Raw genomic sequence first — 54170 nt, 5'->3', positions numbered from 1 at the left:
CCGGCGGGGCGTTCTCAAGATCGCCCCGCCGGCAAGCCGTGCTGCTACGAGAGCAAAGCGCCCCCCTCGCGTTTACACATTCTTTGCAATTTTTACCCTTGACCCGCATGGCAGATGATAAGCATTATCATTCGCTGAATTTCTGGTCGGGTATCCCCGTGAGTCAGTCACACTTCAACGACGTCTTCCTGGCAAGACGGACGATCCTGCTGCGCACCCTGCAACGCATGGTTCGCAACCCCAGCACCGCCGAAGACCTGTTGCAGGAAACCTACCTGCGGGTGACCCGTGCGCTGGGCGAGCGGCCCATCGATCACCTCGAACCCTTCGTATTCCAGACGGCACGCAACCTGGCGCTGGATCATCTGCGCGCACGACGCATTCATGCCCGCACCATTGTCGATGACGCGCCCATTGCCGATATCTACAACGTGGTCGCCCCTGATGCCGCGCTGGAAGACGCCGCCCACGCCAACCGCCTGCTGCAGAGCCTGAACGCGAGCCTTGAGAAGCTCACGCCCCGCCAGCAGAAAATCTTCACCCTCAGCCGGCTCAATGGTTGCAGCTACCTGGAGATCGCCGAGCAACTGGGGGTTTCGGCCAGCACCGTACAAAAGGAACTCAAGCTGATCATGGCGATCTGTGTCGGGGTTGCTGCCCGGCTCGAACGCTGATGAGAGCAGCCTGATCCATACTTCATAAGAAATCCGGCGGAGCCTTGCGTCTGTGACGCTAGAATCGCGCCCCAAACCGTGCAACCGAGGACGCTCCTTGACGGACTCTCACTCACCTGGCACCGGTCAACCAGCCGATGCGCTGAACGACAGCGCCATGGATCAAGCCCTGATGTGGCTGATCGAACTGGAAGATGCCGACGCCCAGCAGCAGGCCCGTTTTCATGAATGGCTGGCCGCCGACCCTGCCCATGGCGAAGCTTTCGCCAGGGCCGAGGCCGTGTGGAATTCGCAGCCGGTGCTCGACGCCGCAGTGACCCTGGCCGCGCCGAAAAAGCCCTCGATGTTCAAGCGCCTGCGCCCCCACTGGATGCCACTGGCCACCGCAGCGCTGTTGATTCTGGGCCTGTTCAACTTCAGCGACCTGCCCCTGAGGCTCAAGGCCGACCACCTCACAGTGACCGGAGAGCGCCAGCGGCTGGAGCTTGCAGACGGTTCGAAGGTGCTACTCAATACCCGATCTGCGTTCTCCAGCGACCTGGATGAACACCAGCGCATCGCCCGTCTGTATCAGGGTGAAGCGTTCTTCGAAGTGCCGGGGGCCAAGGGCCTGCCCCTTGAGGTCGAGGCAGGTCCCGTGCGCATGAGCGCCAGCAGCACTGCCTTTGCCGTGCGCTATCTGGACGGGGTCGCGCAGATTCAGGTCGAACATGGCGCGGTGAACGTGCAGGCGACCAAGGGCAATTCCCAGGTCAGCCTGGGCGCAGGCGACAGCCTCAGGGTCGGGCCCGACGGATTTGGCCATCGTGAAAAGATCGACCGCAACAAGGACCTGGCCTGGGTCCAGGGGCGCCTGATTTTCGATAACTGCCCGCTGAGCGAAGTGCTGGCCGAGCTGCGCCGCTATTATCCTGGCTGGATCGTCAGCGCCAATGACCGGCTGGACAAGGTTGCCGTGACCGGAAACTACCGCCTGGACAACCCGGTGGACGTGGTCCGCTCCCTGGCGCAGATCACCTCCGCGCACCTGCATGAACTGCCTGCGCTGGTCATCCTCAATTGAGAATAATTATTTTTACGCGATAACCGTTCGTCGTTCGTCTCGTCATAGCCAATGCAAGTGATTCCTATTAAATACTTGCTAACACTTATAACGAGCCGCACGACAGGGAGCGCTATCGATGCCGTCCACGTTCACCCCCGGGACATCCGATTCACCCCGCAGCACCAGCAACTTCACCCTTTCCCTGCTGACCGTCGCCGTGTTCGCCGCCGGCCTGCACGCAGCGCCCACCCTCGCCGCCGAACAACCGGCGCGTGTCGCGGGCAGCTATCAGTTCTCGATCAAGCAGCAACCGCTGGTGTCGGCGTTGAACGAGTTCAGCAAGGTGACGGGCTGGCAGGTCGGGATGTCCTCGGATCTGGCGCAGAACGTTACCTCTCCGGGCGTCAACGGGTCGATGCCTGCCGAAAAGGCGCTTGATCGCCTGCTGGCGGGCAGCAACCTGAGCTACCGCAGCCTGGGCAACAACAATGTGGTGCTGGAAAAGCGCAGCAACACCGGCACACTGGCCCTGGATCAGGTCACGGTCAGTGCCACCCGACAGGCCCAGTCGGTGGACTCGGTCCCCAGCACCGTCACCGTGCAGACCCGTGAGGATCTGGATCGTAAAAACGTCAACACCATTCGCGATCTGGTGCGCTATGAGCCCGGCGTCTCGGTAGGCGGCGCGGGCCAGCGTGCAGGCACCAGCGGCTACAACATTCGCGGCATCGACGGCGACCGCATCCTGACCCAGGTCGATGGCGTCGAAGTCCCGGACAACTACTTCTCCGGCCCCTACGCCAACACTCACCGCAACTACGTCGACCCGGAAATCATCAAGCGCGTCGAGATCCTGCGCGGCCCGGCCTCGGCGCTCTACGGCAGCAGCGCCATCGGCGGCGCGGTGAGCTACTACACCCTCGATCCCGAAGACATCATCAAGCCCGGCAGCGACGTCGGCGCACGCCTGAAAACCGGGTACAGCTCGGTCGACAACAGCTGGCTGAACTCCGCCACCCTGGCGGGCCGTGAAGGCGATTTCGACGGTTTGCTGCACCTGAGCCAGCGCAACGGGCGCGAGACCGAATCCTACGGCGAGCACGGTGGCACCGGTCTGTCCCGCACCGCCGCCAACCCTGAAGACCGTCGCGCCACCAACGTGCTGGCCAAACTGGGCTGGAACTACAACGACAACGACCGCCTGGCCTTCACCTACGAGAAGTACAAGGACGACACCCACACCAACCAGAAAAGTGCGGTGGGCGGGCCGTTCATTTCCGGCGTCAGCTCTGGCATGTATCGCAGCCGTGAAGGCAACGATGTGATCACCCGCGAGCGTTTCGGCCTGGAAAACACCTTCGCGCTGGACAGCCTGCTGGTGGACAACGTCAAGTGGAGCCTTAACTACCAGATCGCCAAGACCGACCAGGACACCATGGAGCGGTACGTTCCAAGCAATCCGTTCACAGGGGCGCCAACGCGCGACGTCTGGCGAACCCGCGACACCACCTACAAGGAACGCCAGTGGATCTTCGACGCGCAGCTGGACAAGGCCTTCAGCATCGCCGACACCGAGCACCTGCTGACCTATGGCACCACCCTCAAGCAGCAGAAAGTCACCGGCGAACGTAGCGGCACCGCGACCTGCGCATCGGTCCTCGGCACCTGCCGCACCATCGGTGCGACCAGCCCGACCGCCTCCGACAGCCTGGCGCCAAACAGCGACTTCCCGGACCCGACCATCAACACCTACGCGCTGTTCGCCCAGGACCAGATCAAGTGGGGTGACTGGACATTCATGCCGGGTGCGCGCTACGACTACACCACGCTCAATCCACACGCCACTCCGGAATTCCTGCGCGCCGTAGGCCTGACCAGCGCCAGCCAGTTCGACGACAGCGAGAAGAAGTGGCATCGCCTGTCGCCCAAACTCGGTGTGACCTACGCCATCGACGACGCCTACACCTGGTACGGCCAGTACGCCGAGGGCTTCCGTACCCCAAGCGCCAAGGCACTGTACGGCCGCTTCGAGAACATCAATACCGGCTATGTCGTCGCGCCGAACCCGGACCTGGAGCCGGAGAAGAGCAAGAGCTTTGAAACCGGCCTGCGCGGCCGTTTCGACGAGGGCTCGTTCGATGTGGCGGTGTTCTATAACAAGTACCGCGACTTCATCAACGAAGACGCCATCCAGCCGGCCAGTTCCAACACGGCGGTGTTTCAGTCCAACAACATCAAGCACGCCACCATCAAGGGCCTCGAACTCAAGGGCCGCCTGAACCTGGACAGCTACGGCGCCCCGCAAGGCCTCTACACCCTGGGCTCGGTGGCGTATCAGCACGGGCGCAACGACGACACCGGCCAGCCGATCAACAGCATCAACCCGCTGACCGGCACCTTCGGCCTGGGTTATGACCAGGACAACTACGGCGGCTTGCTGAGCTGGACCCTGGTCAAGCGCAAGACCCGGGTGGACGACTCCAACTTCCACGCACCGGATGGCTCTTCGACCCAGTTCAAGACCCCGGGCTTCGGGCTGGTGGACCTGACCGGCTTCTACAAGGTCACCGACGATGTGACCGTCAGCGGCGGCCTGTACAACCTGGCCGACAAGAAGTACTGGCTGTGGGACGACGTGCGCGGCTACGACGGCGTAGGCGAGGCGGCTGTCACCCAACCGGCGAACCTGGACCGCCTGACCCAGCCGGGCCGCAACTTCGCGATCAACCTGGTGTGGGATATCTGACGCCATCCACTTCCCCGTAGCAGCACGGCTTGCCGGCGGGGGCGTCGTGTCAGACACCCATGCTTAGACTGACACACCGCCCCGCCGGCAAGCCGTGCTGCTACGGGGCAGTGTTTGCCATGGATTTTTTTACGCTCGAACCGCCCTCACTCGTCTCGTCTACAAGCGCCTCATTTTCCCCAAGGAAGACACCATGTCCCAAGACCCGATTCGTCGCTCCCAGCGGCTGAACCAGATCACCCACGCTCCCCACGAACAACTGGACAAGGCGGTCAAGGCCAATGCACCGTTTGAAACCCTGGCCAGCTACTCCCGCTTCCTGACCGCTCAATACCTGTTCCAGCAGGAACTGAAAGCGCTGTACACCGACCCGCAACTGATCGAACTGATCGCCGACCTGCCCGATCGCTGCCGCGCCGAACAGGCCAAGGCCGACCTCAACGACCTCGAAACGCCAATCCCGTCGCCCGTCGCCGGCGCTGTGCATAACCCCTCCCAGGCCGAAGCCCTGGGCTGGCTGTTCGTCTCCGAGGGCTCGAAGCTGGGCGCAGCCTTTCTCATCAAGCGCGCCGTGGCCCTGAACCTGAGCGAAACCTTCGGTGCCCGCCATCTGGGCGAACCGACGGGTGGCCGTGCCGATGGCTGGAAACGTTTCATCCGGATCCTCGACGACCTGCCCTTCAGCGAAGAGCAGGAACGCCAGATCGATAAAGGCGCCGTAGCCGCGTTCGAGCGTTTCAACGTGCTGCTGGACCATGCCTATACGTCGGCTGCCCACGCGGAACCGGCCTGAATCGAAGCGTTTGGCGCCCGGCACTGTTAAGCTGGGCGTCCTTTCGAGGGAGCGAGCCCTTGAAGCACATCTTTACCCTGCCGTACCCGAGACTCATGACCAACACTCCCCCAGGCAGCAAACTGTCCCGCATCCTGTTCGGCATGCTGGCCTACGTCAGCCTTGCCATTGGCATCATTGCGATATTCATTCCGGGGCTGCCCACCACCGAATTCATCCTGCTGGCCGCCTGGGCCGCCACCAGAAGCTCGCCGCGCCTGAGCGCCTGGCTGGAAAATCATCGCCTGTTCGGCCCGATGCTGAGCAACTGGCGCAACGGCAAGCTGATCGCCCGCAGCGCCAAGATCAGCGCCACTGTCACCATGCTGATATGTGCGGTTGTCATGCTGGTGGTGCTCAAGCACAACTGGTGGATCTACTTCGCAGTCACCGGCATGGTGCTGGTCAACCTGTGGATCTGGTCGCGGCCCGAACCGGGTTCGCACACCGCCCGCTGCACGGAGTCTTCCGGGCAACCTTGACCTGTGGTGCTGAACCCCGGGCCTGGCGCACGGTCTGCTCCATACGATCATCGTTTCTTGAGGGAGCAGTCACATGTTCGAGCCAGGCCATCTGCACATCACCCGTCCTGCCCTGCAACCGGATGAAATTGGTTACGACCTGCACATCCGCTACGAGGTCAGCCAGACCGACGCCGGCCCCGGCATGCATTTCACCCTCGACGGGGACATCAATGGCAAGCCAGTCAATGACGCCTTCGAGCTGCCCAAGGACCTTGCCTACAACTTCGCCAGCGAAGCTTCGCGCATCTGCGAGAAACATGGCCTTCCCAAAAACGCCGACCTGCATGACATGCACGGCGACTACGACGCCATGTTCGAAGACATCCGCGACAAGCTCGACATGAAATCGGGCGACGCGGTGAAGCCGGAGCATCTGGAGTAACCCTCGGCCTGTAGGAGCGCGCTTGCCCGCGATAGCAGTCGTTCAGACGCATTGATGTCGCCTGACACACTGCTATCGCGAGCAAGCTCACTCCTACAGGGTCGGTGGCGCTGCAGAAAGTTCGGACGGTTTACTGGCATAATCCGAAGCTTCTCAGCCCGAACTGCACCACACCCCATGCGCATCCACGTCACGTTCATCGACCGCGTCGGCATCACCCAGGAAGTGTTGGCGATTCTCGGCGCGCGCAATCTGAATCTCGACGCCGTGGAGATGGTGCCGCCTAACGTCTACATCGACGCCCCGACCTTGAGCCACGAGCTGCTCGAAGAACTCAAGGACCGGCTGTTTCGGGTACGTGGCGTTGAGGCGATCAAGGTCGTGGACATCCTCCCCGGCCAGCGTCGCCACCTGCAACTGGACGCCCTGCTCGCCGCCATGACCGACCCGGTACTGGCGCTGGACAGCGCAGGCCATGTGCTGCTGGCCAACCCTGCCCTGGTAGCACTGTATGGTCGCGAACCTGCGGGCGAGTCGTTGGCCGAGCTTTTCAACGAACCGGGCCTGCAAACCGCGCTGCTGGAAAACGGCTTTCGCCTGCCCATGCGCGAGGTGACGCTCAACGGCGAAACGCTGCTGCTCGACGCCACGCCCATCACCGACGCCGGCGCCTTGCTGACCCTGTATCTGCCCAGCCGCATCGGCGAGCGCCTGTCGGCCCTGCATCACGATCATGCAGAAGGCTTCGACGCACTGCTCGGCGATTCCGCGCCGATTCGCACCCTCAAGGCCCGCGCGCAACGGGTGGCGGCCCTCGATGCGCCGCTGCTGATTCAAGGTGAAACCGGCACCGGCAAGGAACTTGTGGCCCGCGCCTGCCACGCCGTCAGTGCTCGCCACAGCGCGCCATTTCTGGCGCTCAACTGTGCGGCATTGCCGGAGAACCTCGCCGAAAGCGAGCTGTTCGGCTACGCCCCCGGCGCCTTTACCGGAGCCCAGCGCGGCGGCAAGCCCGGCCTGATGGAGCTGGCCAACCAGGGCACGGTGTTTCTCGATGAAATCGGCGAGATGTCGCCTTACCTGCAGGCCAAGCTGCTGCGTTTTCTCAACGATGGCAGTTTCCGTCGCGTCGGCGGTGACAAGGAAGTGCAGGTCAACGTGCGCATTCTCAGCGCGACCCACCGCGATCTGGAAAAGATGGTCGCCGAAGGCACCTTCCGCGAAGACCTTTTCTATCGCCTGAACGTGCTGAATCTGGACGTTCCGCCGTTGCGCGAACGCGGGCAGGACATTCTGCTGCTGGCTCGATTCTTCATGGAGCAGGCCTGCACCCAGATCCAGCGCCCGGTCTGCCGCCTTGCCCCAGGCACTTACCCGGCGCTGCTGGGCAACCGCTGGCCGGGCAATGTGCGGCAGTTGCAGAACGTGATTTTCCGGGCGGCAGCCGTCTGTGAAAGCTCGCTGGTGGAGATCGGCGACCTGGACATCGCAGGCACCTCGGTCGCCCAGGGCAATGACGGCGAAGTCGAAAGCCTGGAGGCGGCGGTCGAAGATTTCGAGAAGTCGCTGCTGGCCAAGCTCTACAGCCACTACCCCTCGACCCGCCAACTGGCCGCCCGCCTGCAAACCTCCCACACCGCCATCGCCCATCGGCTGCGCAAGTACGGGATTTCCGGGAAAGCTTAGTGACCAGCACAGTCCCGTAGCAGCACGGCTTGCCGGCGGGAGCGGTGTGTCAGACACCCATGCATTGACTGATACACCGCTCCCGCCGGCAAGCCGTGCTGCTACGGGTCGATTATTTAGAAGGTGGAACGAAATCAATACATCGTATTGATTTCGTTCCACCTTCAGCTTATCCCCAGCCGACAAGGCTTTGATCCCACAACAATTTTTCACCCCCGCAAAACTGTAGCGATTTCGCTACAGCACTGTACTTGTAACTCATCCCAAATCCCGCCAAAACCCCTGATTTAAAGGCCTCGCACCAGGTTGGCCGCAAACTTGCTATGTCTCCTGCATAACGCTCGCGCCGACGACGAGCGATGGCTTTTCTATTGAGGGTGACCAGATGACCGAGTTGCGTTTTACCGAAGATCACGAGTGGCTGCGTGCCGAAGCAGACGGCAGCGTCACAGTCGGGATCACCGCATTCGCGCAGAATGCATTGGGTGACGTGGTATTCGTGCAACTGCCTGAACTGGCGTCCTACGACAAAGGCGCCGAAGCCGCCACCGTCGAATCGGTCAAGGCCGCCAGCGGTGTGTACATGCCCCTGACCGGCGAAGTGGTCGAGGTCAATCCGGCGCTGGACGCCAACCCTGAACTGGTCAACGAAGACCCGCTGGGCGAAGGCTGGTTCTTCCGCTTCATCCCGTCCGACGCCGCCGCTGTCGGCCAACTGCTGGATCAGGACGCCTACGACCGTCTGATCAAAGCCAACGCCGAAGCCTGAGGAGCGCGACATGACTGACCGTATCGAACTGAGCACCGCCAACGAGTTCATCGCCCGTCACATCGGTCCGCGTGCCGACGACGAAAGCGCCATGCTCGCCACCCTGGGTTTCGACTCGCTGGAAGCCCTGAGCGCCAGTGTCATCCCTGAATCGATCAAGGGCACCAGCGTGCTGGGCCTGTCCGCCGGGCAAAGCGAAGCCGACGCACTGGCCGATATCAAGGCCATCGCCAGCAAGAACCAGCTGTTCAAGACCTACATCGGCCAGGGTTACTACAACACCCACACCCCGGCGCCGATCCTGCGCAACCTGCTGGAAAATCCGGCTTGGTACACCGCCTACACCCCGTACCAGCCTGAAATTTCCCAGGGCCGCCTGGAGTCGCTGCTTAACTTCCAGACCCTGATCAGCGACCTGACCGGCCTGCCGATCGCCAACGCCTCGCTGCTGGACGAAGCCACTGCTGCTGCCGAAGCCATGACCTTCTGCAAACGCCTGAGCAAGAACAAAGGCAGCCACAAGTTCTTCGCATCGGCCCACTGCCATCCGCAAACCCTGGACGTACTGCGTACTCGCGCAGAACCCCTGGGCATCGAAGTGGTGGTCGGTGACGAGCGCCAATTGAGCGATGTCAGCGAATTCTTCGGCGCCGTGCTGCAATACCCGGCCAGCAACGGTGACGTGTTCGACTACCGCGAACTGGTCGAGCGCTTCCACGCCGCCAACGCACTGGTGGCCGTGGCCGCCGACCTGCTGGCCTTGACCCTGCTGACCCCGCCGGGCGAGTTCGGCGCTGACGTGGCCATCGGCAGCGCGCAACGCTTCGGTGTTCCGCTGGGCTTCGGTGGTCCGCACGCCGCCTACTTCTCCACCAAGGATGCCTATAAGCGCGACATGCCAGGCCGTCTGGTGGGCGTGTCCATCGACCGTTTCGGCAAGACCGCCCTGCGTCTGGCCATGCAGACCCGCGAGCAACACATTCGCCGCGAGAAGGCCACCAGCAACATCTGCACCGCGCAAGTTCTGCTCGCCAACATCGCCAGCATGTACGCCGTCTACCACGGCCCGGTCGGCCTGACCCGCATCGCCAACCGCGTGCATCACCTGACCGCGATCTTCGCTGAAGGCTTGAGCCAACTGGGCCTCAAGCCTGAGCAAGCGTTCTTCTTCGACAGCATCACCCTGAACACCGGCGCAAAAACCGCAGACCTGCACGCCAAGGCACGCGCCCTGCAGATCAACCTGCGCGAAGTGGACGCCGAGCGCCTGGGCCTGTCGCTGGACGAAACCACCCAGCAAGCCGACGTTGAAGTGCTGTGGAAACTGTTCGCCGCAGATGGCCAGGCCCTGCCTGACTTCGCCGCCCTGGCACAAAGCATCGAAGCGCGCCTGCCCGCAGAATTGAAGCGTCAGTCGCCGGTGCTCAGCCACCCGGTGTTCAACCGCTACCATTCCGAAACCGAGCTGATGCGCTACCTGCGCCGTCTGGCCGACAAGGACCTGGCGCTGGACCGCACCATGATCCCGCTGGGCTCGTGCACCATGAAGCTCAACGCCGCCAGCGAAATGATCCCGGTGACCTGGGCCGAGTTCGGCAACCTGCACCCATTCGCCCCGGCGGAGCAGAGCGCCGGCTACCAGCAACTGACCGACGAGCTGGAAGCCATGCTGTGCGCGGCCACCGGCTATGATTCGATCTCCCTGCAACCGAACGCCGGCTCCCAGGGCGAGTACGCAGGCCTGCTGGCCATTCGTGCCTATCACCAGAGCCGTGGCGATGAACGCCGCGACATCTGCCTGATCCCCTCTTCGGCCCACGGCACCAACCCTGCTACCGCCCAGATGGCCGGCATGCGCGTGGTCGTGACCGCTTGCGACGCCCGCGGCAACGTAGACATCGAAGACCTGCGCGCCAAAGCCATCGAGCACCGCGAACACCTCGCCGCGCTGATGATCACCTACCCGTCGACCCACGGTGTGTTCGAGGAAGGCATCCGCGAAATCTGCGGCATCATCCACGACAACGGCGGCCAGGTTTACATCGACGGCGCCAACATGAACGCCATGGTCGGCCTATGCGCCCCGGGCAAGTTCGGCGGCGACGTGTCCCACCTGAACCTGCACAAGACTTTCTGCATCCCTCACGGCGGTGGCGGCCCGGGCGTCGGCCCGATTGGCGTCAAGTCGCACCTGGCCCCGTTCCTGCCGGGCCATGGCAAGATGGAGCGCAAGGAAGGCGCGGTCTGCGCGGCGCCGTTCGGCAGCGCGAGCATTCTGCCGATCACCTGGATGTACATCCGCATGATGGGCGGCGAAGGCCTCAAACGCGCTTCGCAGCTGGCAATCCTCAACGCCAACTACATCTCCCGTCGCCTGGAAGAGCACTACCCTGTGCTGTACACCGGCAGCAGCGGCCTGGTGGCCCACGAATGCATCCTGGACCTGCGTCCGCTGAAGGAAACCAGCGGCATCAGCGTCGATGACGTAGCCAAGCGCCTGATCGACTTCGGCTTCCACGCCCCGACCATGTCGTTCCCGGTGGCGGGTACGCTGATGATCGAACCGACCGAAAGCGAGTCCAAGGAAGAACTGGATCGCTTCTGCGACGCGATGATCAAGATCCGCGAAGAAATCCGCGCGGTCGAAAGCGGCGCGCTGCACAAGGACGACAACCCGCTGAAAAACGCCCCGCACACTGCAGCAGAGCTGGTCGGCGAGTGGAGCCATCCGTACAGCCGCGAGCAGGCCGTGTACCCGGTCGCGTCGCTGATCGAAGGCAAATACTGGCCACCGGTCGGCCGCGTGGACAACGTGTTCGGCGACCGCAACCTGGTCTGCGCCTGCCCGTCCATCGAAAGCTATCAGGACGCATGACAGGTATAAGCTAAACCTCTGTAGCAGCACGGCTTGCCGGCGGGAGCGGTGTGTCAGACATCCACTCGCTGACTGATACAACGCTCCCGCCGGCAAGCCGGGCTGCTACGGACCGCACGTCCTCAAACCATAATAATGACCGGAGCCTGACCATGTCCCTGAGCGTGTTTGACCTGTTCAAGATCGGCATCGGCCCCTCAAGCTCCCATACCGTGGGCCCGATGCGCGCCGCTGCACGCTTCGTCGAAGGCCTGCGCCGTGACGACCTCCTGACCGCGACCGCCTCTGTGAAGGTCGAGCTCTATGGCTCCCTCGGTGCCACCGGCAAAGGCCATGGCAGCGACAAGGCCGTGTTGCTGGGCCTGGAAGGCGAGCACCCGGATACCGTCGATACCGAGTACGTCAGCGAACGCCTGCAACTCATTCGTGGCAGCGGGCGTATCAATCTGCTGGGCGAGCACAGCATCGAATTCATCGAAAAGCAGCACCTGCTGATGATCCGCAAGCCTTTGGCCTACCACCCCAACGGCATGATCTTCCGTGCCTTCGATAGCGCTGGCCTACAGATTCGCAGCCGCGAGTACTACTCGGTCGGCGGCGGATTCGTGGTGGATGAAGACGCCGCCGGTGCCGACCGGATCGTCGAGGACAGCACCGTGCTGCCCTACCCGTTCAAGACCGGCAAGGAATTGATGGCCCACTGCGCAAGCACCGGGTTGTCGATCAGCCAGGTGATGCTGGCCAACGAAGGGGCGTGGCGGCCGGAAGCGGAAACTCGCGCAGGCCTGCTGAAGATCTGGCAGGTCATGCAGGATTGCGTCGAAGCCGGTTGCCGCAACGAGGGCATCCTGCCGGGCGGGCTGAAGGTCAAGCGTCGGGCGGCTGCGCTGCATCGTCAGCTGTGCAAGAACCCGGAAGCAGCCCTGCGCGATGCGCTGTCGGTGCTGGACTGGGTCAATCTGTATGCCCTGGCCGTTAACGAGGAAAACGCCAACGGCGGGCGCGTGGTCACAGCGCCCACCAACGGCGCAGCGGGAATCATCCCGGCGGTGCTGCATTACTACATGCGCTTCATCACCGGCGCCAACGAAGATGGCGTGGTGCGCTTCCTGCTGACGGCGGCGGCCATTGGCATTCTCTACAAGGAAAACGCCTCGATCTCAGGCGCCGAAGTCGGCTGCCAGGGTGAAGTCGGCGTGGCCTGTTCCATGGCGGCTGGCGCGCTGTGCGAAGTGCTGGGCGGCAACGTGCAGCAGGTCGAGAACGCCGCCGAAATCGGCATGGAGCACAATCTTGGCCTGACCTGCGACCCCATCGGCGGTCTGGTGCAGGTGCCCTGCATCGAGCGCAATGCCATGGGTTCGGTCAAAGCCATCAACGCAGTGCGCATGGCCTTGCGCGGCGATGGCCAACATTTCGTGTCGCTGGACAAAGTCATCCGCACCATGCGCCAGACCGGCGCCGACATGAAAAGCAAATACAAGGAAACAGCCCGTGGCGGGCTGGCCGTGAACATTATCGAGTGCTGATCCCAGCCCCCTCTTATCGTGTTCGGCGCCACCGGGCTGCCGACACGGACATGCATTCAAGGAGTCATCGATGTCCCAAGATCTGTTGAAAACCCCGCTCAACGCCCTGCACCGTGAACTGGGCGCGAAGATGGTCGAATTCGCAGGCTACGACATGCCGGTGCAGTACCCGGCTGGCGTCATGAAAGAACACCTGCACACCCGCGAACAGGCCGGCCTGTTCGACGTGTCGCACATGGGGCAGATCCTGCTCAGCGGCGCGAATGCCGCCCAGGCGCTGGAAACCCTGGTCCCGGTGGACATCATCGACCTGCCCGTCGGCATGCAGCGTTACGCCATGTTCACCAATGAAGCCGGCGGCATCCTCGACGACCTGATGGTCGCCAATCTGGGTAACGACCAACTGATGCTGGTGGTCAACGCCGCGTGCAAGGAGCAGGACCTGGCTCACCTGCGCAAGCACATCGGCAATCAGTGCGAGATCACTCCGCTGTTCGAAGAGCGCGCCCTGCTCGCCCTGCAAGGCCCGCAGGCCGTGACCGCGCTGGCTCGCCTGGCCCCTGAGGTCGCGAAAATGACCTTCATGCAGTACACCTCAATGCCGATTGACGGCATCGACTGCTACATCAGCCGCTCGGGCTACACCGGCGAAGACGGCTATGAAATTTCGGTGCCGGCTGACCAGGCCGAATCCCTCGCCCGTCGCCTGCTGGCCGAGCCGGAAGTGGCCGCCATCGGCCTTGGCGCTCGCGATTCACTGCGTCTGGAAGCAGGCCTGTGCCTTTACGGCCACGACATGAACACCGAGACCACGCCAATCCAGGCCAGCCTGTTGTGGGCGATTTCCAAGGTGCGCCGTGCCGATGGCGCTCGCGCCGGTGGCTTCCCGGGCGCCGAGCAAGTGTTTGCCCAGCACCAAAGCGGTGCAGCCAGCAAGCGTGTCGGCCTGTTGCCGCAAGAGCGCACGCCCGTTCGCGAGGGCGCGCAAATTGTCGATGCCGATGACAAGCCAGTGGGTACCGTGTGCAGCGGCGGCTTCGGGCCGACCTTGGGCGCACCCGTGGCGATGGGCTATGTGGACGCTGCGTTCACAGCACTCGACACCCCGCTGTGGGCCATCGTGCGCGGCAAGAAAGTCCCGATGAAAGTGAGCAAAATGCCTTTTGTTTCGCCACGTTACTTCCGCGGCTGAGGGCTGACGTCAAAAAACAAGGCACCGCAACAGTGCATTTGACTGTTGCGGTGCTGCAACGTGACGCCGTTCAAAACAGCAATGAAATTGTCAGAAAACTGCACTTGATTACCCGCTTTAACAGTAAAAACTATCGATCACCCCGCCGTGGTTAAAGTTTTCAAAAAGTGGCCGAAAGCCCCTGAATCCGGGCTTATCCGGGGCTTGTTTTTTCTGCGGGAGTTAGCGTAGAGTTTCTCAACTGTGTTTGCATAGGTCGCTGGGATCGTGACCTGGGCAGTAGCGCCAAAAGCAATGCTACATCCCGCTCTACGTTTCTTCTTCCTGCAACCAGCCCAGTACTCTTTCGTGTGAAAGGGGCTGTCATTAATTTATGCTCCAAGGAATAAGAAAATGTCTCAACGTCAGAGCGGTACCGTTAAGTGGTTTAACGACGAGAAAGGTTTTGGTTTTATCACTCCAGAGAGCGGTCCGGATCTGTTCGTCCACTTCCGCGCTATTCAGGGCAACGGCTTCAAGAGCCTGAAAGAAGGCCAGAAAGTGACCTTCGTTGCTGTGCAGGGCCAGAAAGGCATGCAGGCTGACGAAGTACAAGCTGAAGGCTGATCGCCCAACGCACAAAAAGCCCCTGATGGCGACATCAGGGGCTTTTTTATGCCTGCGATTTCGTACACTGCACCCATCCCGGTGAACGAGCGCTGCCCATGTCCAGACACCTGTTGCGTCCTCAAGGCGACTTTCCTCCCGCAGGGCTGGGCAGGCGCCTGGCGGCGATTTTCTATGACGCGCTGCTGTGCGTGGCGCTGCTGATGGTCACCACGTTCATCTACAAACTGATCTGGATGGGCTTCGTCGGCGAGGCGAAGTTGCGGCAGATGTCCGAGTCCGGCGCACTGGATGGCGACCCACTGCTGTCCACCCTGCTGTTTTTTGCGCTGTTCGCCTTCTTCGCCAAATTCTGGACCCACGCCGGGCAGACGCTGGGCATGCAAGTCTGGGGCATCCGCGTGCAGAACGCCGATGGCACCGGGATCAGCCTGTGGCAGGCGCTGCTGCGCTTCGTGGCGGCGATCGCCTCATGGCTCTGCGTGGGCCTGGGGTTCTTCTGGAGCCTGCTCGACAAGCAGAAACGCAGCTGGCACGACATGTATTCCGAGACACAGTTGGTGCGTATTCCGAAGCAGAAGAAATAGCCAACACCACCCGTAGCAGCACGGCTTGCCGGCGGGGGCGTCCTCAAGATCGACCCGCGGGCAAGCCCGGCTGCTACGAAAGCAATGGGTGTTCACAAGTGCGGCGATCACCTTGAAACCGTAGCAGCACGGCTTGCCGGCGGGAGCGTCCTCAAGATCGACCTCGCGGGCATCATTCAGGCACAAAAAAGCCGACCCAGAGGTCGGCTTTTCCCGTTACGCAGAAGCGATCAACCCGCCCGACGCAACAACCACAAGCCCGCCAGCGCACAGATCCCGGCCGGCACCAGCACCGCGAACAGCGGCGAGAAGCCGAACACCAGGCTCGACGGGCCCAGCAGGTCCTGGGCGATGCGGAAGGTGAAGCCCACCAGCACGCCGGTGAAGACACGCTGGCCCAGAGTCACCGAACGCAGCGGACCGAAGATGAACGAGATCGCCATTAACACCAGCGCCACGGTCACCAGCGGTTGCAAGATCTTGGTGTAGAACGCCAGCCAGTAACGGCCGTTGTTCAGGCCCTGGTCGGCCAGATAATTCGCGTAGCCGTACAGCCCTGTCATCGACAGCGACTCGGGCGGCAGCACCACCGTGCTCAGCAATTGTGGGCTCAGGGCAATGTCCCAGCGCTCTTCAGGGGCCGTAACAACTTCGGTACGGCCTTCGTGGAAGACGGTCGTGGTGACGTCCTTCAGCTCCCAATAGTCCTTCTTGAAGTTGGCCTGTTTGGCGAAGCTGGACGTCAGCATGTGACGCTGGTCATCGAAGTGGTAGCGCGTCACACCGTAGAGCAAACCATTGGGTTGCACGGTGTTGATGTGGATGAATTCCTCGCCCTGACGGTGCCACAGGCCGCGCTTGGCGCTCTGTGCATCGCCAGTGCCCTGGGCCAGCGAACGCGCGGCCTGGGCCTGCGCCTCGGTGACCGGGGCCACGTACTCACCGATCAGAAGACCGGCCACCATCAGCACCAGCATCGGCTTCATGACCGCCCAGACGATCCGGCCAATCGACACGCCAGCGGCGCGCATGATGGTCAGTTCGCTGCTGCTGGCCAGGGTGCCTAGGCCGATCAGGCAGCCGATCAGCGCGGCCATCGGCAGCATGTCATAGAGGCGACGCGGCGCGGTCATGACCACGAAGCTGCCCGCATCCCAGAAGGTATAGGTGTCGCTGATGTCGGCCATCTCGTCGATGAAGGCGAACAGCGAGGCCAGACCGAGGATGATGCCTAGTACGGCGAGAATCGCCATGAACACGCTTTTGCCAATGTAGCGATCGAGCTTAACCATGAGCCACCTCCGACGCTGCGCGGCGGCTGGCCATTTTCAGGCGCAGAGGCTCCCAGTACAAAAGTCCCAGCCCGATGGACAGGAATATCGCGTGCACCCACCACAAGCCCAGCACCATCGGGATCTTGCCCTTCTCCAGCGCACCGCGAGCGGCAATCAGGATCGTCAGGTAGGCCATGTACAGCAGGATCGCCGGCAGCAGCTTGAGGAAGCGGCCCTGACGCGGGTTGACGCGGGCCAGCGGCACCGCCATCAGCGTCACGATGAACACCAGGATCGGCAGGGAAACCCGCCATTGCAGCTCGGCCTTGTTGCGGGCTGTGTCTTCTCCGGTCAGCAGCTCGCTGGTCGGGATCGCGTCGCGGTCGGTGATCTCATCGCTGATTTCAGGCTTGGGCAGCAGCGCACCGTAGGTGTCGTACTTGATCACGCGGTAGTCGGCCTGACCGGGGTTGCCGTCGTAGCGATAGCCGTTTTCCAGAATCAGGTAGCGGTTGCCGTCAGGCTTGATCTCCTGGCGCCCCTTCTCGCCCACCAGCACGGTGATGCCGTGGTCCTTCTTCTCGTCGAGCTTCTTCTCGGAGATGAACACGCCGCCCAGGTTGATCCGGTCGTCGGTCATGGTTTCGGTGTAGGTCACACGGCTGCCGTCGCGCAGCAGCTGGAAACGGCCCGGCACCAGGGTGTCGAACTCGGTCATCGCATCCTGCTTGTTGATCAGCAGCTGGAACTGGGTCGCGCCTTGCGGGGCCAGGCTGAAGCTCAGCCAGGCGACCAGCAGCGAAACCAGCGCGGCAGGCGCCAGGGTCATCCACAACAGGCGCTGCTGGCTCATGCCGGTGGCGGCGAGGACCGTCATTTCGCTTTCCAGGTACAGGCGCCCGTAGGCCAGCAGGATGCCCAGGAACAGGCCCAGCGGCAGGATCAGTTGCAGGAAGCCCGGCAGACGAAAGCCCATGATCAGAAACAGCACGCCCGGATCGAGCGCACCGGACGCAGCCTGGGCCAGGTACTTGATGAAACGGCCACTCATGATGATTACCAGCAGCACGGCGCTGACAGCGCTCAAGGTAACCAGCACTTCTCGGGACAGGTAACGGAAGACAATCAAACCAGACACTCCAGGGTTGTCAGGCTAAGACAGCCTGACAAGGAAATGGATCAGCCATGATGCTCGCGACGGAGAACCACCGAAAAAATATGCGGCATTATCCTGTGATTGGGTGTGTCTGTCACTGCGTGCGCCGGATACTTCTTGCAACTGTATCGACAAGCCCGCCACACAAGACGTAGCACTGGCGTGCCAGACCTGCGCTTTGCGGGGTTGTCATCACACCTTGGCCGGGGTCAAACTGCGGGCCATGCCGCTGGCGTGGCGAAGCGAGACATCTCTGGCCGCGCCAGCCGCGAACTCATTTTGCGTAACCCACAGTTTATTCGGGGACCCCGACATGGAATTGGTTGTTAAGAGCGTCAGTGCAGAAACCTTGAAAACCGCCACCCTGGTGGTCGCCGTCGGCGAAGGCCGCGCGTTGAGCGAAGCTGCACAAAGCGTCGACACCCTGAGCGGCGGCGCGATCAGCGCGGTGCTCAAGCGCGGCGACCTGGCCGGCAAGGTCGGCCAGAGCCTGTTGCTGCACAGCCTGCCAAACCTCAAGGCCGAGCGCGTGCTGCTGGTCGGCACTGGCAAGGATGCCGAGCTGAGCGACCGCCAGTTCCGCAAGATCGTCAGTGGCGCGCTGAACACCCTGAAAAGCCTGGGTGGCACCGACGCGGCATTCGTGCTGGATCAACTGAGCGTCAAGAACCGCGACATCTACGGCAAGAACCGCCTGCTGGTGGAAACCCTGGCCGATGGCGAATACGTGTTCGATCGTTACAAGAGCCAGAAAGCCGACCCGCGCGCCCTGAAGAAAGTCACCCTGCTGACCGCCAAGGCCAACGTCGCTGACGTCGAGCGCGCCGCCAAGCACGCGCAAGCCATCGCTGCCGGCATGGCCGTGACCCGCGATCTGGGCAACATGCCGCCAAACATCTGCCACCCGACCTACCTGGGCGAACAGGCCAAGGCACTGGGCAAGGCCACCAAGGGCCTGAAAGTCGAAGTGTTCGACGAGAAGAAAATCGAAGAACTGGGCATGGGCTCCTTCCTCGCCGTTGGCCAGGGCAGCGCCCAGCCGCCGCGCCTGATCGTGATGCAATACTCCAACGGCAAGAAGAGCGACAAGCCTTTCGTGCTGGTCGGCAAGGGCATCACCTTCGACACCGGCGGCATCAGCCTCAAGCCGGGCGCAGGCATGGACGAAATGAAATTCGACATGTGCGGCGCCGCCAGCGTGTTCGGCACCCTGAATGCCGTGCTGCAACTGCAACTGCCGATCAACCTGGTGTGCATCATCGCTGCGGCTGAGAACATGCCGAGCGGCAACGCGACTCGCCCGGGCGACATCGTCAAGACCATGAGCGGCCAGACCGTCGAAATCCTCAACACCGACGCAGAAGGTCGTCTGGTGCTGTGTGACGCCCTGACCTACGCCGAACGCTTCAAGCCACAGGCGGTGATCGACATCGCGACCCTGACCGGCGCCTGCGTGGTTGCCCTGGGCGGCCATACTTCGGGCCTGCTGGGCAACAGCGACGCGCTGATCAACCAGGTGCTCGAAGCGGGCAAGCGCGCTGACGACCGCGCCTGGCAACTGCCGCTGTTCGACGAATACCAGGAGCAACTGGACAGCCCGTTCGCCGACATCGCCAACATCGGCGGCCCGAAAGGCGGCACCATCACGGCGGCCTGCTTCCTCTCGCGCTTCACCAAGGCCTACGAGTGGGCGCACCTGGACATCGCCGGTACCGCATGGCTGAGCGGCGGCAAGGACAAGGGCGCCACTGGCCGTCCGGTTCCGCTGCTGACCCAGTACCTGATCGACCGCGCCGGCGTCTGACCCCGCTGCACAATGTGCCGACGCCCTGCGGGGCGTTGGCGCATGCTCTGGAAGAATCATGACCCAAGTCGATTTCTACATCCTGCCCAGCGCCGATCCACTCGCGCGCCTGGACTTCGCCTGCAAGCTCACCGACAAGGCCTGGCGCCTTGGGCACCGGGTCTACCTGCATTGCAGCGACGCAGCCCAACGTGAAGAGCTGGACGCCCGCCTGTGGCGTTTCAAGGGCGAAACCTTCGTGCCCCACGGCGCCATCGAGGATGACCAGGACGCCCCCGTGGCGCTGGGCATCGGCACCGATCCGGGCACCCATCAGGATCTGCTGGTCAATCTGGACCTGCGTATCCCCGATTTTTTCAAACGCTTCGCTCGCATCGCCGAGATCGTCGTGGAGGAGCCGTCCATCCGGCTGGCCGCGCGGGAGAGTTTCCGCTTCTACCGCGAACAGGGCTATCCTCTGCAAGATCACCGACTGCAGCGTCTTTGAGCACACAATGGATAATTCAAAACCCCTTAAAGATCCCGCCCACCTGCTGGACGACCTCGAGTCGATCCGCCAGTTGCTCGGCGACGAATCCATGCAACCGCCACTGCTGACCGACACGCTGAACAGCGAAGGCCAGATCCCGCTGCTGTTCGACGTGGTCAGCGGCCAGGTGATTGCGGCGGATGACGCAGACATCCCGACGCTTGTAGCCGAGCCGCCAGCGGCCCCGGAGCCTGTCGCTGCGCCGCCTGCGCCTCAGGCCTCGCCAGACCCTGCTGCGCAAGCGACCGGTCCGAACCCGGATGACCTGCTGCACCTGGACAGCGAACTGCGCGCCGCCGCGCAGTTGATCATGCAAGACGTGATCGACGACTTCGCCCCGCACATCGAAAACGAAATCAAACGCCGCCTCGACGCACGGATGGAGCGGTTGCTCTCGCAGTACAACAATTGAACCTGTAGGAGCGCGCTTGCCCGCGACGGCGCCCTCGAAATTGCCGACGCCGGCAAGCCGGACTGCTACGGATCGTGGGGCTCATGCGTACGTCGGCAACCTGCAATCCGTAGCAGCACGGCTTGCCGGCGGGGGCGTCCTCAAGATCGACCCGCGGGCAAGCCCGGCTGCTACGGATCATGGGGCTCATGGGTACGTCGGCAACCTGCAATCCGTAGGAGCGCGCTTGCCCGCGATTGCGGTATGTCAGGCGCCGGATGGATCGGCAGGCAGACCGCCGTCGCGGGCAAGCGCGCTCCTACAAGTCCGACACATGCCACTCAGACGCTTGAATCTTCTCGCTTGTAGCTTGCAGCTGCCGTGAAAAGCTATACTTCCCGGCTTTTCCGACTCAAAGCAGATCAGGTTCCCGCCGCGCATGGACAAGACCTACCAGCCGCACGCCATCGAAACTTCCTGGTACCAGACCTGGGAGTCCGAGAATTATTTCGCTCCGCAAGGCGCGGGCGACTCGTACACCATCATGATTCCGCCGCCGAACGTCACCGGCAGCCTGCACATGGGCCACGGTTTCAACAACGCGATCATGGACGCCCTGATCCGTTTCCGCCGCATGCAGGGTCGCAACACCCTGTGGCAGCCGGGTACCGACCACGCCGGTATCGCCACCCAGATGCTGGTCGAGCGTCAGCTCGAAGCACAAGGCCAGAACCGTCATGATCTGGGTCGCGAGAAATTCCTCGAAAAAGTCTGGGAGTGGAAGGATCAGTCCGGTGGCAACATCAGCCGTCAGATCCGCCGCCTGGGCTCGTCGGTGGACTGGAGCCGTGAGCGCTTCACCATGGACGACGGCCTGTCCGAGGCTGTCAAAGAAGCGTTCGTGCGCCTGCACGAAGATGGCCTGATCTATCGCGGCAAGCGCCTGGTCAACTGGGACACCAAGCTGCACACGGCCATTTCCGACCTCGAAGTGGAAAACCACGACGAGAAAGGCAGCCTGTGGAACCTGCGCTACCCGCTGGCAGACGGCGCGAAAACCGCTGAAGGCCAGGACTACCTGATCGTCGCCACCACCCGTCCGGAAACCATGCTCGGTGACGCCGCCGTTGCCGTGAACCCGAACGATGAGCGCTACAAGGCCCTGATCGGCAAGTTCGTCGAGCTGCCGCTGGTAGGCCGTCGCATTCCGATCATCGCTGACGACTACTGCGACCCTGAATTCGGCACCGGCTGCGTGAAGATCACCCCGGCCCACGATTTCAACGACTACGAAGTCGGCAAGCGCCACAACCTGCCGTTGCTGAACATCTTCGACAAGAACGCCAACGTGCTGCCTGCCGCCCAGGTATTCAACCTCGACGGCACGCTGAACGAATCCATCGACGGCACCCTGCCTGCGCAATACGCAGGTCTGGACCGCTTCGAAGCGCGCAAGCAGATCGTCGCAGCCTTCGACGCCGCAGGCCTCTTGGTCAGCGTCGACGACCACGCCCTGAAAGTGCCGAAAGGCGACCGTTCCGGCACCATCATCGAGCCGTGGCTGACCGACCAGTGGTACGTCTCCACCAAGCCGCTGGCCGAGCCTGCGATCGCTGCCGTCGAAGATGGCCGTATCGCTTTCGTCCCGAAACAATACGAAAACATGTACTTCTCCTGGATGCGCGACATCCAGGACTGGTGCATCAGCCGCCAACTCTGGTGGGGCCACCGCATTCCGGCCTGGTACGACGAGTCGGGCAAGGTCTACGTCGGCCGCGACGAAGCCGAAGTGCGTGCCAAGCACAACCTCGGCCCGGACGTTGCGCTGCAGCAGGACAACGACGTTCTGGATACCTGGTTCAGTTCCGGCCTGTGGACCTTCTCCACCCTGGGCTGGCCCGAGCAGACCGAATTCCTGAAAACCTTCCACCCGACCGACGTGCTGGTGACCGGTTTCGACATCATTTTCTTCTGGGTCGCCCGGATGATCATGCTCACCATGCATTTGGTGAAGAATGAAGACGGCACCCCGCAGATCCCGTTCAAGACCGTCTACGTGCACGGCCTGGTTCGCGACGGGCAGGGCCAGAAGATGTCCAAGTCCAAGGGCAACGTCCTGGATCCGCTGGACATCGTCGACGGTATCGAGCTCGAAGCCCTGGTGCAGAAACGCACCAGCGGCATGATGCAGCCGCAACTGGCCAAGAAGATCGAGAAGCAGACTCGCACCGAGTTCGCCGACGGCATCGCCAGCTACGGCACCGACGCCCTGCGCTTCACCTTCTGCTCGCTGGCGTCCACCGGTCGCGACATCAAGTTCGACATGGGCCGCGTCGAAGGCTATCGCAACTTCTGCAACAAGATCTGGAACGCTGCGCGCTACGTGCTGGACAAGGGCGAAGACTGCGGCCAGAACGGCGAGGCCTTCGAGCTGTCGCTGCCGGATCGCTGGATCATCTCGCAGCTGCAACGCACCGAAGCCGAAGTGACCCGCCAACTGGATCAGTTCCGTTTCGACCTCGCCGCCCAAGCGCTGTACGAGTTCATCTGGAACCAGTACTGCGACTGGTACCTGGAGCTCTCCAAGCCGGTGCTGTGGGACGAGAACGCGCCGATCGAACGTCAGCGCGGCACCCGCCGTACCCTGGTTCGCGTGCTGGAAGTGGCGCTGCGCCTGGCGCATCCGTTCATGCCGTTCATCACCGAAGAAATCTGGCAGCGCCTGGCGCCGCTGGCAGGTGCCGAAGGCAAGACCATCATGCTGCAACCCTGGCCTGTGGCCAACGAGGAGCGCATCGACGCGGCTGCCGAAGGCGACATCGAATGGCTCAAGGGCCTGATGCTGGGCGTGCGCAACATTCGTGGCGAAATGAACATCGGCCCGGGCAAGCCGCTGCAACTGTTCCTCAAGAACGCCAGTGCCGAAGACCAGCGTCGCCTGAACGAAAACGAGCACCTGCTGAAAAAGCTGGCCAAGCTCGAATCGTTCACCGTGCTGGCTGCAGGCGCCGAAGCGCCGCTGTCCGCGACCGCGCTGGTGGGCGAGATGGAAGTGCTGGTGCCGATGGCCGGCCTGATCGACAAGGGCGCCGAACTTGCGCGTCTGGACAAGGAAATCCAGCGCCTGCAAGGCGAAGTGCAACGTGTGGGCGGCAAGCTGTCCAACGCATCCTTCGTCGACAAGGCGCCGCCTGAAGTCATCGCCAAGGAACGCGCCAAGCTGACCGAAGCCGAACAGGCACTGGGCAAGCTGGCCGAGCAGCACGCGCGGATCGCCAGTTTGTAACAACCGAATCAGCCAGCCTCGTCACGGGGCTGGCTGGCTCACACAAGCCCTGTAGGAGTGAGCTTGCTCGCGATAGCAGTGTGTCAGGCGACACATTCGTCACAGACAGACTGCTATCGCGAGCAAGCTCACTCCTACAGGGTTTTGTGTTTTAACCGGAACAACAATCGCCATGACCAAACCCGAGCAGCCAAAACCCCCGCGCAAAAAGCCCAAGCCGGCCACAGCAGCCAAGCCCGCCGCCCCACGGGAAAAGGCCAGCCTGCACCCGCGCAATCGTCATCAGGGCCACTACGACTTCCCCAAGCTCATCAAAGGCTGCCCGGAACTGGGCCAGTTCGTGATCACCAACCCCTACGGCAAGGAAAGCATCGACTTCGCCAACCCTGCCGCCGTACGGGTATTCAACCGGGCCTTGCTGAAATCGTTCTACGGCATCGCCCACTGGGACATCCCGGCCGACTACCTGTGCCCACCGGTGCCTGGCCGCGCCGACTACGTGCATTTTCTCGCCGACGTGCTGGCTGAGCGCAACGACGGCGTGATCCCCCGTGGCGCCGCCATCAAGGCGCTGGATATCGGCACCGGCGCCAACTGCATCTACCCGCTGATCGGGCACAGCGACTACGGCTGGCACTTCCTGGGCTCGGACATTGACAAGACCGCCCTCGCCTCGGCCACCACCATCGTCAAGGCCAACAACCTGGGCAAGGCGATCAGCCTGCGCCAGCAAGACAACCGCAAGCTCATCCTCGGCGGGCTGTTGCAGCCTGAGGAGCGCTTTGACATCAGCCTGTGCAACCCGCCCTTCCACGCCTCGGCCGACGAAGCCCTGCGTGGCAGCCAGCGCAAATGGCGGGCGCTGGGCAAGGCCGATCCCAAGCGCAAGCTGCCGGTGCTGAATTTCGGCGGCCAGGCGGCGGAATTGTGGTGCGAAGGTGGCGAGGCGCGGTTCGTGACGCAACTGATCAGCGAGAGTGCGCAGATACCTCATCAGGTGCTGTGGTTCAGCACACTGGTCTCCAAGGCGTCCAACCTGCCCTTGATCCAGAGCGCACTGAAGAAAGCCGGGGCACTGGAAAGCCAAGTGGTGGAGATGTCACAGGGCCAGAAGCAAAGCCGCTTCGTCGCCTGGACCTTTCATGACCCGGCGCAGCAGGCAGCGTGGCGCGCAGAGCGCTGGGGGAACCGATAACCCGCTAGCCGATGGCTGTTCTGTGGGAGCGAGCTTGCTCGCGAAGAGGCCTGTACAGTCAATACACATCTTCGCCCTGACTTCCGCCTTCGCGAGCAAGCTCGCTCCCACAGAAGCCCTGCGACCCAGAAACTACAGGCACAAAAAAACCGTGTCCGGATCACTCCGCCACACGGTTTCTCAACAAGTCGCGTGTTCGCTTACTTGTTGACTGCGTCGGTCAGCACTTTGGCTGGAACGAACTTGACGACTTTCTTGGCAGCGATTTCGATCGCAGCGCCAGTCGATGGGTTACGGCCAGTGCGAGCTGGACGCTCGGTGATTTTCAGCTTGCCGATGCCTGGCAGAGTGATTTCACTACCGTTTTCCAGTTGGTCAGCGACGATTTGGCCCAATTGGTCCAGAGCATTGCGCGCGGTGGTTTTAGGCGCGTCGATAGCTTCTGCGATATCGGCGATCAATTGGTCTTTAGTCAGAGCCATGGTGGTGTTCCTTCCCTATCAATTCATATGGTTTGCAGAGTGTGTACAGACGCGAAATGTAGATGCTGAAATCGGCCTTTGGTTCGGCCGAACGCCCACAAACTGCATGCTTGGCGCGCTTCGGTGCGCAAGACCGGGCAAAACTAGCACAGAGACGGACAAATATCCGCACCTGACTAGCCATTTGGTCAGGTTTATCGCAGCTATGGTTCAAAAATAGACAAAAGTCCCGGATTACAGGCCCAAAACGGCTCGCGCCACCCCGTGTCCGTTACGCGCCTGGCCTGTACGCCCCAGATGAGCACTGTCATTTGTGACAGTAGACGATGATCCGACGTTGGGCCTTAAATGCAGAGGCGTCCCCCCCAACCCCGGAGAGCTCATATCATGACCAAGGACTGGTTTCTCCCCCTCGCCGGTGCATCGGCGCTGGTGCTGACCTTCGCTTTCACCAGCCCCGCTATCGCTGGCCTACCCGAAGAGTCGCTGCCCGACCATGCCCCGCTTCTGCTTTCGCAGATCTTCATACCCTTACCCGGCCTTGCCAGGCCCCCGGCGCCGGCGCCAGCTCCGGCCAAACCAGAGCCGTCCAAGACTCAGTTGCAGAAGCCGGCAACGGTACTGGCAGACGTGAACAAGAATTACACCAAGACCGCCAACAACTGTACCCAGGCAGGCTCGGCGGTGGCGCGCGGCCTCTATTATTGCAGCGGCGTATTAGTGCGCACGGTGGACGACGGCAACTTTGCACCCTGGTCCTATAGCCCAACCGCCGTACAGATCGGCGCGACCTCCTATGCATGGCTACGCAGCGACACTGGCATCACGCAGATCTACCACCCGGCCGGTTTCATTCTGCGCAACCGCACGGACGCCATGAGCCGCAACCTGCCAGGCCTGGAAACGGGCTTTATCTGCATCTATCCGTTCGACTCTTCCACCAGCCCCGGCAATGGCATGAAAGGTTGTGGTCTCAAGCCTCGGGCATTGACCGACCTGCAGGGCAACAACAACGCCAAGTACGCTTACGGCTCCTGCGAAGGGATCGGGGTGCAGACCGCGGCGCAATGGAACGCCGACTTCAACAAGCAGGGCCAGGTGACGAGTAAGCAGTGCTCATGGAATGTCGAAGATCCGGTCGGCTGGCGGGCGTCGATCAGCGCACACTCGACCTACCCAAACCGGAGAACGCTGTGGAATGAACTGCTGCTCAGCAACTACAACAATGGCAACAGCATGCCGCAGTACATCTCGGCCTTCTTCTACGATGTCAAGAGAGCCGGTGGGCTCGCCGCGGCCAGGAACTTCCAGAAGAAAATGAATGCGGCCGGCTACAACGTCCCCATCCTGCGGCTGGACTTCACCGCAGCCGCCGCCAACCGCTTCTCCTACGTAGTGGCCGATCAGGCAGTGGTGCAATAAGCAGTGGGGCAGGGCCATCGGCGCAGCCTGGGCGCGATCATCCATCGACGCAGTTGCGTTACACTGGGTGTCTTTGCGCAAGGCGGCCCGATGGCCCCTGCCCCTCTTCGACGCACCGAGAAGCCCCATGCCGATCCGTCACTGCATTGTCCACCTGATCGAAAAGAAACCCGACGGTACGCCCGCAGTCCTCCACGCTCGAGACTCCGAACTCGCCGAGTCCCAGGCCATCGAGAACATGCTGGCCGACCTCAACGAGAACTACAACGCCAAGCAGGGCAAGGCCTGGGGCCTGTTCCACCCGGAATCGGGCGCGCACCCGTTCAGCGGCTGGCTGAAGGAATACCTGGACGACGGCAAGGACTTCACCGCCTTCAGCCGAGTGGCCGTCGAGCACCTGCAAAAGCTGATGGAAGAATCGAACCTGTCGGTCGGCGGCCACGTGCTGTTCGCTCACTATCAGCAAGGCATGACCGAGTACCTGGCCATCGCCCTGCTGCACCACAGCGAAGGCGTGGCAGTGAACGAGTCGCTGGACGTCACCCCGTCCCGGCATCTGGACCTGGGCCAATTGCACCTGGCCGCGCGGATCAACATCTCCGAGTGGCAGAACAACAAGGCCTCCAAGCAGTACATCTCGTTCATCAAGGGCAAGAACGGAAAAAAGGTATCGGAATATTTCCGCGACTTCATTGGCTGCCAGGAAGGTGTCGACGGCCCCGGCGAAACCCGCACTTTGCTCAAGGCGTTCAGCGACTTCGTCGAGAGCGAAGACCTGCCTGAAGAATCGACCCGCGAGAAAACCAAGGCCCTGGTCGATTACGCCAGCAGCCAGAGCAAGATGGGCGAGCCCATCGCGCTGGAAGAACTCTCCGGCCTGATCGACGAAGACCGCCCCCGCGCCTTCTACGAACACATTCGCAACAAGGACTACGGCCTGTCGCCGGAAATCCCCGCGGATAAGCGCACCCTCAACCAGTTCCGCCGCTTCACCGGGCGCGCCGAAGGCCTGTCGATCAGCTTCGAAGCGCATTTGCTGGGCGACAAGATCGAATACGACGAAGAAAAAGGCACCCTCATCATCAAGGGCCTGCCGACCCAGCTCACCGACCAGCTCAAGAGGCGCTGACTTCGATGCTCGTGCGCACCCTCAAGAAGTTCGTGCTGATCCTGCTGGTGGTCGTGGTCTACCAGAACTGGGGCAAGATCGAAAACTTCGTCCACCCCGACCCTACCGTGTCGGCGCAGGTCCAGAGCAATGCCAAGGTCACCCTGTACGCCACCGACTGGTGCGGCTACTGCAAACAGACCCGACGCTTCCTCGACAGCAAGGGCATTCCCTACACCGAGTACGACATCGAGAAGTCCAAGGAAGGCCGGAAGGCGTACGAGGCGCTGGGTGGTCGCGGAATCCCTTTGATCGACGTGAATGGCACGTTGATCAGAGGGTTTTCTCCGGAAGAGATACTGGCGGCGTTGAAGTAGCGGATCTGTTTGGCGGTCAAGGATACTGGCCCGCTGCCTGATCGGTTTGCTGGAACTGGAAGCGTTGGGCGGGGGGTGAGGAGAAGCTCAGGCGCAGGATAAAAACGCGCTTGCCCGTAGCCGCCATCTTTATCTGAGGCCTTTGTGCAATCCCGAGCCAATGGATTTGAGCACGTCATAAACTGCCGCAATCTAACTCAGCCTAACCTAAAACCTAACTTCGTTAGACGATTTCGCGATAGTGATAATGGCGATTTACGGCAGGCGCACAACTTGTGCTTATCGGAATCAATATTGTTTCGCGATAAACTCAATTTCGATTCGCTATATGAGTCTTGATCTAATGCAGACAATTGCCAATGCATTCGGCGAGTTACAACACCTTCCACTAAAACTCCAACTACTATTCGTTCTCTGACAGGCAGCATCCGGACTTTGACAAAGTGAGGCGTCTTCTCCTATATGAAGCGAGATGCACCCGCTAATGGAGATAACCGCCATGAAGGCAGCCCGGTACCTCGCCCCGCTATTTTTGCTGCTGGTCGCTTGCTCATCACCACAAACAGTGACGCCCTACGCACAACTGCAAAAACCTGCCGTCGTTCTGGCCGAAGTACTCAACAACTACAATGAAACCACCACCAATTGCCGAGAATACGGAAGCAACAAACCACGCGGCCACTATTACTGCAGTGGCGTGCTGGTAAGAGCGGTTGATGACGGTAACTTCAATCCCTGGATGTACAGCCCGACCGCCATTGCAATTGGGGCCTCGTCGTACTCTTGGATGAGGAAAGATGTCAGCCAGACTCAACTTTACCATCCCGCAGGCTTTATTCTTCGCAATCGCATCGACGCGATTTCCCACAACCTGCCAGGACTGGAGTCAGGATGGATCTGCCTTTACCCCTACGACGCAGGCACGTCCACCGCCAACGGACATCGAGGCTGTGGTTACAGAGGGAGAAATAATGAGAAAGTCTCGGAACCGCTCCCTGACGATGACAACTCTCAATATGCATGGGGCTCTTGCGAACCACTTGGTATCCTTACAGCCACACAATGGGACAACCATTTCGCAAGCGTGGGGTATCAACGCCCCCGACAATGTTCCTGGAATGTCGACAGCCAACATGGCTGGAACAACATGATTGCCTCGCGGGACGATTTCCCCCAATTCAGGAACATCTGGAACGAACTGCTGTTGACGAACTACGGCGACGGTTCGCAAATGCCCAAATACATCGCCGCCTTCTTTTACGACGTCAACAAGGCAGGCGGCCTGATCGCCGCCCAGCACTTTCAGGATAAGATGAATAAAGCGGGCTACAACGTCCCGATCCTGAGGATCAATTTTACCGTCACGCCCGGCCAGCGATTCAGCTACGTCGCCGGCGATCAGGTTGTCCCGCAATAGAAACAACCTGATCGGAGGCTCCGCTCAAGCGGTCTTTATCTGAAACCCATAGCGCGGGAAATGTGCATGCACGATACCCGCGCGCTCATCCTCGCGGCGCAGAATGATTTCTTCGCGCCCGGTGAATACCAATGCGCCTTGCACTGCATCAACCCCGTAATCCACCGCTGACACACTCACCTGCTGCCCTACTTCGAAACCGTTAGGGTCAACGAAGGCTTCTTCCGGTAAAGCTGTAGGCTCGGCCTTGCGCGCGATCTCCACTGCATCGGCCGAACTCAGTTCGCTGGCCGCGCCATGGCCAAAACCCAGCACGCGCTGATACCAGGCCAGCACGGCCGGGTAATCGTCCACCAGCGGCGCGGTGACGGGCGTCTGCTTCAGGAACCACAGGGTGTGGGCCACCGAGAAGTCGGCAATGGATGGCACGCCCAACAGGAAATCGCCGTTGCGCTCCAGTTGGGTTTCAAGACGGCTCATCAGCGTCGGCCATTGGTGCTGGGCCAATTCCAGCGGCACACGGGTCGCATTGCCACCATCGAACAGGGTCGCGCGATCAGCCACGAACGCCTTCACCGCTTCCGGCGGCACCTTGGCGAAGCGCACGGCCAACGAAGCGGGCTGGAATACCAGGCTGACGGCGTGCAGGAACAGCACCGAATCAGCCCAGTTGGCCAGGCTCGCCGAGGTGAACTCCTGGCCTTCGGGGTAGAAGGTGGGCGAGGTTTTCTCGGCTTCAAGACGGCGGGCAATCAACGCCGTGTCGCAATAGATGTCCGCGCCTACTTGCAGTACCGGCGTCTTGCGATAGCCACCGGTGAGGGCGGTGACATCGGGTTTGGGCATGATTGACGGGATGATGACCGAACGCCACGACAGGCCCTTGAAGCCCAGCATCAGGCGCGCCTTCTCGGAGAACAGCGACGTTGGATAGTGATGCAGGATCAGCTCACTCATGTTTCGACCTCGGGGGCGAATGCATTGAATCCGGGAATGACGAACTTACATCGCTCCCCGGCCACGGTACTCAGACAGCGGTCCAAGTTGAGCGTTGCCAGCGATAACCACAAGTGACGAACAGGCCAAGTTCAGAGACGGTAGAAACATCGTTTTTTCGTACGGGGCTTAAAGCAAGCTGATTTCGAATACGTGGGAGATCGTCTGGCTTTTCCCATCCCAGGCATACCGAACATGCTTGCCCTGAACCGGGACCGAGACCGCTGGGGGTCGAAACGCCGCGACACACTCATGCCCTTCCAGGCGTACACTGCGGTAGAGCAGCCCCCACGATCCCTCATCTCGCAGCGCTTTGGCGAAGGCTTGCGGGACGCCGTAGCGAGCAGGATCAGGCTCATGCAGTTCGGGGTAATCTGCGCGTACGTCGTGGACAGGCTTGACGACCTGATTGACGTAAGTTCGCAATGTCAGCTCGATGTCCGGCTCGTTGGTGGCTGCCAGGAAGCGTTGCTGGTGAAAGCGCGTTTCTGCGATGGCAGCCGCCTGGCTGTTCGCCGCGTAATAGATGCCGTAAGTCCCGTCGGTAAAGCGGCTCGCCTTGCCAATGTGAGTGAACGCCGCCATCACAGGGGTCGATCCCGGGCCCGAGACACGATCCTCGACTGCGACCCTGCGCAGAGAGCCGCACTGGTCCAGCAGACGATCATTGGTCATCGCTTCCAGGGCGTAAGCCATTTCGAGGTCGGCAGGGTTCAGCACATCCTCGAACAGCGTGATCGGAGGAAAGGCGCTGTTGATCATCCGGAACGCAGCCTCCCACGCCGGTATCACGGTGTGCGGTTGCTTCATCAGCCGCGCACTCCATCCAGGTATCGACGCACGTCTGCGATGTCCACCACCCGCCCGGCCAGCATGTATTGCAAGGCAGACTGACCGTTGAACGGCGCCGCCGCGTTGGGTTTGGCGACCCACTCGTAAGCGCGCTCCAACTGGTTGCTGAAAATGATGCTCAGCGCCTTGTGAATACCCATCAGATAGGAAATACGTTCAAGCGTGTCGTGGGGCAGACGGATGTCAGGCGCGCGTCTGTATTTGTAGAAGGTGGTGTTGCTCACGGCGCCCAGCAGCGTCCGTTGCTCATCGACCGAGCAGCCCCAATGCGCCATGAGGTTGAAGAAAAACGTCAGCGCCACGCGTCCGGCTTCGGGTGTGTCAACGCCAACGCTGTCGTCGCGAGTGATCGCCAAGGCCGTCATGAATCGCGCTCCTGTTCATCGAATCTGATAAACAGACTAGTACAGATGCGAACGAAATCAAACAGGTAATTCACATGCGAAATATCTGACAAAGCGCTTAAACGTTGTCCTACTCGCGCTCGTCAGCCAGCCTACGGAGCCGTAAGCCTTTTACCCAGACGCTACAGGACGAAGCTCGCAACAAGCGTTTCCTTGGCACTCTTGCGCAATTTCTTGATCAGCCGCTCCTGGCGCAGGGCCTCGCCCTTGTCGCGACAGGCTTCGACATAGACTAGCGCCACGGCGGGGCTTGAGAAAAAGAATCGCGCGCCTTTGCCGCTCTGATGCTTGGCAAAGCGCTTGTGCGGGTCGTCGCTGATACCGCAGTACAGCGAGCCGTTGGCCGCCCGCACCAGGTACACGAACCACGGTTTGGGCACGGCGGTCTCTGGGGCGGGGTCGAGGGCGACAGCGGGATCGGTCATGGGCAACAGGTAGCAGAAAACGCAGGAGCCGCGATTCTAACAGAGCCTCAGCGCCCCGCCTGATACGCCTTCAAGCCCTTCTGCGCCTGGGCACGGATGGCGTTCTGCACCATGGGCGTCCAGCCCAGCAGCGCGCCCTTGGCACCCAGGGCCTGACGGGACCAGCGCCACAGGTCGAAATGGTCGTGATGTTCGCTGATCTTGCCGTCGCGGAAGACGAATCGCGCCTGGATGTCGTTGACCACCGTGCGGCCGGTCTGGCTGAACAGGTAGGTCGCCACCCAGTGGGCGCCGCCGGAGCGTTCGTCGGCACGCACCTTGTCGAAACGAACGGAAAAGTCCCTGGCCCGTGAGGCCAGCATGCGCCACATGTCACCGGCCGCGCGGCCGCGCAGCTCACCGAACACCGGGTCGCTGAACAGCACATCGTCGGTGTAGCAGGCCGCCATGGCTTCAGCGTCGAGGCGATTGAACGCGTCGTAGAAGCGGTTGATCAGCTCGCTGTTGTGCTCGCTATGGTCGATATCGCTCATGGGCAGGGCATCCATGGAAGAAGATCCCTGCACGATAAGCGCCAATGCGCCGTTTGACCATGGACATTCGCAGGGCAAATACCCTGACTCAGATTTTTTCGCTGGTAACGTCCACATAGAGCGCGCGGCCTGCGCCCATGCCGGCCAGAATCGCGAAGACGCCGATGATGCCGAAAATCCAGCCGACCGAGCTCCAGTTGCCGGTCCAGTCGTGCACCAGTCCCACCGCAAGCGGCCCCAAAGACGCCAACGTATAGCCCACGCCCTGGGCCATGCTCGACAGGTTGGCGGCGACATGGGAATCACGGGAGCGCAGCACGATCAGGGTCAGCGCCAGGCTGAACGTACCGCCCTGCCCCAGCCCCAGCACCACGGCCCAGCCCCACAACTGATTGAGCGGGGCGTACAGGCAGCCAAACAGGCCGGCCAGGGTCAGCAGCATGACCGCCAGGATCGCCACGCGCTGGTCCTTGCCGCGGGTGGCGAACCAGGGAGCGGTGAGCGAGCTGACCAGCTGCAGCAAAATCGAGCCCGACAGCAGCAAGCCGGCTTCGGTCGGGGTCAGGCCGCGACCGATCAGGATCGAAGGCAACCAGCCGAATACGATGTAGGCCAGCGACGACTGTAGGCCCATGTAGAGAGTGACCTGGCGCGCCAGACGATCACGAAACAGCCCGCGCACGCGGTACGCCGCCTGATGCTGGCCGTGGCTCTGGCGGGTCTGCGGCCACCAGAAGATCGCCGCGAGAAGGGCCGGGACGATCCAGAAACCCAGGCCCATCGTCCAGCTATCGCCGTTCTCATCGCCAAAGACATGGCTCAACGGCACGGTCGACCCCGCCGCCACCGCCGCCCCCAGGCACAGCGCCATGGTGTACACGCCGGTCATGGTGCCAGCCTGTCTGGCGAAGTCGCGCTTGACGATTCCGGGCAGCAACACGCCGATGATGCCGATGCTCGCACCGGCCATGATGCTGCCGGCGAACAGCCCGACCTCACCGAGCGAACTGCGCAGGATGATCCCGCAGGTCAGCGTCAGCAGAATCCCGAGCACCACACGCTCACTGCCGAAACGCCGCGCCAGGATCGGCGCCAGCGGCGCGAAAAGCCCCAGGCACAATACGGGCAAGGTAGTCAGCAAGCCGGCCTTGGCCGCCGACAGTCCCAGGCTTTTCGACACTTCGCTGAGCAACGGCGCCATGCTCGACAGCGCCGGACGCAGGTTCAGCGCCACCAGCACCAGCCCCAACAGCAGAAACCACGGGCGCTTGAGCACCGGGCGATGCTGCTGGACTTGCTCGTCATCCGCCTCCGCGTCGATCAGCAACTCGTCGATTTCATGATGTTTTCGGGAAGGGGATAGCGTGTCGCTCGCCGCAGGCGCCTTGGTCGTCATGGGATTCTCGTGGGGGCAGGATGTGTAACTGCGCAGAGCGCAAAGACGTAATCCTGTTGGAGAATGGCAAAGAACACAAGTTTCACGGGGATTGGGTACAAACGAACCCAACCCCTGTAGGAGCGCGCTTGCCCGCGACCGCGGTGTGTCAGATACCTACATACTGCCTGACACACCGCAGTCGCGGGCAAGCGCGCTCCTACAGGGTGGCGGGCACAAACAAAAAACCCGGGCACAAGGCCCGGGTTCTTTGCCACAACCGCTGTTAACTCAATGCAGAATCTGACTGAGGAACAGCTTGGTACGATCACTCTGCGGGTTGTCGAAGAAGTCGTTCGGCGCGGCCTGTTCGACGATTTCGCCTTTGTCCATGAAGATCACGCGGTTGGGTGGAAAATTACCTCAATACAGCAAACATTGGGGCCACGAAATGAACGATGAGCGTTAGTAATGGATTCCCGGAAATCGATTCAAACGGTTTACGTATAAGCCAACATTTGAGCACTACAACTATCTGTTCCCGCTCAAGGTTATATGCATCGATGCCAATCGTAATAGGTAATGAATCGTGGCGCGGAAATATCCTTTTACATCTGTTGATTTTCGCAAGTGCTCTCAGAGTGCTAAAACCATTACACCTGCACAGGCAGGGATATCTGAGAAACCAAAAAGGGAATGAATATGAAATCCGCTATTGATCTGTTTAAAACTGATGTGACCGGCCTCACCACGAAAGGTATTTGCCTCTGGTAATCAGAAAAAAGAGGGCGGTAGATCCCGCCCTCCTCTATTCGCCGTGGATGAAAGAACCGAATACAAGAGCTGCAATAACAATGGACGATTTCGGCAGCCATACAATTTTAGACATCGTCGGCGCAAACGCCAGCCAGCTAAAAAACTCACATGCACTTCATCGATTTTTTTTTGAAGTTCTTGAACGCTCAAACTTTAATGTAATTGACTACTTGATGCATAAATTTGCGATGGAGGGTGAAGGCGTTACTGGGCTTTATTTGCTATCTGAATCGCACCTGGCCTACCACACCTACCCAGAAAACGGCTACATCAGCATAGACATCTACACCTGCGGTGCGAAAAAAATCTGGTTGAATGAAGAAATACAAAACTTCTTCGGCAGGGGAGTGTGTATAACGACGCGCACCCTAGTACGCGGGAGCAAAGTCTTTAATACTGGAGTTTAATCTGTGAAAATACTAAACAATGGCTTGATAAAATTCGACTATCAATTTCCACTGTACAACTTCTTCTTCCCCTCGCAGACACTCAATGCGTTTCGGCCCAACGACGCACAGTTATCGACCATCTTCGAAACCGCTAACAATAAAGCGAGCTCACGAGCATTATATTTTCACATTCCATTCTGCGAAGCCATTTGCTCGTTTTGTCCATTTACTCGAGGGCTGTATCGAAACAGCGAAGAGATCGATAGATACACCGAAGCGCTGATCAAAGAGATCGAATATAAGTCTCGCCTAATGGATTTACGAAAAATCCCAATTAGGGCTATCTTTTTTGGCGGGGGAACGCCCTCTCTACTATCTCCCCAAAATATTAACGATATCGGAGAAGCACTACATCGTTATTTCGACATGTCTCATATTGAAGAATTTTCATTCGAGTTTCACATTACAAGTGTTACGAAGGAACGTAATACAGCGTTAGCCGATATCGGCGTGACCCATGCCCGATTTGGGTTACAAACAGTAGACCCTGTTTGGAGAAAACTATTCAATCTCAATCAAGACATCACTGAGATAGAGCGAGCGGCTGAAAAGCTGGTTCCGTCATTTAAGCACGTCCTCTGCGACATCCTATATGGAATGAATGGAAGCAACGAAATACAAACGCTTACCGATATTGACAAAGCAGTGGAGCTTGGCGTTACGAACATCGACATTTACCCTATAAACAATGTTGTTACCTCACTAAAACTTCACAGGCAAATTAGAGAGCACACAAAAGAAATCTTCCCTGCAATGCGAAAGTTAAACATGAAGCTGATGATTGATGAGCACATGCGTCAGAAGGGCTATATCCCTTATAACGGCCATGGTTACGTCCGCCAGAATCAGATAAGCGAGAAACTGTTCGCCGCTGACTACTCCTTCATATACCACGAGCATGTGTATGGCTACGCCGATCACGACGTTTTAGGGTTTGGTGTCGGCGCAATTTCGTCCCTTGCTGAGAACGTGATCACCAACACCTCTCTGAGAGACAAATATGTGAATAGAATGGGATCTGCCAAATATGAGTGCAACGTCAGCCAACATGCGCCCGTCCTGGATTCAGTAAAGCCCATCGTACTTAGACTTCCCTACCACGGAAAAATAGAAAAAGATAGAATTGCGTTTAGCCAAATCCCAAATGGCCTGATAACAAAGCTGGAAGAAATTGTGAGAGCTGGCCTAGCTGACGAAACCGAGAGACACTACGAGCTAACTAAGCTAGGTTGGCTTTGGTACAGCAACATAATGTTTTACTTATGCCCTCAAAACGAGCAGAACTTTTTAAAACAGTTAGTCTTCGAGAAGCTTAGCGCCAACGGAAGAGACATTACAACCGAAGAAATTATCTATTCCAGCGTATAGACTTGGGTTGAGCTGAGCATGCCAATGATTCGTGCACACCATCAAATACAGAAGCTCTCATATTCTTTCTTTTTTACGAAACTAGGTGAATTCACATTCGAGATAGCGTTTGCTGTAACGGTGGTATCCCTAGTCAACGGCGATCTACTTGACGTTGGATTAGTATACTTTATTCGCTATATGCCGAGTGCCTTTTTTTCACCCATTGGAGGATGGCTGGCAGACAACGTAGACAAGAAAATCATATTAATCGTCGTAGATCTACTGAAAATCACAGTAGCCGTCTCGTTATGTTTAATGCTGACAACCGCTAAACCCAGCATTCCAGAAATCGTGATTGCTGCTTTGTGTATGACCGCTCTCGACTGCGTGCACACACCTACATTCCGTGCTTTTTTTCCAGAGACAGTAGACTCGGAAAATCTGCCTTCAATCAACAGCCGATTACAAGTGATTGAGGATTGCGCATCTATCCTCGGGCCACTGTTTTTTTCGATCATCACGATCATATCTACTCCCCATCATGCCTTCGCCTTTTTTTCGTTTAGCTTAATTGCATCGCTACTGTGCATACTCACTTTACACTCCTCGACCAGAAAAAAAAAGGATAGCTTTAATTTCAAAGACATATTCAAAGGTGCCCTTCATGGGATGCATAACATGCAGCAAACGAACAAACCTCTCTTTAAGGTTGTTTTTTGCACCACCCTATGTGCAATGTTTGCTACGTCATTAATACGCTTTATTTTGCCAGCTGCGGTCATGGAAACATTTGAATCAGAAGCTGCTGTAGGGTTTATTTCTTCAGTATTAGCAGGCGGAACCGTCCTGGGAAGCTTACTCTACGTTCGATTCAATCCTACCACTACTGCAGACACGCTGGTCAGATACTGGTTCCTATATGGATTGCTATTTTTGGCAGCGGCTCTTTTCCTGACGACAAGCAAGTGTACTTTCGTACTACTGATAATATTCGTAGGATTCACTGGTGCATTTGTTGACATTGCAATCGTGACAAACATACAGCGCTTATCACACCCAACAAATATGGGCAGAAACTATTCGCTCTACTATTTTACAGCCGTTGTTGGCGATGGCCTGTCTGGAATTATCGCGAGCCTGATGTTCCTGATAGCAGGACCCGCGACATTTATTAGCATGGCATTACTGCTATGTATCTCTCCATTGGCTTGGAAGAAAGAAAATAATGCAGATAAAAATTGTATCTAGCCTAAAAATCGTTCCTTTCCAAAACACCGGAGTGGAAGTAATAAAATTTCATAACCTTCTCAATCTGGGGATTGCCTCAGCACTGGTTCTTAGCAAAGAGGACGCGTTCAATGACAGTGTGATCAAATGTGTCAGCACGTGGAGGACGCCCCTTTTCTTGATTGATATATGCGCCCACGAACTAAATAACACACCGTTAGCTCAGTACGAATCGTGTATCCTGAGTACACCATTGTCAGAGACGACACTGACGCAAATACTCAATGCGGCTGGTCAGTTTGAATTAAAAGCGCTTCCTCCGTTTACCGCGACAGTATCACAATTCACTTCGATGAAAAGGCCCACCTTTGCGTGCCCTGGGCACCAAGGCGGACATTATCTAGATCTGCATCCTGCGGGGTTACGTTTCAAAGAAATGCTGGGAGAAAACATTTTCAATGTAGACATTCCACATGCAGCCCCCGAACTGGGCGATGTTCTTAGCCATCAAGGGCCAATTCGGCAGGCAGAAAACCTTGCCGCAGAGGTATTCAACTCCGACGAGACATATTTTGTACTCAATGGAACCTCCACGGCGAACCAAATTGTAGCCAGCGCACTGCTCAGTGCTGGGGACATAGTGCTGATGGATAGAAACAATCACAAATCTGTGTACTTGGGTGCATTGGTTCAGTGCGGAGCCCGGGCAGTATTCTTGGACAATCATCGCGACGAACTAGGTGTGCTTGGCGGCTACCGCAAGGGAGCTCTTAGTGAAGATATGCTCAGAACCAGAGTGTCAAGAATCGACGGCACGAAAGCGAAACAAGAAAGGCCTTTTCGTTTGGCGATCGTGCAGCATGCTACGTGCGATGGTGTTGTGGTAAACGCCATGGCTTTACTACAACGGATCGGTCACTTATGTGATTACGTGCTGTTCGATTCTGCCTGGCTGGGCTACGAGCCTTTTGTCGATCAACTTTCCCATTTATCCCCGTTGATCGGGGACTTGCCGGCCAATGCACCAGGCATCGTCGTTACGCAGTCGGTCCACAAGCAAATGGCGGGATTCTCTCAGACCTCACAAATACATAAGAAAGATCAGCACATCAAAAATCAGTCTCGCTATTGCTCGCGCCATTTATTCGAGAGCGCCTTCATGCTGCACGCATCCACCAGCCCATTTTATCCGTTGTTCATGTCATTAGAAGTCAACGCTGCACTGCATGCCAATGGGCACGGCAGAGAATTATGGAATTCTGCGGTCTCCATAGCTAACAAATTTAGAAAAACAATTGATCGCAGTTGCAAACTCATAAAGGTCTATTCTGGCGGCGAATCTCAGATTCCATATGTTTTACGCAGCCCGTCCACGGGTGATTCACGCCCAGCTGAATTCAAACCCTTCAATGAAAAATCATGCCCCATCGAAGCGGATCTTCATTTCATGGACCCCTGCAAAATCATCCTGACAACAAATGCTTGTAGGGAGGCAAAAAAAACAGGTTATCTATCTATTCCCGCGAGCATTGTTGCTCAGTATCTAAGGGAAATGAATTTTACGCCAGAAAAATGCGACTTTTACAATTTCACACTCTTAATCTCACCCTCTACAAAAAACGCGCACCTTGATCGTTTGGCACATACACTAACGGTACTGGAACTCCACATCCTCAACGACACGAATGTTATACATCTATTCCCCTCTCTCGCAAGGTCTGGAAGCCGCTACTCTAATTTGTCACTGCGTCAATTGTGTACCAGTATCAATGATCTCTTCATCGATTCAAAAATTCAGCAACTCCAATCAAGCCTATTTAGCTTAGACACATCGACACCTCCCAGCTTTTCTCCGTACGAAGCCAATCAAGCATTTATACGTGGACAAACAAGACTTGTTCCTCTCGCAGCCGCGCAAGGCTGCGTATCTGCCGAAGGCGTGATTCCTTATCCTCCGGGAGTTATGTGCATCGCACCTGGCGAACGCTGGAACGCAGCCTTGATTGACTACCTCTTAGTAATTCAGCAACTCATTGACCGATACCCTGAGTTCGCTCCCCATATTCAAGGGTTACATTACACTCAGGGGGATAACGGCGAAGCGTCTATTTTGGTCAATGTACTAGATAATGCTCTGAATTGACATGCAGATTACTACATAAATGAGCATAACCTCAAAACAACTACTGCAGCGCAAATTCATACATATTGATATGGACTCTTTTTTTGTTTCCGTTGAGCTTCTCGACTCACCCCATCTGGCGAGTCGACCTGTCGCAGTAGGCGGGAAAGCTTCTGAAAGGGGAGTCATCAGCACCGCGAACTATATTGCTAGAGAATTCGGGGTGCGGAGCGGTTTGGCGACTGCGATGGCTCATCGTTTATGTCCGGATCTGGTGCTATTACCCGCCAGGTTCAAAATCTATGAAGAGTTCACAAAAAAGCTGCAAAACATATTCGCTCGTTATACCGATGATGTTGAGTTCTTATCATTAGATGAGGCCTTTCTTGACGTCACTGGGCAGAAGCATTTCAACGGCTCTGCTACTCGCATGGCCGCAGATATCAGGGCCACGATTCAGCGGGAACTGAACTTGACTGCTTCAGCGGGAGTGGCGCCGCTGAAATACTTAGCCAAAATCGCCTCGGAAGTTCGCAAACCCAATGGCATGTTCGTCATACCGCCTGATTTGGTTCAAGACTTTTTACGCGACCTTGACGTTCGGAAAATCCCTGGGGTTGGCCCTAAGACATATGCGGTGCTTGAAAATCTGGGGTGTCGCTATGGCAAAGATGTTACAGAAGACAAAATTCCTGCGTTGGTGCAGTACCTCGGGATACATGGATACTATGTCTGGGAACGCTGCCAAGGTATCGAAATACCCCCTGAAGAATGCAGCAATATTAAGTCCGTAGGCATCGAAACAACTTTCCCTCAGGACTGCTGCACACTTTCTGAATGTCTGCTACAGCTGAAAAGTTTGCTTCATGGCTTGGCCGAGCGGGTTAGTGAAATTGGAGATGATCACCAAATTATCAAAAACTTGGCAAAGCTCAAATTTTCTGACTTTTCCACTTCTTCCACAGAAGTGCCCTCTAATCGGCTATGCAGGGACACTTTCATTACACTCTGTAGGAAGTTATGGGAGACTCGCGGGGGAGGAAGAGCAGTTCGTTTAATAGGGCTTTCAGTGAAGGTCAAGAAGAAAATTCAGGACGATATTCAGCTTTCGTTCCCTTGGTGACTGATACGACATCCGCTGATGCACTTCAACTCACCTTGTCATTTCAAAACCCGGACACAAGGCCCGGGTTCTTTGCCACAACCGCTGTTAACTCAATGCAGAATCTGACTGAGGAACAGCTTGGTACGATCACTCTGCGGATTATCGAAGAAGTCGTTCGGCGCGGCCTGTTCGACGATTTCGCCTTTGTCCATGAAGATCACGCGGTTGGCCACGGTGCGGGCGAAGCCCATTTCGTGGGTCACGCAGAGCATGGTCATGCCTTCTTCCGCCAGGCCGACCATGGTGTCCAGAACCTCCTTGACCATTTCCGGGTCAAGGGCGGAGGTCGGCTCGTCGAACAGCATGATTTTCGGCTTCATGCACAGGGCACGGGCAATCGCTACACGCTGTTGCTGACCGCCGGAAAGCTGGCCCGGGTATTTATGCGCCTGCTCCGGAATGCGTACGCGCTCCAGGTAGTGCATGGCGATTTCTTCGGCCTTTTTCTTCGGCATTTTGCGTACCCACATCGGCGCCAGCGTGCAGTTCTGCAGGATGGTCAGGTGCGGGAACAGGTTGAAGTGCTGGAACACCATGCCCACTTCACGGCGAATGGTTTCGATCTGCTTCAGGTCCGAAGTCAGCTCGGTGCCATCGACGATGATGCGACCCTGCTGGTGTTCTTCCAGACGGTTGAGGCAGCGAATGGTGGTCGACTTGCCCGAACCCGACGGACCGCACAGGACGATACGCTCGCCCTGACGCACGTTCAGGTTGATGTCTTTAAGCACGTGGAACTGGCCGTACCACTTGTGTACGCCTTCCATCCGGATCATGCCTTCGGCGCCCAGGGGCTTTTTGATAGCTTCACTCATCTCATAAACTCCTAACGCTTGTGGCCTGTGTCCAGCTTGCGCTCCAGATGCATGGAGTAGCGGGACATGCCGAAACAGAAGATCCAGAACACCAGGGCCGCGAACACGTAGCCCTCTGTTGCCATGCCGAGCCAGGTCGGGTCGGCGGCGGCTTGCTTGACGCTGTTGAGCAGGTCGAACAGGCCGATGATGATTACAAGGCTGGTGTCCTTGAACAACGCAATCACGGTGTTGACCAAGCCCGGAATGACCATTTTCAGGGCTTGCGGCAGGATCACCAGGCCCATGCGGCGCCAGTAACCCAGGCCCATCGCTGCGGCCGCTTCGTACTGGCCTTTAGGGATGGCCTGCATGCCACCGCGCACCACCTCGGCCACGTAGGCCGACTGGAACATGATGACGCCGATCAGGGCGCGCAGCAGTTTGTCGAAGTTCATGCCTTCAGGCAGGAACAGCGGCAGCATCACCGAGGACATGAACAGCACGGTAATCAGCGGAACGCCGCGCCAGAACTCGATGAAGGTCACGCACAGCACGCGGATCGCCGGCAGGTCCGAGCGACGCCCCAGTGCCAGGATCACGCCCAGCGGCAAGGCGCCTGCGATACCTACGGTGGCGATGACCAGGGTCAGCATCAGGCCGCCCCACTGGCTGGTCGCCACTTCCTGCAGACCGAAACCGCCGTGCAGCAGGACGTAGGCAATGATCGGGTACAGCACCAGGAAACACAGGCCGTAGACTGCCTTGCGTGGCACCGCCTTGATGAACAGTGGCGCTGCACCAATGATCGCCAGCCACACGGTCAGATCGACCCTCCAGCGCAGCTCCTGCGGGTAGTAGCCGTACATGAACTGGCCGAAGCGCTGTTCGATGAACACCCAGCAGGCACCCGCCTTGGTGCAGTCGGCGCGGGTAGTGCCGACCCAGTTGGCATCGAAGATCGCCCAGCTGAGCAGCGGTGGAACGACGAGCCAGATCAGGTAGATCGCGAACAGGGTCAACAGGGTGTTGAGCCAGTTCGAGAACAGGTTCTGGCGCATCCATGCCACCGGGCCGAAGACTTTGCTCGGCGGCGGCATGTCGGGTTTGAAAATATGGGATGTCATGCGCGTTTCCTCACCGCTCGATCAGCGCAATGCGCTTGTTGTACCAGTTCATCAGCAGGGAAATGCTGATACTGATCGCCAGGTACACGCTCATGGTGATGGCAATGACTTCGATGGCCTGACCGGTCTGGTTGAGCACGGTACCGGCGAACAGCGAAACCATTTCCGGGTAACCGATACCGGCGGCCAGCGAAGAGTTCTTCGCAAGGTTCAGGTATTGGCTGGTCAGAGGCGGAATGATCACCCGCAGGGCTTGCGGGATGATGACCTTGCGCAGGGTCGGACCCGGGCGCAGGCCCAGCGAGCGAGCCGCTTCGGTCTGGCCGTGGCTGACCGACTTGATGCCCGAGCGCACGATTTCAGCGATGAACGCTGCGGTGTACACGGTCAGGGCCAGGGTTAGGGCCAGCAGTTCAGGGATCAATACCCAGCCACCGACGAAGTTGAAGCCCTTGAGCTCAGGCACTTCCCAGTGCACCGGTGCGCCGAAGACCAGCGCACACAGCGCCGGGATCACGATCATCAGGCCAAGGCCGGCCCAGAACTTGTGGAACGGCACGCCTGTTTCTTCGAAACGCTTGTTCGCCCATTTGGCCATGAACACCGTCGCGACGATGGCCAGCAGGATGCTGATGACGAACGGCCAGGTGGCCTGGTTAGTGATCGCCGCAGGCATGTTCAGGCCACGGCTGCTGACGAAGAACGATCCGAAGAAGCCATGGGCCGCACGAGGCCCCGGCAGCGTCAGGAACACCGCGAAGTACCAGAACAGGATCTGCAGCAGCGGCGGAATGTTACGGAACACTTCGACGTAGATCGTCGCCAGCTTGTTGATGATCCAGTTGTTGGACAGCCGCGCCACGCCGACGATGAAGCCCAGCAGTGTCGCGAGGATCACGCCGATGAAGGTGACCAGCAGCGTGTTGAGCAAACCGATGAGGAAAACCCGCGCGTAGGTGTCCGATTCCTTGAACGGAATCAGGTGTTGCGCGATGCCGAAGCCGGCACTGTTTTCAAGGAAACCGAAACCTGAGGTGATGCCCCGATGTTGCAGGTTGGTCTGGGTGTTATCGAACAGATACCAACCCATCGCGACTACAGCGATAACCGTGATTATCTGAAATAGCCACGCACGCACTTTAGGGTCGCTGAGGGATAGCCTCTGCTTGGGTGCGCTGATTTGATTTTGCATGGGAGTGCCCCGGAATAGATGCAACGAAGTGCCCGGCTGCGGATCACGCAGCCGGGCACAGGTCAATCAACGTACTGGTGGTGCGTACTGAATGCCGCCTGCGTTCCACAGGGCGTTCTGACCGCGGTCGATTTCCAGAGCCGTGGATTTACCCAGGTTCTTCTCGAAGATTTCGCCGTAGTTACCCACTTGAGCGACGATCTTCACGACCCAGTCCTTCGGCAGTTTCAGCTGCGGACCGTAGTCGCCGTCAGCACCCAGCAGACGGGCTACGTCCGGGTTCTTGGTGGACTTGGCTTCGGCTTCGACGTTTTTCGACGTCACGCCAGCTTCTTCGGTGTTCAGCAGCGCGTAGCCAACCCAGCGAACGATGGTGGTCCACTCTTCGTCACCGCGACGAACGACCGGGCCCAGAGGCTCTTTGGAGATGGTTTCAGGCAGCACGATGTAGTCTTTTGGCGAAGCCAGCTTGGAGCGTTGTGCGTAGAGCTGCGATTTGTCGGAGGTCAGCACGTCGCAACGGCCGGATTCCAGCGACTTGGCGCTTTCGTCGGAGGTGTCGAAGGTGATCGGGGTGTACTTCAGGCCGTTGGCGCGGAAGTAGTCGGACACGTTCAGCTCGGTGGTGGTACCGGCTTGAATACAGATGGTCGCGCCGTCCAGTTCCTTGGCACTCTTCACGCCCAGCTTGCTGTTGGCCAGGAAGCCAACGCCGTCGTAGTAGGTCACGAAGCCCGGGAACACCAGACCCATGCTCGCATCACGGGAGCTGGTCCAGGTGGTGTTGCGGGACAGGATGTCGATCTCGCCGGATTGCAGCGCAGTGAAACGCTCCTTGGCGTTCAGCTGGCTGAACTTGACCTTCTTGGCGTCGCCAAACACAGCAGCGGCTACGGCGCGGCAGAAGTCGGCGTCGATACCTTTGATGGTGCCGTCTTTGTCAGGTACCGAGAAACCTGGCAGACCGTCGCTCACACCGCACTGAATGAAGCCTTTCTTCTGAATGGCGTCCAGTGTCGCGCCCGCCTGAGCGAAACTGCTGACACCAAGTGCTGCTGCGGCGGCCACTACAGCCAGGGTGGATTTCAACATCTTCATTCAAACCTCCAGTTTTGCTCTTTGTTGTGTGGGAGCCTGAGCCCCGTCGCACCCTTGTGAGGCATTAATGACCCGTGCTGGCTTGTTTTTGGGTCATGCGACGCAAGACCCGAATCCGCGGGGCGCCGAATTCCTCGATCACCGCACCGCCGGATTCGATCCGGTCAATGGATTCAAGCCCCATGATGTCCCTGAACCCGAAGGGTCATGGCGAATCGTGCCGGAATCCTGAACAATGGATCCCTTGCTGCCCCGGCATCACATCAGGCTGCATGCTTAATAGCCTAGTAGTGTTACCGCCAGGGGTGAGCGCTTTCACTCCGGGGATTGCATAGCAAAGCTTGTACCACCATGGTGGCAAACTCGAATTAGCGACAGGTCAAGTGGCAAACTTGTACCCTTGCGACATCTTCTTTCATATCTGCATAGGGCAGCCGGCGCCGACGCCCCGCCTTGAAGCGCCGCCCCAGAGCCATCGCACATAAATGGAGCACTCATGCACGAACCCCTGATCATCGAGCCGGAAAACACCGCCGATGCCTGCGTCATCTGGCTGCACGGCCTGGGCGCTGACCGCTATGACTTCATGCCGGTGGCCGAGATCCTTCAGCAAACGCTGCTCAGCACACGCTTTGTCCTGCCCCAGGCGCCGACACGTGCTGTTACCGTCAACGGCGGGTACGAGATGCCCAGTTGGTACGACATCAAGGCCATGAGCCCGGCGCGTGCCATCGACAAGGACCAACTGGAAGCCTCGGCCCAGCGCGTACTGAGCCTGATCGAAGAGCAGCGCAACGGCGGCATCGACCCGTCGCGGATCTTCCTGGCAGGCTTCTCCCAAGGTGGCGCAGTGGTATTGCACAGTGCGTTCCTGCGTTGGGAAGGCCCGCTGGGCGGCGTTCTGGCGCTGTCTACCTACGCCCCGACCTTTAGCGACGAAATGACCCTCTCGGCCAGCCAGCAACGCATTCCGGCGTACTGCCTGCACGGCACCGACGATGCCGTGGTGCAGTACGCCATGGGCCGTGCCGCGTTCGAGCAATTGAACGCCAAGGGCGTCACCGTGGCCTGGAACGAGTACCCAATGGGCCACGAAGTGTTACCGCAGGAAATCGCCGATATAGGCGTCTGGCTCAAGGGTCGCCTGAACTGATCAGGCGATTTCATCCTTTCTTTTATCCTGCGTTTTTGGTATGGCACTACGCCGCGCCCGGTTCTTGCATTACACTGCGCGGCGTACATTCCTTAATCAATCGACGAGATGACCGTGCTCAAAGCACTTAAAAAGATGTTCGGCAAAAGCGAGGCTGAGCAGCTCGCACCTGCGGCGCCCCTCCCCGCTTCGAAAAGTCCGATCGAAAGCACTGCCCCGCACACCGCCACGCCCGTGGCACAACCGGCTGAAATCCCTGCCAGCCAGGCCGCTCCCGTGCCGCCCAAGGCTGCCAGGCCACGCCGCGAACGCGCGCCCAAGCCTGTCGTGGTGCCGTGGAAGCTGGAAGATTTCGCGGTCGAGCCGCAGGAAGGCAAGACCCGTTTTCACGATTTCCCCCTCGCTCCGGAATTGATGCACGCCATCCATGACCTGGGCTTCCCGTACTGCACGCCGATCCAGGCCGGCGTACTGGGCTTCACCCTCAAGGGCCGCGATGCCATCGGGCGCGCACAGACCGGTACCGGCAAGACCGCCGCGTTCCTGATCTCGATCATCACTCAGCTGACGCAGACCCCGCCGCCGAAAGAACGCTACATGGGCGAACCCCGTGCGCTGATCATCGCGCCGACCCGCGAGCTGGTGGTGCAGATCGCCAAGGACGCCGCAGCGCTGACCAAATACACCAACCTCAACGTCATGACGTTCGTCGGCGGCATGGACTTCGACAAGCAGCTCAAGCAGCTCGAAGCCCGCCACTGCGACATTCTGGTGGCCACTCCTGGCCGTCTGCTGGACTTCAACCAGCGCGGCGAAGTGCACCTGGACATGGTCGAAGTGATGGTGCTGGACGAAGCCGACCGCATGCTGGACATGGGTTTCATCCCGCAGGTGCGCTCGATCATTCGCCAGACCCCGCACAAGGGCGAGCGCCAGACCCTGCTGTTCTCGGCCACCTTCACCGACGACGTGATGAACCTCGCCCGCCAGTGGACCACCGACCCTGCCATCGTCGAGATCGAGGCGGAGAACGTCGCCAGCGAAAACGTCGAACAGCACATCTATGCCGTGGCGTCGGCCGACAAGTACAAACTGCTCTACAACCTGGTCAACGACAACGGTTGGGAGCGGGTGATGGTGTTCGCCAACCGCAAGGACGAAGTGCGCCGCATCGAAGAACGCCTGGTGCGCGATGGCGTCAACGCCGCCCAACTGTCGGGCGACGTGCCGCAACATAAGCGCATCAAGACCCTGGAAGGTTTCCGCGAAGGCAAGATTCGCGTGCTGGTGGCCACCGACGTGGCAGGCCGCGGGATTCACATCGACGGCATCAGCCACGTGATCAACTTCACCCTGCCGGAAGTGCCGGACGACTACGTGCACCGCATCGGCCGTACCGGCCGTGCAGGCGCCGAGGGTGTGTCGATCAGCTTTGCGGGCGAGGATGACTCGTATCAGTTGCCGGCCATCGAAGAGAAACTGGGCCGCAAGATCAGCTGCGAAATGCCACCGACCGAATTGCTCAGGGCGGTGGTGCGCAAGCAAAGGGCGCAGCCTGCGGCGGAGTGATGCGGGTCACGCCACGCATGACACCACACTAAACCTGTGGGAGCGGGCTCGCCCGCGAAGAGGCCAGGACAGACAACGCATCTATATCGTCTGTATTGCCGCCTTCGCGGGCGAGCCCGCTCCCACAGGGGCCATCCGCATAAGCCAGTGTTATCTCCAGCGATCTGCCGCCTTGTGATCGCTCTCGCGCCCTTCCACCCAGCGCGGTCCTTCTGAGGTGTTTTCCTTCTTCCAGAACGGCGCACGGGTCTTCAGGTAATCCATCACGAAATCGCACGCCTCGAACGCCGCCTGGCGATGGGCGCTGGCCACACCGACAAACACGATCGGCTCACCCGGCTCCAGCGCGCCAATGCGATGCAGCACCTCAAGTTTAAGCAGCGGCCAGCGCTGCCGGGCTTCATCGGCGATCTTGCCCAGGGCTTTTTCGGTCATGCCGGGGTAATGCTCCAGAAACATCCCCGCCACTTCACGCCCGTCGTTGAAGTCACGCACGTAGCCGACAAAGCTCACCACCGCACCCACGCCGACGTTGGCGTCGTGCATGGCATTGACCTCGGCCCCCGGATCGAACGGCGCAGCCTGCACACGAATGGCCATGCTCAACCTCCGGTCACCGTCGGGAAGAACGCCACTTCGTCACCCTGCTCGACCGGCTCGTTCAGCGAACAGAGTTCCTGATTGCGCGCGCACATGATGCTTTGCTCGGCCAGTACATCCCACACGCCGCCCCGGGCAAGCAGATGCTGACGCACCGCGTCGACGGTGGCGAAGCTGCCTTCCAGTCGCTCGCTTTCAGTGCCCAGCGTCTCGCGAAAGCGGGCGAAGTATTGAACCTGAACATGGATAATCATGAAGCACCTGCCGTTTCATCGGCCACGAAGTGCCCGCTCTTGCCGCCGAGTTTCTCCAGCAGGCGAACGTGCTCGATGACCATGCCACGATCCACGGCCTTGCACATGTCATAGATGGTCAGCGCAGCGACACTGGCGGCGGTCAGCGCTTCCATTTCCACGCCGGTCTGCCCTGACAACTTGCAGCGGGCGACGATGTGCACGGTGTCCGCGCCTTCGGCATTGAGTTCGACCTTGACGCTGGTGAGCATCAACGGGTGGCACAGCGGAATCAGGTCGCTGGTTTTCTTGGCGGCCTGAATGCCGGCAATGCGCGCCACGGCAAACACGTCCCCTTTCGGGTGGCCGCCGTCGACGATCATTTGCAGGGTTTCGGGCAGCATGCGCACACGCGCTTCGGCCACGGCTTCACGGGACGTCACGGCTTTTTCGGTGACGTCGACCATGTTGGCGCGACCTTGGGAATCGAGATGGGTAAGCACGGGATCACTCCTGGACAGGAGCCCCAATTGTACACAATGCCCCTGTAGGAGTGAGCTTGCTCGCGATAGCGTTTTGTCAGGCGAATATTCACTACCTGTTAAAACGTTATCGCGAGCAAGCTCACTCCTACAGGATTTACGTCTGATTCATGAAATGGGGGCCCCAAGAAGCCCCCATGGTTACGCGGCTTTACTACAAATGACTCTCCGCATACTCAGCCAGGATCGAGCGTGGCACCCCTTGCAGGGTGATGTGCACGCCGTTGGGGAAATCCTTGAAGCGCTCCGTCAGGTAGGTCAGCCCGGAACTGGTGGCCGACAGGTAAGGGGTGTCGATCTGCGCCAGGTTACCCAGGCAGACCACCTTGGAACCGGCACCGGCACGGGTGATGATGGTTTTCATCTGGTGCGGGGTGAGGTTCTGGCATTCGTCGATCAGGATCAGGCTTTGCTGGAAACTGCGGCCTCGAATGTAGTTAAGGGATTTGAACTGCAACGGCACTTTGCTCAGGATGTAATCGACACTGCCATGGGTGTTTTCGTCATCCATGTGCAGCGCTTCCAGGTTGTCGGTAATGGCGCCGAGCCACGGCTCCATCTTTTCCGCCTCGGTGCCGGGCAGGAAGCCGATCTCCTGGTCGAGCCCCTGCACGCTGCGGGTCGCGATGATGCGGCGATAACGCTTGCTGACCATGGTCTGCTCGATGGCAGCGGCCAGCGCCAGGATGGTCTTGCCCGAACCGGCTGCACCGGAGAGGTTGACCAGGTGAATATCAGGGTCCAGCAGCGCGAACAGCGCCAGGCCCTGATAGATGTCCCGCGGCCTCAGGCCCCAGGCTTCCTGATGCAGCAGCGGCTCCTGATGCATGTCCAGCAGCAGCAACTCATCGGGTTTGACGCCCTTGACCCAACCCACGAAACCTTGCTCATCGATGATGAACTCATTGATGTGGACCGCCGGGATCTGCTCGGTCATCTGCACTTTATGCCAGGTACGGCCATGGTCCTGGCGGGTGTCGACCTTGCTGACACGGTCCCAGAATGAACCGGTCATGGTGTGGTAGCCACGGGACAGCATCGACACGTCGTCGACCAACTGGTCGGTGCTGTAGTCTTCGGCCTCGATCCCGCAGGCGCGGGCCTTGAGGCGCATGTTGATGTCTTTGGTCACGAGCACGATGCGCACATCCTTTTTGCGCGCGTGCATGTCGATCAGCTGGTTGATGATGATGTTGTCGTTCAGATGCTCGGGCAGAAGGCTGTTGGGCTCTTCGCGCTTGCTCATCAGGATGGACAGGTAACCCTTGAAAACGCCTGTGCCGCGATCAATCGGTACCCCTCGTTCGACCTCCTCCGGGGTCGCTTCGCCTAGTGTCTTGTCGATCAGCCGGATAGCCTGGCGGCATTCTGCGGCGACCGAGTGCTTGCCCGCCTTGAGCTTGTCCAGTTCTTCGAGGACAGTCATGGGGATTGCGACGTGATGTTCTTCGAAATTCAAAAGCGCGTTTGGATCGTGGATCAATACGTTGGTATCGAGCACATAGAGGATCGGCTGGTTAGAGGAAGGGGTGCGTCCGTGGTCATCCATACTCGCTCACCTTTGTAGAAGCCTGATAACGCACTACACGACGATAGTGCGCTACGAAAAGGCCGCCGAGGCTCTCACCTTAGGGCAGGCGAGAAATGCGCAAAGTGGGGTCTGGGTGACGCCACCTGTGTTGCAGGGTTCGGCGGTCTGTTGTCGTAATACCGCAAAACCTGTGACATAAAAAAGTGTTTTGAGAAGAAATTTAAGTTTATTTCACAGCATGACGAATAGGGCTTGGCGGATGCCCTGGACCCGATTACAGTCGGAAGTCCGGTCTGCGAGAAATCCCGGCAAAATTTCGGCAGTTCCTGCCCGTTTCCTCCCCTATTCCCCTTGCTTTCCGGGCTCTTGAGCCTGATCGTCCGCTGCTGGCGCCTGCTCGCCAGCCGAGTCGTCTGCGGGCGCATCGGCATCCTCGTCATCCGGCTCGTCCTCATCGCTTTCATCCGACAGTTGCTGCGGATAAATATGACAGTCTTCCCAGACAACACCGCCCTGGGCCGTATTGGCCATCAGCCATGGCACCGCCTGTTGCGCCTTGTCGGTACTGTCATGAAACACGATGTTGCCGCGACGCCAGAGCAGCATCAGTGTCAGCACCCGGTTCGCCGCCTGCTCGGCATTCAGCCGGCCGGTCGCATCCTGTGAGTCGATGTTCCACAGTGATACGCGCAACTGCTGCTCGCGAAAGAATGGCGCGCTGTCGGCACGACGGTGGCCGTAAGGTGGGCGAAACAGCGGCACGAAGTTATCAGGCAGCGTCTGCTGCACCAGCGCGGCGCTGCGTTCTATCGAATCCTGCCAGTCGTTCCAGTGGGCGTGAGAGCGGTACTCCCAACCCTGCAAGCCCACGCACTGGCGCTGATACAAGGTCTGCAACGCTTTTGGCGATGAACCTTCGAGGCGATTCTGCAGGTTTTTGCCGAGCACGAAGAAGGTCGCGTTGATTTTCTGCTGGCGCATGAAATCGGCCAGCCAGTCGGTAGCGCCATCGGCCACTGTAGGACCGCTCTCGAAATTGAGCAGGAAGGTGCGGTCGGGCATTTCCTCGCCGCTCAATTCGTCGGAGTTGTAGCGCTCGACTTCGCTACTGGTCTGCGGGAACAACGCGGCCATGCGCAGCAATTCGTTCAGGTAACGCTGGCTGAAAGCATCGGCGGGCGCGGCCCAGCGGGCATAGAAGGAATCGTCCGCGACTTTGTACTCGGCGGCGCGCTGGCGCAGCATCGGCACGTCATCGACCAGCACGCAGAAGGAAGCGTCTGTTTCGCAGGTCTTTTCCGCTGCCTTCCAGTTATCGAACAGGCGTGTCCACATGCGGGTGCGGATCACGTTGACCGTCTGCATATTAAGCTGGCGCAGGCCCAGGCGATCGGCCAACTGGAGATCGCTGAGGTTTTCGCTCTCGAGCAACTGATGGGCAAAACTGAGGATCTGGGCGCGGGACGCCACATCGAACAGTTGCGGCGTTTCCAGAGCCTCCGGCCAGACGCTGCGATCCAGCGTCGCGATTTCTCCGGTCGCAGCCTGAGCGTTGAGCGCCAGCACACAGGCACCGATCAATAACAGCATGCGCAAAACGACGTGCTCCCAATCCTTGAATGAAGAGGCCCAAATCGGCGAGGCACTATAGCAAGTTCCCCCCGGCCTGTAGGTGGTTCACGCACTGTGGGAGCGGGCTTGCCCGCGAAAGCGTCAGGCAAGACAACATCGCAATATCCGATCGGACGCCTTCGCGGGCAAGCCCGCTCCCACAGATAGAAGATCTGCCTATCATCACCATAGCTGGAGTCATCGGCGTGCAACCCCTAGAATCGCCCCCACGATTAAAGGAGACGACCGCATGCTGATGGTGATTTCCCCAGCAAAAACCCTCGATTTCGAGACCCCGCCGACCACCGAGCGCTTTACCCAGCCGCAATACCTGGACCATTCCCAGGAACTGATCACCCAACTGCGCGAGCTGACGCCCGCCCAGATCAGCGAGCTGATGCACCTCTCGGACAAACTGGCAGGGCTCAATGCCGCACGTTTCGGCAGCTGGACCCCGGCGTTCACCCCTGCCAACGCGAAGCAGGCACTGCTGGCGTTCAAGGGCGACGTCTACACCGGCCTTGCCGCCGAGACCCTCAGCGAGTCGAGCCTGGACTACGCCCAGCAGCACCTGCGCATGCTGTCCGGCCTCTATGGCCTGTTGCGCCCGCTGGACCTGATGCAGCCCTATCGCCTGGAGATGGGCACCAAACTGGCCAACGCCCGGGGCAAGGACCTGTATGCGTTCTGGGGCGAGCGCATCAGCGAATGGCTCAACGAAGCGCTGGCCGACCAGGGCGACGACGTGCTTCTCAACCTGGCCTCCAACGAGTACTTCTCGGCGGTCAAACGCTCGGCCCTCAAGGCCCGTGTGATCGACACCGAGTTCCGCGACCAGAAGAACGGCCAGTACAAGATCATCAGCTTCTACGCCAAGAAGGCCCGCGGGATGATGAGCCGCTTCGTGATCGACGAACGCATCGACAACCCCGAGCACCTCAAGCAGTTCGACGTGCAAGGCTATCGCTACGCCAGTGAACTGTCCAAGGCGGACAAACTGGTCTTCCTGCGCGATGAAATAGACGCCTGACGGCGTGTCCTTCGCCGCTAGCGGGTTAGCGCACCTTTTTTGCCCAACCCGCGCACCGTAGCAGCACGGCTTGCCGGCGGGAACGATT

47 protein-coding genes and 2 pseudogenes are annotated in these 54170 nt (G+C 59.3%); 30 read left to right on the top strand and 19 right to left on the bottom strand.

Features of this window, described 5'->3' with window-relative positions:
• Positions 1-158: 158 nt before the first annotated feature.
• The 13 genes from NPS29_RS22340 (at position 159) to NPS29_RS22280 (ending at position 15447) form a co-directional block, all read left to right on the top strand.
• Entirely contained in the window at positions 159-674 is a 516-nt protein-coding gene (locus NPS29_RS22340) for an RNA polymerase sigma factor (RefSeq protein ID WP_274135153.1), read from the top strand.
• A 157-nt stretch (positions 675-831) separates the two neighbouring features.
• The gene (locus NPS29_RS22335; protein ID WP_274135151.1) at positions 832-1737 is read left to right on the top strand and encodes a FecR family protein; all 906 of its coding nucleotides are present in this window, start codon (positions 832-834) and stop codon (positions 1735-1737) included.
• Between the two features lie 118 nt (positions 1738-1855).
• The gene (locus NPS29_RS22330) at positions 1856-4465 is read left to right on the top strand and encodes a TonB-dependent receptor (RefSeq protein WP_274135149.1); all 2610 of its coding nucleotides are present in this window, start codon (positions 1856-1858) and stop codon (positions 4463-4465) included.
• Between the two features lie 193 nt (positions 4466-4658).
• Complete coding sequence (locus tag NPS29_RS22325) at positions 4659-5258, top strand: biliverdin-producing heme oxygenase (RefSeq protein WP_274135147.1); 600 nt, start codon at positions 4659-4661, stop codon at positions 5256-5258.
• A 95-nt stretch (positions 5259-5353) separates the two neighbouring features.
• The gene (locus NPS29_RS22320; protein WP_274135158.1) at positions 5354-5779 is read left to right on the top strand and encodes a YbaN family protein; all 426 of its coding nucleotides are present in this window, start codon (positions 5354-5356) and stop codon (positions 5777-5779) included.
• Between the two features lie 73 nt (positions 5780-5852).
• Positions 5853-6203, top strand: a complete 351-nt coding sequence (locus NPS29_RS22315; RefSeq protein ID WP_274135146.1) for a DUF5064 family protein — start codon at positions 5853-5855, stop codon at positions 6201-6203.
• A 177-nt stretch (positions 6204-6380) separates the two neighbouring features.
• Entirely contained in the window at positions 6381-7889 is a 1509-nt protein-coding gene (locus NPS29_RS22310; RefSeq protein WP_274135144.1) for a sigma-54-dependent transcriptional regulator, read from the top strand.
• Between the two features lie 385 nt (positions 7890-8274).
• Complete coding sequence (gene gcvH, locus NPS29_RS22305) at positions 8275-8658, top strand: glycine cleavage system protein GcvH (RefSeq protein WP_274135143.1); 384 nt, start codon at positions 8275-8277, stop codon at positions 8656-8658.
• 10 nt (positions 8659-8668) lie between these two features.
• Positions 8669-11533, top strand: a complete 2865-nt coding sequence (gcvP, locus tag NPS29_RS22300; RefSeq protein ID WP_274135142.1) for an aminomethyl-transferring glycine dehydrogenase — start codon at positions 8669-8671, stop codon at positions 11531-11533.
• 152 nt (positions 11534-11685) lie between these two features.
• Positions 11686-13062, top strand: coding sequence for an L-serine ammonia-lyase (locus tag NPS29_RS22295; protein WP_274135141.1), 1377 nt, complete (start codon positions 11686-11688; stop codon positions 13060-13062).
• A gap of 70 nt (positions 13063-13132) precedes the next feature.
• Positions 13133-14254: a glycine cleavage system aminomethyltransferase GcvT gene (gene gcvT, locus NPS29_RS22290; protein WP_274135140.1), complete on the top strand. Its 1122-nt coding sequence runs from the start codon at positions 13133-13135 to the stop codon at positions 14252-14254.
• A gap of 393 nt (positions 14255-14647) precedes the next feature.
• Positions 14648-14860 carry a cold-shock protein gene (locus NPS29_RS22285; RefSeq protein WP_007934683.1) on the top strand — a complete coding sequence of 71 codons (213 nt, stop codon included), beginning with the start codon at positions 14648-14650 and terminating at the stop codon, positions 14858-14860.
• 98 nt (positions 14861-14958) lie between these two features.
• Positions 14959-15447 carry an RDD family protein gene (locus tag NPS29_RS22280; RefSeq protein ID WP_274135139.1) on the top strand — a complete coding sequence of 163 codons (489 nt, stop codon included), beginning with the start codon at positions 14959-14961 and terminating at the stop codon, positions 15445-15447.
• 230 nt (positions 15448-15677) lie between these two features.
• Here NPS29_RS22280 and lptG read toward each other — a convergent pair whose 3' ends face one another.
• On the bottom strand, positions 15678-16739 hold the full coding sequence (gene lptG, locus NPS29_RS22275) for an LPS export ABC transporter permease LptG (RefSeq protein ID WP_274135138.1): 1062 nt from the start codon (positions 16737-16739) through the stop codon (positions 15678-15680).
• Entirely contained in the window at positions 16732-17850 is a 1119-nt protein-coding gene (lptF, locus tag NPS29_RS22270) for an LPS export ABC transporter permease LptF (protein ID WP_274135137.1), read from the bottom strand. The genes lptG and lptF overlap by 8 nt, the downstream gene beginning before the upstream one ends.
• 340 nt (positions 17851-18190) lie before the next feature.
• On the opposite strand from lptF, the gene NPS29_RS22265 reads away from it, so the two are divergent.
• The 5 genes from NPS29_RS22265 to rlmF all read left to right on the top strand — a co-directional run bounded on the left by NPS29_RS22265 (position 18191) and on the right by rlmF (position 25082).
• Positions 18191-19681 carry a leucyl aminopeptidase gene (locus NPS29_RS22265; RefSeq protein WP_274135136.1) on the top strand — a complete coding sequence of 497 codons (1491 nt, stop codon included), beginning with the start codon at positions 18191-18193 and terminating at the stop codon, positions 19679-19681.
• 58 nt (positions 19682-19739) lie between these two features.
• The gene (locus NPS29_RS22260) at positions 19740-20168 is read left to right on the top strand and encodes a DNA polymerase III subunit chi (protein WP_274135135.1); all 429 of its coding nucleotides are present in this window, start codon (positions 19740-19742) and stop codon (positions 20166-20168) included.
• Between the two features lie 7 nt (positions 20169-20175).
• Positions 20176-20622 (top strand): DNA polymerase III subunit chi, encoded by a 447-nt coding sequence (locus NPS29_RS22255; protein WP_274135134.1) that lies wholly within the window; start codon positions 20176-20178, stop codon positions 20620-20622.
• 418 nt (positions 20623-21040) lie between these two features.
• Positions 21041-23887 (top strand): valine--tRNA ligase, encoded by a 2847-nt coding sequence (locus NPS29_RS22250; protein WP_274135133.1) that lies wholly within the window; start codon positions 21041-21043, stop codon positions 23885-23887.
• A 172-nt stretch (positions 23888-24059) separates the two neighbouring features.
• The gene (rlmF, locus tag NPS29_RS22245; RefSeq protein WP_274135132.1) at positions 24060-25082 is read left to right on the top strand and encodes a 23S rRNA (adenine(1618)-N(6))-methyltransferase RlmF; all 1023 of its coding nucleotides are present in this window, start codon (positions 24060-24062) and stop codon (positions 25080-25082) included.
• 200 nt (positions 25083-25282) lie between these two features.
• On the opposite strand, the gene NPS29_RS22240 is transcribed toward rlmF, so the two are convergent.
• Complete coding sequence (locus tag NPS29_RS22240) at positions 25283-25564, bottom strand: HU family DNA-binding protein (protein ID WP_274135131.1); 282 nt, start codon at positions 25562-25564, stop codon at positions 25283-25285.
• 387 nt (positions 25565-25951) lie between these two features.
• Between NPS29_RS22240 and NPS29_RS22235 the strand changes: the two genes are divergently transcribed.
• The 4 genes from NPS29_RS22235 (at position 25952) to NPS29_RS22220 (ending at position 29888) form a co-directional block, all read left to right on the top strand.
• Complete coding sequence (locus NPS29_RS22235; protein ID WP_274135130.1) at positions 25952-26986, top strand: hypothetical protein; 1035 nt, start codon at positions 25952-25954, stop codon at positions 26984-26986.
• A 127-nt stretch (positions 26987-27113) separates the two neighbouring features.
• Positions 27114-28115, top strand: a complete 1002-nt coding sequence (yejK, locus tag NPS29_RS22230; RefSeq protein ID WP_274135129.1) for a nucleoid-associated protein YejK — start codon at positions 27114-27116, stop codon at positions 28113-28115.
• 5 nt (positions 28116-28120) lie between these two features.
• Positions 28121-28471: a glutaredoxin family protein gene (locus NPS29_RS22225; protein WP_274135128.1), complete on the top strand. Its 351-nt coding sequence runs from the start codon at positions 28121-28123 to the stop codon at positions 28469-28471.
• A gap of 499 nt (positions 28472-28970) precedes the next feature.
• On the top strand, positions 28971-29888 hold the full coding sequence (locus NPS29_RS22220; RefSeq protein ID WP_274135127.1) for a hypothetical protein: 918 nt from the start codon (positions 28971-28973) through the stop codon (positions 29886-29888).
• A gap of 24 nt (positions 29889-29912) precedes the next feature.
• Here the strand turns inward: NPS29_RS22220 and NPS29_RS22215 are convergent, their stop codons facing one another.
• From NPS29_RS22215 to glnQ, 7 genes and pseudogenes are all read right to left on the bottom strand, one after another.
• Positions 29913-30845 carry a glutathione S-transferase family protein gene (locus NPS29_RS22215; protein ID WP_274135126.1) on the bottom strand — a complete coding sequence of 311 codons (933 nt, stop codon included), beginning with the start codon at positions 30843-30845 and terminating at the stop codon, positions 29913-29915.
• A 168-nt stretch (positions 30846-31013) separates the two neighbouring features.
• Positions 31014-31694 carry an RES family NAD+ phosphorylase gene (locus NPS29_RS22210; RefSeq protein WP_274135125.1) on the bottom strand — a complete coding sequence of 227 codons (681 nt, stop codon included), beginning with the start codon at positions 31692-31694 and terminating at the stop codon, positions 31014-31016.
• Positions 31694-32101: an MbcA/ParS/Xre antitoxin family protein gene (locus tag NPS29_RS22205; RefSeq protein WP_274135124.1), complete on the bottom strand. Its 408-nt coding sequence runs from the start codon at positions 32099-32101 to the stop codon at positions 31694-31696. The genes NPS29_RS22210 and NPS29_RS22205 overlap by 1 nt, the downstream gene beginning before the upstream one ends.
• A 161-nt stretch (positions 32102-32262) precedes the next feature.
• A complete protein-coding gene (locus tag NPS29_RS22200; RefSeq protein WP_274135123.1) occupies positions 32263-32565 on the bottom strand; it encodes a GIY-YIG nuclease family protein in 303 nt (100 codons plus the stop codon).
• A 47-nt stretch (positions 32566-32612) separates the two neighbouring features.
• Positions 32613-33098, bottom strand: coding sequence for a nuclear transport factor 2 family protein (locus NPS29_RS22195; RefSeq protein WP_274135156.1), 486 nt, complete (start codon positions 33096-33098; stop codon positions 32613-32615).
• An 88-nt stretch (positions 33099-33186) separates the two neighbouring features.
• The gene (locus NPS29_RS22190) at positions 33187-34494 is read right to left on the bottom strand and encodes a CynX/NimT family MFS transporter (protein ID WP_274135122.1); all 1308 of its coding nucleotides are present in this window, start codon (positions 34492-34494) and stop codon (positions 33187-33189) included.
• Positions 34495-34764: 270 nt separating this feature from the next.
• Positions 34765-34881, bottom strand: a pseudogene (gene glnQ, locus NPS29_RS22185) (glutamine ABC transporter ATP-binding protein GlnQ); the annotation flags it as partial.
• Positions 34882-35234: 353 nt separating this feature from the next.
• Here glnQ and speD point away from each other — a divergent pair.
• The 5 genes from speD to dinB are packed head-to-tail and all read left to right on the top strand — an operon-like array spanning position 35235 to position 41560.
• A complete protein-coding gene (gene speD, locus NPS29_RS22180) occupies positions 35235-35696 on the top strand; it encodes an adenosylmethionine decarboxylase (RefSeq protein WP_274135121.1) in 462 nt (153 codons plus the stop codon).
• 3 nt (positions 35697-35699) lie between these two features.
• Positions 35700-37106, top strand: coding sequence for a coproporphyrinogen-III oxidase family protein (locus NPS29_RS22175; RefSeq protein WP_274135120.1), 1407 nt, complete (start codon positions 35700-35702; stop codon positions 37104-37106).
• Between the two features lie 18 nt (positions 37107-37124).
• The gene (locus tag NPS29_RS22170) at positions 37125-38336 is read left to right on the top strand and encodes an MFS transporter (protein ID WP_274135119.1); all 1212 of its coding nucleotides are present in this window, start codon (positions 37125-37127) and stop codon (positions 38334-38336) included.
• Positions 38314-40458: an ornithine decarboxylase gene (locus tag NPS29_RS22165; protein WP_274135117.1), complete on the top strand. Its 2145-nt coding sequence runs from the start codon at positions 38314-38316 to the stop codon at positions 40456-40458. The genes NPS29_RS22170 and NPS29_RS22165 overlap by 23 nt, the downstream gene beginning before the upstream one ends.
• Before the next feature lie 19 nt (positions 40459-40477).
• Positions 40478-41560, top strand: coding sequence for a DNA polymerase IV (dinB, locus tag NPS29_RS22160; RefSeq protein WP_274135116.1), 1083 nt, complete (start codon positions 40478-40480; stop codon positions 41558-41560).
• Between the two features lie 92 nt (positions 41561-41652).
• Here the strand turns inward: dinB and NPS29_RS22155 are convergent, their stop codons facing one another.
• From NPS29_RS22155 to NPS29_RS22140, 4 genes are all read right to left on the bottom strand, one after another.
• Entirely contained in the window at positions 41653-42417 is a 765-nt protein-coding gene (locus NPS29_RS22155) for an amino acid ABC transporter ATP-binding protein (RefSeq protein WP_274135115.1), read from the bottom strand.
• Positions 42418-42428: 11 nt separating this feature from the next.
• Complete coding sequence (locus tag NPS29_RS22150; RefSeq protein ID WP_274135114.1) at positions 42429-43523, bottom strand: amino acid ABC transporter permease; 1095 nt, start codon at positions 43521-43523, stop codon at positions 42429-42431.
• 10 nt (positions 43524-43533) lie between these two features.
• Positions 43534-44715, bottom strand: a complete 1182-nt coding sequence (locus NPS29_RS22145) for an amino acid ABC transporter permease (protein ID WP_274135113.1) — start codon at positions 44713-44715, stop codon at positions 43534-43536.
• Between the two features lie 66 nt (positions 44716-44781).
• Positions 44782-45813 (bottom strand): amino acid ABC transporter substrate-binding protein, encoded by a 1032-nt coding sequence (locus tag NPS29_RS22140; RefSeq protein WP_274135112.1) that lies wholly within the window; start codon positions 45811-45813, stop codon positions 44782-44784.
• A gap of 496 nt (positions 45814-46309) precedes the next feature.
• On the opposite strand from NPS29_RS22140, the gene NPS29_RS22135 reads away from it, so the two are divergent.
• Both NPS29_RS22135 and rhlB read left to right on the top strand, forming a co-directional pair.
• Positions 46310-46966 (top strand): alpha/beta hydrolase, encoded by a 657-nt coding sequence (locus tag NPS29_RS22135; protein WP_274135111.1) that lies wholly within the window; start codon positions 46310-46312, stop codon positions 46964-46966.
• Between the two features lie 108 nt (positions 46967-47074).
• Positions 47075-48535, top strand: a complete 1461-nt coding sequence (rhlB, locus tag NPS29_RS22130) for an ATP-dependent RNA helicase RhlB (protein ID WP_274135110.1) — start codon at positions 47075-47077, stop codon at positions 48533-48535.
• Between the two features lie 150 nt (positions 48536-48685).
• Here the strand turns inward: rhlB and moaE are convergent, their stop codons facing one another.
• The 5 genes and pseudogenes from moaE to NPS29_RS22105 all read right to left on the bottom strand — a co-directional run.
• Positions 48686-49135 (bottom strand): molybdopterin synthase catalytic subunit MoaE, encoded by a 450-nt coding sequence (gene moaE, locus NPS29_RS22125; protein ID WP_274135109.1) that lies wholly within the window; start codon positions 49133-49135, stop codon positions 48686-48688.
• Positions 49136-49137: 2 nt separating this feature from the next.
• Positions 49138-49383, bottom strand: coding sequence for a MoaD/ThiS family protein (locus NPS29_RS22120; protein ID WP_274135154.1), 246 nt, complete (start codon positions 49381-49383; stop codon positions 49138-49140).
• Positions 49384-49385: 2 nt separating this feature from the next.
• Positions 49386-49871, bottom strand: coding sequence for a cyclic pyranopterin monophosphate synthase MoaC (gene moaC / locus NPS29_RS22115; RefSeq protein WP_274135108.1), 486 nt, complete (start codon positions 49869-49871; stop codon positions 49386-49388).
• 193 nt (positions 49872-50064) lie between these two features.
• Complete coding sequence (locus NPS29_RS22110) at positions 50065-51459, bottom strand: PhoH family protein (RefSeq protein ID WP_274135107.1); 1395 nt, start codon at positions 51457-51459, stop codon at positions 50065-50067.
• Between the two features lie 414 nt (positions 51460-51873).
• A pseudogene (locus NPS29_RS22105) lies at positions 51874-53037 on the bottom strand (polysaccharide deacetylase family protein); the annotation flags it as partial.
• 265 nt (positions 53038-53302) lie between these two features.
• Between NPS29_RS22105 and yaaA the strand changes: the two are divergent.
• On the top strand, positions 53303-54082 hold the full coding sequence (gene yaaA, locus NPS29_RS22100) for a peroxide stress protein YaaA (protein WP_274135106.1): 780 nt from the start codon (positions 53303-53305) through the stop codon (positions 54080-54082).
• The last annotated feature ends 88 nt before the right edge of the window (positions 54083-54170 follow it).

Source organism: Pseudomonas putida (genome assembly GCF_028682175.1).
Taxonomy (GTDB): Bacteria; Pseudomonadota; Gammaproteobacteria; order Pseudomonadales; family Pseudomonadaceae; genus Aquipseudomonas; species Aquipseudomonas putida_AD.
This window is presented reverse-complemented; position numbering and strand designations above follow the sequence as displayed.

Excerpts from the sequence above, each read along its gene's own strand:
- NPS29_RS22215 (WP_274135126.1), bottom strand. The coding sequence starts at position 30,845 with ATGAGTGAGCTGATCCTGCATCACTATCCAACGTCGCTGTTCTCCGAG.
- gcvT (WP_274135140.1), top strand. The coding sequence starts at position 13,133 with ATGTCCCAAGATCTGTTGAAAACCCCGCTCAACGCCCTGCACCGTGAA.
- yejK (WP_274135129.1), top strand. The coding sequence starts at position 27,114 with ATGCCGATCCGTCACTGCATTGTCCACCTGATCGAAAAGAAACCCGAC.
- NPS29_RS22235 (WP_274135130.1), top strand. The coding sequence starts at position 25,952 with ATGACCAAGGACTGGTTTCTCCCCCTCGCCGGTGCATCGGCGCTGGTG.
- NPS29_RS22240 (WP_274135131.1), bottom strand. The coding sequence starts at position 25,564 with ATGGCTCTGACTAAAGACCAATTGATCGCCGATATCGCAGAAGCTATC.
- dinB (WP_274135116.1), top strand. The coding sequence starts at position 40,478 with ATGAGCATAACCTCAAAACAACTACTGCAGCGCAAATTCATACATATT.
- NPS29_RS22210 (WP_274135125.1), bottom strand. The coding sequence starts at position 31,694 with ATGAAGCAACCGCACACCGTGATACCGGCGTGGGAGGCTGCGTTCCGG.
- NPS29_RS22280 (WP_274135139.1), top strand. The coding sequence starts at position 14,959 with ATGTCCAGACACCTGTTGCGTCCTCAAGGCGACTTTCCTCCCGCAGGG.
- rhlB (WP_274135110.1), top strand. The coding sequence starts at position 47,075 with ATGACCGTGCTCAAAGCACTTAAAAAGATGTTCGGCAAAAGCGAGGCT.
- NPS29_RS22310 (WP_274135144.1), top strand. The coding sequence starts at position 6,381 with ATGCGCATCCACGTCACGTTCATCGACCGCGTCGGCATCACCCAGGAA.
- NPS29_RS22150 (WP_274135114.1), bottom strand. The coding sequence starts at position 43,523 with ATGACATCCCATATTTTCAAACCCGACATGCCGCCGCCGAGCAAAGTC.
- NPS29_RS22110 (WP_274135107.1), bottom strand. The coding sequence starts at position 51,459 with ATGGATGACCACGGACGCACCCCTTCCTCTAACCAGCCGATCCTCTAT.
- NPS29_RS22285 (WP_007934683.1), top strand. The coding sequence starts at position 14,648 with ATGTCTCAACGTCAGAGCGGTACCGTTAAGTGGTTTAACGACGAGAAA.
- moaE (WP_274135109.1), bottom strand. The coding sequence starts at position 49,135 with ATGGCCATTCGTGTGCAGGCTGCGCCGTTCGATCCGGGGGCCGAGGTC.
- NPS29_RS22205 (WP_274135124.1), bottom strand. The coding sequence starts at position 32,101 with ATGACGGCCTTGGCGATCACTCGCGACGACAGCGTTGGCGTTGACACA.
- rlmF (WP_274135132.1), top strand. The coding sequence starts at position 24,060 with ATGACCAAACCCGAGCAGCCAAAACCCCCGCGCAAAAAGCCCAAGCCG.
- NPS29_RS22170 (WP_274135119.1), top strand. The coding sequence starts at position 37,125 with ATGCCAATGATTCGTGCACACCATCAAATACAGAAGCTCTCATATTCT.
- NPS29_RS22330 (WP_274135149.1), top strand. The coding sequence starts at position 1,856 with ATGCCGTCCACGTTCACCCCCGGGACATCCGATTCACCCCGCAGCACC.
- NPS29_RS22195 (WP_274135156.1), bottom strand. The coding sequence starts at position 33,098 with ATGAGCGATATCGACCATAGCGAGCACAACAGCGAGCTGATCAACCGC.
- NPS29_RS22140 (WP_274135112.1), bottom strand. The coding sequence starts at position 45,813 with ATGAAGATGTTGAAATCCACCCTGGCTGTAGTGGCCGCCGCAGCAGCA.
- NPS29_RS22255 (WP_274135134.1), top strand. The coding sequence starts at position 20,176 with ATGGATAATTCAAAACCCCTTAAAGATCCCGCCCACCTGCTGGACGAC.
- NPS29_RS22320 (WP_274135158.1), top strand. The coding sequence starts at position 5,354 with ATGACCAACACTCCCCCAGGCAGCAAACTGTCCCGCATCCTGTTCGGC.
- NPS29_RS22220 (WP_274135127.1), top strand. The coding sequence starts at position 28,971 with ATGAAGGCAGCCCGGTACCTCGCCCCGCTATTTTTGCTGCTGGTCGCT.
- NPS29_RS22225 (WP_274135128.1), top strand. The coding sequence starts at position 28,121 with ATGCTCGTGCGCACCCTCAAGAAGTTCGTGCTGATCCTGCTGGTGGTC.
- lptG (WP_274135138.1), bottom strand. The coding sequence starts at position 16,739 with ATGGTTAAGCTCGATCGCTACATTGGCAAAAGCGTGTTCATGGCGATT.
- NPS29_RS22200 (WP_274135123.1), bottom strand. The coding sequence starts at position 32,565 with ATGACCGATCCCGCTGTCGCCCTCGACCCCGCCCCAGAGACCGCCGTG.
- NPS29_RS22325 (WP_274135147.1), top strand. The coding sequence starts at position 4,659 with ATGTCCCAAGACCCGATTCGTCGCTCCCAGCGGCTGAACCAGATCACC.
- NPS29_RS22315 (WP_274135146.1), top strand. The coding sequence starts at position 5,853 with ATGTTCGAGCCAGGCCATCTGCACATCACCCGTCCTGCCCTGCAACCG.
- NPS29_RS22295 (WP_274135141.1), top strand. The coding sequence starts at position 11,686 with ATGTCCCTGAGCGTGTTTGACCTGTTCAAGATCGGCATCGGCCCCTCA.
- NPS29_RS22155 (WP_274135115.1), bottom strand. The coding sequence starts at position 42,417 with ATGAGTGAAGCTATCAAAAAGCCCCTGGGCGCCGAAGGCATGATCCGG.
- NPS29_RS22145 (WP_274135113.1), bottom strand. The coding sequence starts at position 44,715 with ATGCAAAATCAAATCAGCGCACCCAAGCAGAGGCTATCCCTCAGCGAC.
- yaaA (WP_274135106.1), top strand. The coding sequence starts at position 53,303 with ATGCTGATGGTGATTTCCCCAGCAAAAACCCTCGATTTCGAGACCCCG.
- NPS29_RS22250 (WP_274135133.1), top strand. The coding sequence starts at position 21,041 with ATGGACAAGACCTACCAGCCGCACGCCATCGAAACTTCCTGGTACCAG.
- NPS29_RS22335 (WP_274135151.1), top strand. The coding sequence starts at position 832 with ATGGATCAAGCCCTGATGTGGCTGATCGAACTGGAAGATGCCGACGCC.
- NPS29_RS22190 (WP_274135122.1), bottom strand. The coding sequence starts at position 34,494 with ATGACGACCAAGGCGCCTGCGGCGAGCGACACGCTATCCCCTTCCCGA.
- NPS29_RS22165 (WP_274135117.1), top strand. The coding sequence starts at position 38,314 with ATGCAGATAAAAATTGTATCTAGCCTAAAAATCGTTCCTTTCCAAAAC.
- NPS29_RS22260 (WP_274135135.1), top strand. The coding sequence starts at position 19,740 with ATGACCCAAGTCGATTTCTACATCCTGCCCAGCGCCGATCCACTCGCG.
- NPS29_RS22265 (WP_274135136.1), top strand. The coding sequence starts at position 18,191 with ATGGAATTGGTTGTTAAGAGCGTCAGTGCAGAAACCTTGAAAACCGCC.
- gcvP (WP_274135142.1), top strand. The coding sequence starts at position 8,669 with ATGACTGACCGTATCGAACTGAGCACCGCCAACGAGTTCATCGCCCGT.
- NPS29_RS22135 (WP_274135111.1), top strand. The coding sequence starts at position 46,310 with ATGCACGAACCCCTGATCATCGAGCCGGAAAACACCGCCGATGCCTGC.
- gcvH (WP_274135143.1), top strand. The coding sequence starts at position 8,275 with ATGACCGAGTTGCGTTTTACCGAAGATCACGAGTGGCTGCGTGCCGAA.